This is a genomic window from Sphingomonas rustica (assembly GCF_039652585.1).
Taxonomy (GTDB): Bacteria; Pseudomonadota; Alphaproteobacteria; order Sphingomonadales; family Sphingomonadaceae; genus Sphingomonas; species Sphingomonas rustica.
The window spans coordinates 112,434-166,290 of the sequence record NZ_JBDIZK010000013.1 but is presented as its reverse complement, the minus strand read 5'-3'; the positions used below and the strand labels follow the sequence as shown (position 1 = coordinate 166,290).

The 53,857-nt window shown below is 67.2% G+C and carries 62 protein-coding genes (2 of these 62 only partly in view); 23 read left to right on the top strand and 39 right to left on the bottom strand.

Features of this window, described 5'->3' with window-relative positions:
- The 5 genes in view from gatB to TPR58_RS19750 are tightly spaced (at most 54 nt apart) and all read right to left on the bottom strand, a layout consistent with a single transcriptional unit that may run on beyond the window.
- On the bottom strand, positions 1-70 hold the beginning of the coding sequence (gene gatB, locus TPR58_RS19770; protein WP_346248480.1) for an Asp-tRNA(Asn)/Glu-tRNA(Gln) amidotransferase subunit GatB. 1,433 nt of this gene lie to the left of the window's left edge; only the first 70 of its 1,503 coding nucleotides appear in the window; it begins with the start codon at positions 68-70; its stop codon lies off the left edge, out of view.
- Positions 67-228: a hypothetical protein gene (locus TPR58_RS19765; protein ID WP_346248479.1), complete on the bottom strand. Its 162-nt coding sequence runs from the start codon at positions 226-228 to the stop codon at positions 67-69. The genes gatB and TPR58_RS19765 overlap by 4 nt, the downstream gene beginning before the upstream one ends.
- Before the next feature lies 1 nt (position 229).
- Positions 230-1,729, bottom strand: a complete 1,500-nt coding sequence (gene gatA, locus TPR58_RS19760; RefSeq protein ID WP_346248478.1) for an Asp-tRNA(Asn)/Glu-tRNA(Gln) amidotransferase subunit GatA — start codon at positions 1,727-1,729, stop codon at positions 230-232.
- Positions 1,726-2,013, bottom strand: coding sequence for an Asp-tRNA(Asn)/Glu-tRNA(Gln) amidotransferase subunit GatC (gatC, locus tag TPR58_RS19755; protein WP_110149025.1), 288 nt, complete (start codon positions 2,011-2,013; stop codon positions 1,726-1,728). The genes gatA and gatC overlap by 4 nt, the downstream gene beginning before the upstream one ends.
- 54 nt (positions 2,014-2,067) lie before the next feature.
- A complete protein-coding gene (locus TPR58_RS19750; RefSeq protein ID WP_346248477.1) occupies positions 2,068-3,870 on the bottom strand; it encodes a DUF4153 domain-containing protein in 1,803 nt (600 codons plus the stop codon).
- A gap of 181 nt (positions 3,871-4,051) precedes the next feature.
- Here TPR58_RS19750 and TPR58_RS19745 point away from each other — a divergent pair, with 181 nt between their 5' ends.
- From TPR58_RS19745 to TPR58_RS19725, 5 genes are all read left to right on the top strand, one after another.
- The gene (locus tag TPR58_RS19745; RefSeq protein ID WP_346248476.1) at positions 4,052-5,179 is read left to right on the top strand and encodes a DUF3089 domain-containing protein; all 1,128 of its coding nucleotides are present in this window, start codon (positions 4,052-4,054) and stop codon (positions 5,177-5,179) included.
- Complete coding sequence (gene ruvX / locus TPR58_RS19740; RefSeq protein ID WP_346248475.1) at positions 5,176-5,637, top strand: Holliday junction resolvase RuvX; 462 nt, start codon at positions 5,176-5,178, stop codon at positions 5,635-5,637. The genes TPR58_RS19745 and ruvX overlap by 4 nt, the downstream gene beginning before the upstream one ends.
- Positions 5,638-5,686: 49 nt before the next feature.
- Positions 5,687-6,676, top strand: a complete 990-nt coding sequence (locus TPR58_RS19735; protein ID WP_346248474.1) for an aspartate carbamoyltransferase catalytic subunit — start codon at positions 5,687-5,689, stop codon at positions 6,674-6,676.
- On the top strand, positions 6,673-7,887 hold the full coding sequence (locus TPR58_RS19730; RefSeq protein WP_346248473.1) for a dihydroorotase: 1,215 nt from the start codon (positions 6,673-6,675) through the stop codon (positions 7,885-7,887). The genes TPR58_RS19735 and TPR58_RS19730 overlap by 4 nt, the downstream gene beginning before the upstream one ends.
- Before the next feature lie 190 nt (positions 7,888-8,077).
- A complete protein-coding gene (locus TPR58_RS19725; RefSeq protein WP_346248472.1) occupies positions 8,078-8,638 on the top strand; it encodes a 3'-5' exonuclease in 561 nt (186 codons plus the stop codon).
- 53 nt (positions 8,639-8,691) lie between these two features.
- Here TPR58_RS19725 and grxD read toward each other — a convergent pair whose 3' ends face one another.
- From grxD to TPR58_RS19665, 12 genes are all read right to left on the bottom strand, one after another.
- Complete coding sequence (gene grxD, locus TPR58_RS19720) at positions 8,692-9,021, bottom strand: Grx4 family monothiol glutaredoxin (protein WP_346248471.1); 330 nt, start codon at positions 9,019-9,021, stop codon at positions 8,692-8,694.
- A gap of 5 nt (positions 9,022-9,026) precedes the next feature.
- Positions 9,027-9,269 carry a BolA family protein gene (locus TPR58_RS19715; RefSeq protein ID WP_346248470.1) on the bottom strand — a complete coding sequence of 81 codons (243 nt, stop codon included), beginning with the start codon at positions 9,267-9,269 and terminating at the stop codon, positions 9,027-9,029.
- A 1-nt stretch (position 9,270) separates the two neighbouring features.
- A complete protein-coding gene (locus TPR58_RS19710; protein WP_346248469.1) occupies positions 9,271-9,594 on the bottom strand; it encodes a DUF1476 domain-containing protein in 324 nt (107 codons plus the stop codon).
- Positions 9,595-9,739: 145 nt separating this feature from the next.
- The gene (locus TPR58_RS19705) at positions 9,740-10,741 is read right to left on the bottom strand and encodes an NADPH:quinone oxidoreductase family protein (protein ID WP_346248468.1); all 1,002 of its coding nucleotides are present in this window, start codon (positions 10,739-10,741) and stop codon (positions 9,740-9,742) included.
- Positions 10,704-11,333, bottom strand: a complete 630-nt coding sequence (leuD, locus tag TPR58_RS19700) for a 3-isopropylmalate dehydratase small subunit (protein ID WP_346248466.1) — start codon at positions 11,331-11,333, stop codon at positions 10,704-10,706. Before leuD ends, TPR58_RS19705 begins: the two co-directional genes overlap by 38 nt.
- 2 nt (positions 11,334-11,335) lie before the next feature.
- Entirely contained in the window at positions 11,336-12,184 is an 849-nt protein-coding gene (locus TPR58_RS19695) for an N-acyl homoserine lactonase family protein (RefSeq protein ID WP_346248465.1), read from the bottom strand.
- A gap of 112 nt (positions 12,185-12,296) precedes the next feature.
- On the bottom strand, positions 12,297-12,446 hold the full coding sequence (locus TPR58_RS19690; RefSeq protein ID WP_346248464.1) for a hypothetical protein: 150 nt from the start codon (positions 12,444-12,446) through the stop codon (positions 12,297-12,299).
- A gap of 13 nt (positions 12,447-12,459) precedes the next feature.
- Entirely contained in the window at positions 12,460-13,899 is a 1,440-nt protein-coding gene (gene leuC, locus TPR58_RS19685; protein WP_346248463.1) for a 3-isopropylmalate dehydratase large subunit, read from the bottom strand.
- A 93-nt stretch (positions 13,900-13,992) separates the two neighbouring features.
- On the bottom strand, positions 13,993-14,673 hold the full coding sequence (locus TPR58_RS19680; RefSeq protein ID WP_346248462.1) for a ferritin-like domain-containing protein: 681 nt from the start codon (positions 14,671-14,673) through the stop codon (positions 13,993-13,995).
- A 66-nt stretch (positions 14,674-14,739) separates the two neighbouring features.
- Complete coding sequence (locus TPR58_RS19675) at positions 14,740-15,387, bottom strand: 3-oxoacid CoA-transferase subunit B (RefSeq protein WP_346248461.1); 648 nt, start codon at positions 15,385-15,387, stop codon at positions 14,740-14,742.
- A 31-nt stretch (positions 15,388-15,418) separates the two neighbouring features.
- Positions 15,419-16,579, bottom strand: a complete 1,161-nt coding sequence (locus tag TPR58_RS19670) for a 5'-nucleotidase, lipoprotein e(P4) family (protein WP_346248460.1) — start codon at positions 16,577-16,579, stop codon at positions 15,419-15,421.
- The gene (locus TPR58_RS19665) at positions 16,579-17,286 is read right to left on the bottom strand and encodes a CoA transferase subunit A (RefSeq protein ID WP_346248459.1); all 708 of its coding nucleotides are present in this window, start codon (positions 17,284-17,286) and stop codon (positions 16,579-16,581) included. Before TPR58_RS19665 ends, TPR58_RS19670 begins: the two co-directional genes overlap by 1 nt.
- Positions 17,287-17,559: 273 nt before the next feature.
- Between TPR58_RS19665 and TPR58_RS19660 the strand changes: the two genes are divergently transcribed.
- Positions 17,560-18,096 carry an outer membrane protein gene (locus TPR58_RS19660; RefSeq protein WP_346248458.1) on the top strand — a complete coding sequence of 179 codons (537 nt, stop codon included), beginning with the start codon at positions 17,560-17,562 and terminating at the stop codon, positions 18,094-18,096.
- A 54-nt stretch (positions 18,097-18,150) separates the two neighbouring features.
- Here TPR58_RS19660 and TPR58_RS19655 read toward each other — a convergent pair whose 3' ends face one another.
- Genes TPR58_RS19655 through ypfJ form a run of 3 tightly spaced genes read right to left on the bottom strand, consistent with a single transcriptional unit; the run spans position 18,151 to position 20,561 of the window.
- Complete coding sequence (locus TPR58_RS19655; RefSeq protein WP_346248457.1) at positions 18,151-18,906, bottom strand: tetratricopeptide repeat protein; 756 nt, start codon at positions 18,904-18,906, stop codon at positions 18,151-18,153.
- Positions 18,885-19,634, bottom strand: a complete 750-nt coding sequence (locus TPR58_RS19650) for an alpha/beta fold hydrolase (RefSeq protein ID WP_346248456.1) — start codon at positions 19,632-19,634, stop codon at positions 18,885-18,887. Before TPR58_RS19650 ends, TPR58_RS19655 begins: the two co-directional genes overlap by 22 nt.
- Before the next feature lie 60 nt (positions 19,635-19,694).
- Positions 19,695-20,561, bottom strand: a complete 867-nt coding sequence (ypfJ, locus tag TPR58_RS19645) for a KPN_02809 family neutral zinc metallopeptidase (protein ID WP_346248455.1) — start codon at positions 20,559-20,561, stop codon at positions 19,695-19,697.
- 169 nt (positions 20,562-20,730) lie between these two features.
- Here ypfJ and TPR58_RS19640 point away from each other — a divergent pair, with 169 nt between their 5' ends.
- The 6 genes from TPR58_RS19640 to TPR58_RS19615 all read left to right on the top strand — a co-directional run bounded on the left by TPR58_RS19640 (position 20,731) and on the right by TPR58_RS19615 (position 26,221).
- A complete protein-coding gene (locus tag TPR58_RS19640) occupies positions 20,731-21,861 on the top strand; it encodes a patatin-like phospholipase family protein (RefSeq protein WP_346248454.1) in 1,131 nt (376 codons plus the stop codon).
- Between the two features lie 30 nt (positions 21,862-21,891).
- Positions 21,892-22,677 (top strand): 3-hydroxybutyrate dehydrogenase, encoded by a 786-nt coding sequence (locus TPR58_RS19635; protein WP_346248452.1) that lies wholly within the window; start codon positions 21,892-21,894, stop codon positions 22,675-22,677.
- A 47-nt stretch (positions 22,678-22,724) separates the two neighbouring features.
- Entirely contained in the window at positions 22,725-23,354 is a 630-nt protein-coding gene (locus TPR58_RS19630) for a DUF4893 domain-containing protein (protein ID WP_346248451.1), read from the top strand.
- Positions 23,355-23,442: 88 nt separating this feature from the next.
- Positions 23,443-24,753 carry an amidohydrolase gene (locus tag TPR58_RS19625; protein ID WP_346248450.1) on the top strand — a complete coding sequence of 437 codons (1,311 nt, stop codon included), beginning with the start codon at positions 23,443-23,445 and terminating at the stop codon, positions 24,751-24,753.
- Between the two features lie 5 nt (positions 24,754-24,758).
- The gene (locus TPR58_RS19620; RefSeq protein ID WP_346248449.1) at positions 24,759-25,484 is read left to right on the top strand and encodes a YwqG family protein; all 726 of its coding nucleotides are present in this window, start codon (positions 24,759-24,761) and stop codon (positions 25,482-25,484) included.
- The gene (locus TPR58_RS19615; protein WP_346248448.1) at positions 25,475-26,221 is read left to right on the top strand and encodes a phosphatase PAP2 family protein; all 747 of its coding nucleotides are present in this window, start codon (positions 25,475-25,477) and stop codon (positions 26,219-26,221) included. Before TPR58_RS19620 ends, TPR58_RS19615 begins: the two co-directional genes overlap by 10 nt.
- A 1-nt stretch (position 26,222) precedes the next feature.
- Here TPR58_RS19615 and TPR58_RS19610 read toward each other — a convergent pair whose 3' ends face one another.
- From TPR58_RS19610 to TPR58_RS19595, 4 genes are all read right to left on the bottom strand, one after another.
- Positions 26,223-26,858 (bottom strand): DsbA family oxidoreductase, encoded by a 636-nt coding sequence (locus tag TPR58_RS19610; protein ID WP_346248447.1) that lies wholly within the window; start codon positions 26,856-26,858, stop codon positions 26,223-26,225.
- 70 nt (positions 26,859-26,928) lie between these two features.
- Positions 26,929-27,885: a cation diffusion facilitator family transporter gene (locus TPR58_RS19605; RefSeq protein WP_346248446.1), complete on the bottom strand. Its 957-nt coding sequence runs from the start codon at positions 27,883-27,885 to the stop codon at positions 26,929-26,931.
- A gap of 14 nt (positions 27,886-27,899) precedes the next feature.
- Positions 27,900-28,235: a hypothetical protein gene (locus TPR58_RS19600; protein WP_346248445.1), complete on the bottom strand. Its 336-nt coding sequence runs from the start codon at positions 28,233-28,235 to the stop codon at positions 27,900-27,902.
- A gap of 141 nt (positions 28,236-28,376) precedes the next feature.
- Positions 28,377-29,120 carry a Bax inhibitor-1/YccA family protein gene (locus TPR58_RS19595; RefSeq protein ID WP_346248444.1) on the bottom strand — a complete coding sequence of 248 codons (744 nt, stop codon included), beginning with the start codon at positions 29,118-29,120 and terminating at the stop codon, positions 28,377-28,379.
- 141 nt (positions 29,121-29,261) lie between these two features.
- Here TPR58_RS19595 and thpR point away from each other — a divergent pair, with 141 nt between their 5' ends.
- Positions 29,262-29,795 carry an RNA 2',3'-cyclic phosphodiesterase gene (gene thpR, locus TPR58_RS19590; RefSeq protein ID WP_346248443.1) on the top strand — a complete coding sequence of 178 codons (534 nt, stop codon included), beginning with the start codon at positions 29,262-29,264 and terminating at the stop codon, positions 29,793-29,795.
- Positions 29,796-29,815: 20 nt separating this feature from the next.
- Here the strand turns inward: thpR and TPR58_RS19585 are convergent, their stop codons facing one another.
- Positions 29,816-30,829, bottom strand: a complete 1,014-nt coding sequence (locus tag TPR58_RS19585; protein WP_346248442.1) for an inorganic phosphate transporter — start codon at positions 30,827-30,829, stop codon at positions 29,816-29,818.
- A 10-nt stretch (positions 30,830-30,839) separates the two neighbouring features.
- Positions 30,840-31,988 carry a DUF47 family protein gene (locus TPR58_RS19580; protein ID WP_346248441.1) on the bottom strand — a complete coding sequence of 383 codons (1,149 nt, stop codon included), beginning with the start codon at positions 31,986-31,988 and terminating at the stop codon, positions 30,840-30,842.
- Positions 31,989-32,116: 128 nt separating this feature from the next.
- Here TPR58_RS19580 and TPR58_RS19575 point away from each other — a divergent pair, with 128 nt between their 5' ends.
- Positions 32,117-33,499 (top strand): RNB domain-containing ribonuclease, encoded by a 1,383-nt coding sequence (locus TPR58_RS19575; RefSeq protein WP_346248440.1) that lies wholly within the window; start codon positions 32,117-32,119, stop codon positions 33,497-33,499.
- A gap of 65 nt (positions 33,500-33,564) precedes the next feature.
- On the opposite strand, the gene TPR58_RS19570 is transcribed toward TPR58_RS19575, so the two are convergent.
- Positions 33,565-34,035: a low molecular weight protein-tyrosine-phosphatase gene (locus TPR58_RS19570; RefSeq protein WP_346248439.1), complete on the bottom strand. Its 471-nt coding sequence runs from the start codon at positions 34,033-34,035 to the stop codon at positions 33,565-33,567.
- A gap of 69 nt (positions 34,036-34,104) precedes the next feature.
- Here TPR58_RS19570 and TPR58_RS19565 point away from each other — a divergent pair, with 69 nt between their 5' ends.
- Entirely contained in the window at positions 34,105-35,655 is a 1,551-nt protein-coding gene (locus TPR58_RS19565) for a spinster family MFS transporter (protein WP_346248438.1), read from the top strand.
- A 6-nt stretch (positions 35,656-35,661) separates the two neighbouring features.
- Here the strand turns inward: TPR58_RS19565 and TPR58_RS19560 are convergent, their stop codons facing one another.
- Together TPR58_RS19560 and TPR58_RS19555 are read right to left on the bottom strand one after the other, a co-directional pair.
- The gene (locus TPR58_RS19560; protein WP_346248437.1) at positions 35,662-36,711 is read right to left on the bottom strand and encodes an ankyrin repeat domain-containing protein; all 1,050 of its coding nucleotides are present in this window, start codon (positions 36,709-36,711) and stop codon (positions 35,662-35,664) included.
- 76 nt (positions 36,712-36,787) lie between these two features.
- Positions 36,788-37,339, bottom strand: coding sequence for a superoxide dismutase family protein (locus tag TPR58_RS19555; protein WP_346248435.1), 552 nt, complete (start codon positions 37,337-37,339; stop codon positions 36,788-36,790).
- A gap of 115 nt (positions 37,340-37,454) precedes the next feature.
- Here TPR58_RS19555 and TPR58_RS19550 point away from each other — a divergent pair, with 115 nt between their 5' ends.
- Entirely contained in the window at positions 37,455-37,712 is a 258-nt protein-coding gene (locus TPR58_RS19550; RefSeq protein WP_346248434.1) for a hypothetical protein, read from the top strand.
- On the opposite strand, the gene TPR58_RS19545 is transcribed toward TPR58_RS19550, so the two are convergent.
- Positions 37,700-38,773: a hypothetical protein gene (locus TPR58_RS19545; protein WP_346248433.1), complete on the bottom strand. Its 1,074-nt coding sequence runs from the start codon at positions 38,771-38,773 to the stop codon at positions 37,700-37,702. The genes TPR58_RS19550 and TPR58_RS19545 overlap by 13 nt on opposite strands.
- A 322-nt stretch (positions 38,774-39,095) precedes the next feature.
- On the opposite strand from TPR58_RS19545, the gene acnA reads away from it, so the two are divergent.
- The 5 genes from acnA to TPR58_RS19520 all read left to right on the top strand — a co-directional run bounded on the left by acnA (position 39,096) and on the right by TPR58_RS19520 (position 43,560).
- Positions 39,096-41,768, top strand: coding sequence for an aconitate hydratase AcnA (gene acnA / locus TPR58_RS19540; RefSeq protein ID WP_346248432.1), 2,673 nt, complete (start codon positions 39,096-39,098; stop codon positions 41,766-41,768).
- 105 nt (positions 41,769-41,873) lie between these two features.
- On the top strand, positions 41,874-42,215 hold the full coding sequence (locus TPR58_RS19535; protein WP_346248431.1) for a hypothetical protein: 342 nt from the start codon (positions 41,874-41,876) through the stop codon (positions 42,213-42,215).
- A 68-nt stretch (positions 42,216-42,283) separates the two neighbouring features.
- Positions 42,284-42,631, top strand: coding sequence for a surface-adhesin E family protein (locus tag TPR58_RS19530; protein WP_346248430.1), 348 nt, complete (start codon positions 42,284-42,286; stop codon positions 42,629-42,631).
- Positions 42,632-42,764: 133 nt separating this feature from the next.
- Positions 42,765-43,115 (top strand): hypothetical protein, encoded by a 351-nt coding sequence (locus tag TPR58_RS19525; protein ID WP_346248428.1) that lies wholly within the window; start codon positions 42,765-42,767, stop codon positions 43,113-43,115.
- Between the two features lie 94 nt (positions 43,116-43,209).
- Positions 43,210-43,560, top strand: coding sequence for a hypothetical protein (locus tag TPR58_RS19520; RefSeq protein WP_346248427.1), 351 nt, complete (start codon positions 43,210-43,212; stop codon positions 43,558-43,560).
- A 21-nt stretch (positions 43,561-43,581) separates the two neighbouring features.
- Here the strand turns inward: TPR58_RS19520 and mtnP are convergent, their stop codons facing one another.
- From mtnP to TPR58_RS19505, 3 genes are all read right to left on the bottom strand, one after another.
- Entirely contained in the window at positions 43,582-44,448 is an 867-nt protein-coding gene (mtnP, locus tag TPR58_RS19515) for an S-methyl-5'-thioadenosine phosphorylase (RefSeq protein WP_346248425.1), read from the bottom strand.
- Between the two features lie 90 nt (positions 44,449-44,538).
- A complete protein-coding gene (locus tag TPR58_RS19510; RefSeq protein ID WP_346248423.1) occupies positions 44,539-44,934 on the bottom strand; it encodes a DUF6916 family protein in 396 nt (131 codons plus the stop codon).
- A gap of 164 nt (positions 44,935-45,098) precedes the next feature.
- Complete coding sequence (locus TPR58_RS19505; protein ID WP_346248422.1) at positions 45,099-46,667, bottom strand: alpha-amylase family glycosyl hydrolase; 1,569 nt, start codon at positions 46,665-46,667, stop codon at positions 45,099-45,101.
- A gap of 114 nt (positions 46,668-46,781) precedes the next feature.
- Between TPR58_RS19505 and TPR58_RS19500 the strand changes: the two genes are divergently transcribed.
- Positions 46,782-48,104, top strand: coding sequence for a serine hydrolase (locus TPR58_RS19500; protein ID WP_346248421.1), 1,323 nt, complete (start codon positions 46,782-46,784; stop codon positions 48,102-48,104).
- 7 nt (positions 48,105-48,111) lie between these two features.
- Here TPR58_RS19500 and TPR58_RS19495 read toward each other — a convergent pair whose 3' ends face one another.
- The 5 genes from TPR58_RS19495 to TPR58_RS19475 form a co-directional block, all read right to left on the bottom strand.
- The gene (locus TPR58_RS19495) at positions 48,112-48,378 is read right to left on the bottom strand and encodes a hypothetical protein (RefSeq protein ID WP_346248420.1); all 267 of its coding nucleotides are present in this window, start codon (positions 48,376-48,378) and stop codon (positions 48,112-48,114) included.
- A 211-nt stretch (positions 48,379-48,589) separates the two neighbouring features.
- The gene (locus tag TPR58_RS19490; RefSeq protein ID WP_428835739.1) at positions 48,590-49,120 is read right to left on the bottom strand and encodes a GNAT family N-acetyltransferase; all 531 of its coding nucleotides are present in this window, start codon (positions 49,118-49,120) and stop codon (positions 48,590-48,592) included.
- On the bottom strand, positions 49,117-49,908 hold the full coding sequence (locus tag TPR58_RS19485) for a LysR family transcriptional regulator (RefSeq protein ID WP_346248419.1): 792 nt from the start codon (positions 49,906-49,908) through the stop codon (positions 49,117-49,119). The genes TPR58_RS19490 and TPR58_RS19485 overlap by 4 nt, the downstream gene beginning before the upstream one ends.
- 238 nt (positions 49,909-50,146) lie before the next feature.
- Positions 50,147-50,545, bottom strand: a complete 399-nt coding sequence (gene apaG / locus TPR58_RS19480; protein ID WP_346248485.1) for a Co2+/Mg2+ efflux protein ApaG — start codon at positions 50,543-50,545, stop codon at positions 50,147-50,149.
- Positions 50,545-51,753 (bottom strand): trans-sulfuration enzyme family protein, encoded by a 1,209-nt coding sequence (locus TPR58_RS19475; RefSeq protein WP_346248418.1) that lies wholly within the window; start codon positions 51,751-51,753, stop codon positions 50,545-50,547. Before TPR58_RS19475 ends, apaG begins: the two co-directional genes overlap by 1 nt.
- Positions 51,754-51,844: 91 nt before the next feature.
- On the opposite strand from TPR58_RS19475, the gene TPR58_RS19470 reads away from it, so the two are divergent.
- Entirely contained in the window at positions 51,845-53,149 is a 1,305-nt protein-coding gene (locus TPR58_RS19470; protein WP_346248417.1) for a phospholipid carrier-dependent glycosyltransferase, read from the top strand.
- A 40-nt stretch (positions 53,150-53,189) separates the two neighbouring features.
- Here TPR58_RS19470 and TPR58_RS19465 read toward each other — a convergent pair whose 3' ends face one another.
- On the bottom strand, positions 53,190-53,857 hold the 3' portion of the coding sequence (locus TPR58_RS19465) for a glycosyltransferase family 2 protein (RefSeq protein WP_428835738.1). 436 nt of this gene lie beyond the right edge of the window; 668 of the gene's 1,104 nt are visible here — the last part of the coding sequence; its start codon lies off the right edge, out of view — the gene reads right to left on this strand; it ends in the stop codon at positions 53,190-53,192.

Genomic DNA, 53,857 nt, shown 5'->3' with positions numbered 1-53,857 from the left:
GGACTTCCAGGCCGATCACGACCTCCCATTCGCCGGTTGCGCCATGAACGCGGTAGGTTGATTCGGTCATCTTGCGCTCTTCTTCGTTCGTTTGCGGCGTCCTTGCCGCAATATGGCTTCGCTCGGACCACCCCTGCCCGCCGGGCGCCGCTTGCCGCGCTTGCCCTTGAACAGCTCGACGATCGCTTCGCCGATCAGCTGGCCGACGATGTCGCCGAGCCAGCTCATCCTACCACCAGGCGTCGGGCCGGGCGGTGAAGCCCGCGCGTTGTTCGAGCGCCAGGCCCGCGTTCAGCACGCCCTGCTCGTCGAGCGGACGGCCGATGACCTGAAGACCGAGCGGCAGCCCGTCCTTGTCGAGGCCGCCGGGCACCGACATGGCGGGCAGGCCCGCCAGGCTGGACGGTACGGTGAACACATCGTTGAGGTACATGGCGATCGGATCGGCCGATTTCTCGCCCAGCGCGAAGGCGGCGCTCGGCGCGGTCGGCGTCAGCAGATAGTCGCACACCGTCCAGGCATTCTCGAAATCGCGCGCGATCAGCGCCCGCACCTTCTGCGCCTGGGTGTAATAGGCGTCGTAGAAGCCGGCCGAGAGCACATAGGTGCCGATCAGGATGCGGCGCTTGACCTCGTCGCCGAAGCCGGCGGCACGCGTCGCCGCGTACATCTCGTCGAGCGGCTTATCGGTCTTCAGTTGCTCGGGCAGCTCGCGCAGGCCGTAGCGCACGCCGTCATAGCGCGCGAGGTTGGACGAGGCCTCCGCCGGCGCGATGATGTAATAGGCCGGCAGCGCATATCTGGTGTGCGGCAGCGAGACCTCGACGATCTCGGCGCCGGCATCCTTCATCCACGCGATGCCGCGTTCCCACAGGTCGGCAATGTCCTGCGGCATGCCGTCGACGCGATATTCCCTGGGAATGCCGATCCGCTTGCCGGTCATGTCGGGCGAGAGGCCCGCTTCCCACTGCGGCACCGGCAGGTTCAGCGACGTCGAATCCTTCGCGTCGAACCCGGCCATCGCCTCGAGCATGATCGCGCAGTCGCGCACGTCGCGCGCCATCGGCCCGGCCTGGTCGAGCGACGAGGCGAAGGCGACGACGCCCCAGCGCGAGCAGCGGCCATAGGTCGGCTTGATGCCCGAAATGCCGGTGAAGGCGGCGGGCTGGCGGATCGAGCCGCCGGTGTCGGTGCCGGTCGCCGCCGGGCACAGGCGCGCCGCGATCGCCGACGAACTGCCGCCCGACGATCCGCCCGGCGCCAGCGGCGCGTTGCCGCCGTCGCTGCGCCGCCAGGGCGAGATGACGTTGCCGAAATAGCTGGTCTCGTTCGACGAGCCCATCGCGAACTGGTCGAGGTTGAGCTTGCCGAGCATGCCGGCACCCGCATCCCACAATTTCTGCGAGACGGTCGATTCATAGACCGGCTTGAACCCCTCCAGCATATGGCTGGCGGCAGTGGTCTGGACGCCCTTGGTCGCGAACAGGTCCTTCATGCCGATCGGCACGCCGGCCAGCGGCTTCGGCGCCTCGCCCTTCGCACGCGCCTCGTCCGCGGCCGTCGCGGCGGCGATTGCGTGGTCGGGCGTCTCGACGATGAAGGCGTTCAGCGCCTTTGCGCCGCCGACCTTCGCGATGAAGGCATCGGCAACTTCGCGCGCCGAGAAATCGCCGCCACGGAAGCCGTCGCGGATGCCCGCAACGCCCAGATCGGTCAGATCGCGGCTCATTCGACCACCTTCGGCACGGTGAAGAAACCATGCTCGCCCTGCGGCGCGTTCTGCAGCACGGCGTCGCGCTGATTGCCCTCGGTCACCACATCGGCGCGCAGGCGCAGCGTATTGGGGATGACGGCGGTCATCGGCTCGACCGACGAGGTGTCGACCTCGCCGAGCTGCTCGATCCAGCCGAGGATGTTGTTGAGTTCTGGCACGAGCCGGTCGGCATCGGCATCGCTGATCGCGATCCGGGCCAGGCTCGCGACCTTTTTCACGGTGGCGGTATCTACGGACATGGGGCCGCGCCTAGCAGTCGCGGCCCCATCGCATCAAGCACCGGTTGCGCAAACTCACTCGAAAGCGTCGCCCACCGGCACGCCGCCGACAAAGACCTGGCGCCGCTGAACCGGGCGGACCTCGATCTTGCCGTCGCGATAACCCGTGTCTCGCGCTGCCGAACGAGCAGCGGGAGGTCGAGCGAGGCGTGATTCAGGCGCCTGCCAGCGACCTTCCTTGATCGCATAGCGACGGACGCAATAGTCCTCCGACGGGATCACCCCGGGCCCTGTGGACGGGGGCTGCTTCTCATATGGTGCGAAGCAGCTGTTTTCGAACAGCAAGGCCTCGGTGCCACCGGGCATCAGCGACAGCGTGCAGACCTCATGGTCGTTCGGCCCTCGGCACTCGTCGTCATCCGCAATCAGGTTGCGTAGTTCGACCGGGAGGCTGGTGCCTACAGGCAGTATCCGTACGCGGCCCACAAGCCCGTCGCGCCGGGCAAGCTTTTCGTCCTCCTGTTGCACCTGGCTGCGTGTTTCCGCCGCGCCAACCTCGGTCGCCTTGGCGCGGATCGCGGCGTTGGCCGAACGCTTCAGCCGCTCCAGCGCCTTGCGGCCGGGCTCGCCGAATTCGAAGGCCAGCGCGCGCCAGTCGAACCGCTCGACCGGGGTACGACCGGATTCGAGCCTTGCGACCTGATCGCGCGTCGAGATCGCGTTGAAGCTGACCAGCGGAGTCGCCAGCAGCAGGGCGAGACCGCACAAGCCGAAGGCGAGGTTGAGGTTGGCCGGGCGGACATAGGTCGTCCAGTTCAGCCGTCCACGGACCAGCGAGACGAGATAGACCAGGCCATAGGCACAGGCGATGACCACGAAGGTCAGCCCCCAGAGCCGGTCCGGCGTGAAGCCATATTGGCCGATGCGCAGCCCGGTCGCGACTGCGGCGATCACCGCCAGCGGCAGCATCACCAGGGCGAGCCCCATCGCGCCGTAGCGCAGCGGGGGCGAGCGGCGCTCTTCCGCGTCGTCACTGCCAATGACGGCGTTTGCCAGGATCAGCGCGCCGATGATGCAGCCGAGCAGCAGCGGCGTGGTGGCGCGAGTCGCCTCCCACAGCGAGCCGAGCCCGGTGAAGGGCAGCGCGAGAACGAACAGGACCAGTCCGAGCGCAAGGACCGGCGCCAGCACGGCGAGGACGGTCGCCAGCACCCGCTGGAGCAGGTGGACGACGCGGTCATGTTCGCGGAACAGCCCCACCGCACCGCCGAATGCCAGACCGATCAGGCTGCGCCAGAACCAGTTCCGTTCGAGCAGCTCCTTGAGGAAATCCAGCTTGATGAGGTCGAACAATGCCGCGAGCAGGTACATCAGCGCGAAGACCACGCCGACGAACGCCCAGCAGGCGAACCACAGGACGACATTGGTCCAGGCATGGTCGTGCACCGAGGCATAGGGGAAGCGCCGCCGCCCCTCGTCGCGCGCCGCCTGGTACAGCGGCGCGGCGATGGCGATGCCGAGGAACAGGCTGACCGTGCGCCAGCCGTCGCCGCCACTCCAGTCCTGCGGACCGCCATTCCACCAGACGACCAGGCCGGTCAGGACCCCCATTGCCGCCGAGAAAGCGATCGAGGTCCACCACAGCTTGCGCTCGATGGTGAAGGCGACAAGGCCGGCGGTGACGGTGACCGCCGCGACCAGCGCAAGCGTCAGCGCGCTCGGACTGACCCCGTAGAGGGGTTCGTTGCCCAGCAGCAGATGGACGACCAGCCCGGTCGCAAGACCGAGCAGCGCCAGCAGCAAGGGGCGATGCGGCCAGTCGGCATGGCGCGGCGCCTCCTCGATCGGATGGCCCGGCATTGTCGGCGTGTCGTTCATTATCGCCCCTCCTGAACCCGCAGCCTCCCCGATTGAGGCAGGTAAGTAAAATGGATTTGCCATGCAGATCAGATGCAGGCCGGCGCGCGGACAAAGCCGGTTGCATACGCAGCGCCCATGGCTCAGGAGACGGCGGCACCGCGCCGGCGATCGTCCCGCGTCGCATGATGAAGGGTCCCGCTTGGCTCGCAAGTTCCTCTACGCAATCGCGATATTGATCGTGCTCGCGCTTGCCGCGGCCTTCACCTATCGATTCTGGGGCCCGCAACTGATGCGCGCGGCGCTGGTGCCGAGCGCCGAGGTCGTGACGCTGCCGCCGCCCGGCGACTATTCGAACAAGGCGCTGTGGCTCGCGCGGCCCGACATGCCCGGCAATCCCGCGCTGTGGGTGCCCGAGGGCCAGGGCGTCGCGACCGACCCGCCCGCCGCGGTCTTCTTCATCCACCCCACCAGCATGTTCGACGGCAGCCAGTGGAATGCCGCGCTCGACAATGTCGAGGCCAATGCCCGGGCCGAGCTGTTCCTGCGGGCGCAGGCCAGCGCCTTCAACGGCGTCGGCGCGATCTGGGCACCGCGCTATCGCCAGGCGACATTCGGCGCCTTCCTGACGACCAAGGCCGAGGCGGGCAAGGCGCTGGACTTCGCCTATCGCGACGTTCTGGCCGCGTTCGATCAGTTCGTGAAGGAAGCGGGCGATCGCCCGATCATCCTGGCGGGCCACAGCCAGGGCGCGCTGCACCTGTCGCGCATTCTGGTCGATCGGATCGCGGGCAAGCCGATCGCGAAGCGGATCGTCGCGGCCTATGTGGTCGGCTGGCCCGTCTCGATCACCGCCGACCTGCCGCGCATGGGCCTGCCCGCCTGCGCCAGGCCGGATGAGGCGGGGTGCCTGTTGTCGTGGCAAAGCTTCGGCGAGCCCTCGGCCGAGCTGGGCGAGGCGACCGACACCAGCATCGTGACGGATCTGTTCGACGCGAGCGCCGGCTATACCGGCCAGCCTCGCGCCGGCACGCAGATGGTGTGCACCAATCCGCTGACCGGCGCGGCTGGCGGCTCGGCACCGGCAACCGCCAATCTCGGCACGCTGATCCCGACCAAGGACCTCAGCAACGCGACGTTGCAAACGGGCCTCGTCCCCGCGCGCTGCGATGGCCGCGGATTCCTGTTGCTCGGGTCGAACCTGCCGGACATGGGCCCCTACGTCCTGCCCGGCCAGAACTACCACGCGTTCGACTTCAGCCTGTTCTGGGGCAATGTCCGCGCCGATGCCGCGCGGCGCATGGCCGCCTATGGCGCGCGCGCGTCATGATCACCACCGATCGAACGCCCTATCGCGAGGCACTGCCCGAGGGCGGCCGGCTGATCGGCCTGGACGTCGGGACGAAGACGATCGGCACGGCGCTGTGCGATGCCGGATGGAGCTTCGCCTCCCCTGCCCTCCTGATCCGCCGGTCGAAGTTCAGCAAGGACAAGGCAGCGCTGGCGCAGTTGATCGCCGAGCAGCAGGTGAAGGGCATCGTCATCGGCCTGCCGCTGAACCTGGACGGCAGCGATTCGCCGCGGACTCAGTCGACCCGCGCCTTTGCCCGCAACCTCGACGATATGGGCCTGCCGATCTTCCTGTGGGACGAGCGCTGGTCGACGGTCGCGGTCGAGCGCACGCTGATCGAACAGGATGCCAGCCGCGCCAAGCGCGCCGAACTGATCGACAAGATGGCCGCCGCCTATATCCTGCAAGGGGCGATCGACGCGCTGATGGCCGGCTGAGGCGGATCGGCTTGCCACTGCGCGTCCGCGCGATTAACCCGCGCCTTTAATGTCAGCATCCGATCATCGCCCCGCCGCCCAGATCCCGGGCGGCGCCGTCTTCCCGCACCGGCACCTCACCGGCATTGCGGGACTGGAGCCGCACCAGATCCTGTTCCTGCTCGACGAGGCGGAACAATGGGTCGAGGCCAATCGCGACCGCGCCCGCGTCGACAAGAGGCTGGCCGGCCTTACCCAGATCAATGCCTTTTTCGAGAATTCGACGCGCACGCTGCTGTCGTTCGAGATCGCCGGCAAGCGGCTGGGCGCGGACGTCGTCAACATGCATGCCGCCCAGTCGAGCGTGAAGAAAGGCGAGACGCTGATCGACACCGCGGTCACGCTGAACGCGATGCGCGCCGACGTGATCGTGATCCGCCATTCCAGCTCGGGCGCGGTCCAGCTAATCGCCGACAAGGTCGACTGCCCGGTGCTGAATGCGGGTGACGGCTGGCACGAGCATCCGACGCAGGCGCTGCTCGACGCGCTTACCATCCGTCGCCGCCGCGGCAGCATCGCGGGACAGCGCGTCGTGATCTGCGGCGACATCCTGCACAGCCGCGTCGCACGATCGAACATGCTGTCGCTGACCGCGCTCGCCGCAGAGGTGCGCGTGGTCGCACCGTCGACGCTGATGCCGGCAGCGATCGAGCGGATGGGCGTCACGCCCTTCACCAGCTTCGACAAGGCGCTGGACGGCGCCGACGTGGTGATGATGCTGCGCCTTCAGAACGAGCGGATGAACGGCGCCTACATTCCCTCGACGCGCGAATATCACGAGCTGTACGGCCTGACGCCCGAGCGGCTGGAACGCGCCAGGCCCGATGCGCTGGTGATGCACCCCGGTCCGATGAACCGCGGGATCGAGATCACCTCGTCGGTGGCGGACCATCCCGAGCGATCGGCGATCACCGAGCAGGTGGAAATGGGCGTGGCGGTGCGGATGGCCTGCCTCGACGTGCTGACGCGCCGCGAGCGCGGAATCGAGGGCTGGGCATGACGCGGATCTACGCCAACACGCAGGTGCTGGGCGGAGGCGACCGGCTGGCCGTTCGCGGCGACCTCATCGTCGACGCGGCCGAGATGCAGGATGCCGAGACGGTCGATTGCCGCACCCTGGCGCGCGGCGGCGGGATCATCGCGCCGGGCATCATCGACCTGGGCGTGTTCGCCGTCGATCCGGCGGCGTGCCGCGCCGGCGGGATCACCCGCGTCGGGCTGATGCCCGACCAGTCGCCGATCCTCGACGACCCCGGGATCATCCGCCGCGCCGCGCTGATGGGCAAGCCCGAATTGTGGGTCCATCCCCTCGCCGCAGCGACGCGCGGGCTTCAGGGCAAGGATCTGGCCGAGATGGCGATCAACCAGGCGGCCGGGGCGCGCGCGGTAGCGACCGGGCGGCGCGGGATCGCCGATTCGGGAGTCATGCGCAAGGTGCTCGCCTATGCCCGCGACTGCGACCTGACCGTGATCGCCCATGCCGAGGATGCCGGTCTGGCGGGCGACGCGGTCGCGACCGAGGGCGAGACGGCGATGCGGCTGGGCCTGTCCGCGGCGCCCGCGGTGGCCGAGGCGCTGGCGATCGCGCGCGACGTGATGCTGGCCGAGGATACCGGCGCGCGGCTCCATTTCCGCCAGGTCACCACGGCGGCGGGGTTCGACCTGATCCGCCGGGCGAAGGCGCGCGGCGTTGCGGTCACCTGTGGCATCACCCCGGCGCATCTGCTGCTGTCGGACATCGCGGTCTCGGACTTCCGCACCTATGCCCGGCTTTCGCCGCCGCTGCGCGACGAGGCGGATCGCCAGGCCGCGCTTGCGGCGCTGGCGGACGGGACGATCGACGTGCTCGCATCGGGCCACGACCCGCGCGGGCCCGAGGAAAAGCGCCTGCCCTTCGCCGATGCGGAACCCGGCATGTCCGGCGCGGAGACGCTGTTCGCGCTGGGCATGATGCTGGTCCACAACGGCACGATCACGCTGGAGCGGCTGTTCGAGTTGCTCGCCGCCAACCCCGCGCGCGTGCTGGGCATCGATGCGGGCATACTCGCGCCCGGTCGACCGGCCGACTTCATCCTGATCAACCCGACCCTCGCCTGGCAGGTCGACGCCGAGAAGATGGCGGCGAAGGCCGGCAACACGCCGTTCGACGGGACCCCCGTCGAGGGCAAGGTGCTGAAGATGTGGAAGGGCGGGACCGAGATCGGGGGGTAGGCGCAGCGGTCACCGGGACCGCGGTACCGGGGGGCCTGGCCGCCCCAGTCAGACCGTGCGGCAGTGCAGGCGGCTAGCCCGGGGGCAGGACTCGGCGGTTCGACATACACCCTCGGCCCCGGGATTTGCCTCCCGGTAGATCCCGGCACTACGGCCGGGATGACGAACGATAAGGGCGGGACCCGCACACATGACCCACGACCAGTTGCTGATCATAGACTTCGAGGCGACCTGTTCCGACGATGGCGCGGTGCCGCGTGACGAGATGGAGATCATCGAGATCGGCGCGGTGCTGGCGGATGCCGCGACATTCGCCGTCGTGGACGATTTCCAGAGCTTCGTTCGCCCCGTCCGTCATGCGACGCTGACCCCGTTCTGCACGAAGCTGACCACGATAACCCAGGCTGACGTCGAGTCCGCACCCGGATTTGCGGACATGATGTCGGCACTTGATGCCTGGTTACGACCGCATGGCGCGCCGCTATTCTGTTCGTGGGGCGATTATGACCGCAAGCAGCTGCAGCAGGATTGCGCCTATCACGACCTGCCCTACCCGTTCGGCGGAGATCACCTGAACCTGAAGCGCGCGTTCGGGCGGCGCCAGCGGCTGGCCAAGGGGCCGGGCCTGGGGTCCGGACTGAAGATGGCCGGGTTGAGGTTCGAAGGCACCGCGCATCGCGGCATCGACGATGCCCGCAACATGGCGCGGTTGCTGCCCTGGATCTTTGGCGATGCGCGCGTGGCGCGCTGAAGCCGTTCGACACGGCCCGTGCGGGCGGGGATCACCCCGCCCGCGAGGTCGGCTCAGGCAGCCTTGGCGCCCGAATCCGCGAGAAGCTGCGACAGTTCGCCGCTCTCGTACATTTCCATCATGATGTCCGAACCGCCGACGAATTCGCCCTTCACGTAGAGCTGGGGGATGGTCGGCCAGTCGGAGAACGCCTTGATGCCCTGGCGGATGCCCTGGTCCTGCAGCACGTCGACCGTCTCGAACTCGACCTCGAGATGGTTGAGGATCGCGATCGCGCGGCTGGAGAAGCCGCATTGCGGAAAGAGCGGGCTGCCCTTCATGAAGAGCAGGACATTGTTCTTGTCGACCAGTTCCTGGATGCGGGCCTGCACGTCGTCGGTCACGATACTCACTCCTCGGTCGTCGGCGCTTCGGTGGTCAGCTGAAGCGCGTGAAGCACGCCCCCCATCCGGCCGCCGAGCGCGGCATAGACTGCCTGATGCTGGCGAACGCGCGGCATGCCCTTGAACATCGGGCTGACCACGCGCGCAGCGTAATGATCGCCGTCGCCGGCCAGATCGGTGATTTCGACCCGCGCATCGGGGATCCCGGCACGGATCAGTTCCTCGATCTCGGCAGCGGCCATCGGCATGTTACTGGGCTTCCATCAGCTGGCGGCGGGCCTCGACGGTCTGCGCCTCGACCGCGCGGCGGACGGTCGCATCGTCGGTATCGACGCCGGCCGCGAGCAGATCGCCCAGCAGCTTGCGGATGACGTCCTCGTCGCCGGCTTCCTCGAAATCGGCCTGGACGACCGCCTTGGCATAGGCGTCGGTCTCTTCGGGCGTCAGCTTCATCTGAACCGCCGCCCACTGGCCGAGCAGCCGGTTGCGGCGCGCGGTGATGCGAAAGGCCATATCCTCGTCGCGGGCGAACTTCGCCTCGAATGCCTTTTCGCGATCGTCGAACGTGGTCATGGCTACCCCTTGGCTGTGGTTTCGCACGAGATAGGTGGGGGACCGTCGCGAGGCAACCTCCCATCGGAGCAGGCCCGCTTTGCAGATGCTGAGTCATCCAGACGAGGTCAGCCGCCTCCCTCATCCTGAAGACCCGAGCAGGGCGCTATTCTCCCACCGTCACCACCAGCTTTCCGATCGCCCCGCGCGCGGCCATTTTGGCAATCGCCTTGCCGCCATCGGCGAAGGCGAAGGTCTCCGAGACGCGCGGGCCGATGCGGCCTTGCTCCCACAGGCGGAACAGGGTCTCGATATGTGCGGCGTTGGCCTGCGGATCGCGCGCGGCGAAGGCGCCCCAGAAGACGCCGCACACGTCGCAGCTCTTCAGCAGGGTCAGGTTGAGCGGCAGTTTCGGAATGCCCGCGGGGAAGCCGACGACCAGATAGCGCCCCTCCCAGCCGATCGAGCGCAGCGCGGGCTCGGCATAGTCGCCACCGACCGGATCGTAGATGACATCAGCGCCGTTACGGCCGACCGCCGCCTTGAACTGCTCGGCCAGCGCCTTGGACTGCTCCTTGTCGAACGGCCCGCGCGGATAGACGATCGTCTCGTCGGCACCCGCGGCGCGTGCCGCCTCCGCCTTTTCCTCGGACGAGACCGCGGCGACGACGCGGGCGCCATAGGCCTTGCCCAGTTCGATCGCGGCGAGCCCGACGCCGCCCGCCGCGCCCAGCACCAGCAGCGTCTGCCCCGCCTTCAGATGGCCGCGGTCGAGCAATGCGTGGATCGTCGTGCCATAGGTGAGCACCAGCGACGCGCCCTCGGCGAAGCTGCGCCCCTCGGGCAGGCGGAACAGGCGGGCGGCGTCGAGCACGACCTTTTCCGACAGGCCGCCATGACCGGTCATTGCCAGGACCCGGTCGCCGACCGACCAGCCGGTCACGCCTTCGCCGATGCTGTCGATCGTGCCCGAAATCTCGCTGCCCGGGGCGAACGGGCGCGGCGGCTTGAACTGATATTTGTCCTCGATGATCAGGACGTCGGGAAAGTTGATCGAACAGGCCTTCACCGCCACCACGACCTGGCCCGGCCCGGCGACGGGATCGTCGACATCCTCGAGCGTTAGAGTTTCAGGTCCGCCCGGTGCCTTCGACAGCAAAGCCTTCATGTCCGCTCCCAACCGTTATCCACGGGCGAGATTCGGCCACGCCCGTTTCGAATTTCGAAATTGCGGTATCGCGGGCCAAGGTCAAGCCGATCTCGTCCAGCCCCTGCATCAGGCAGTCGCGGCGGAAGGGATCGAGGTCGAACGAGAAACGATCCTGGAACGGGGTGGTGACGGTCATCGTCTCCAGGTCAACGGTGATCTCGCTGTCGCGGGCGACCTCGACCAGCCGGTCGATCGCCTCCTGCGGCAGGACGACGGGAACGATGCCGTTCTTGAACGCATTGCCCGAGAAGATGTCGGAAAAGCTGGGCGCGATCACCGCCTTGATGCCCAGGTCCGCAAGTGCCCAGGCGGCATGTTCGCGGCTCGACCCGCAGCCGAAATTCTCGCCCGCGACCAGGATCGGCGCGCCCGCATAGCGGGGATCGTCGAACAGGTTGCCGGGCTCGGCCCGCACCGTTTCGAACGCGCCCCTGCCCAGTCCCTTGCGGCTGGTCGTCTTCAGCCAGTGCGCCGGGATGATCACATCGGTATCGATGTTCTTGGCGCCCCAGGGATAGGCGCGGCCTTCGACGATGCGGACGGGTTCCATGGTCACTTCGCTTTCGGAATGGCGGGGATCTTGGCGATATCGGCGGGTTCGTGCTGGATCACGATCACCGCCTTCTCCTTCGCGGCCACCGCGCGGAAGCGGTCGCTGGAGGCCAGCGTCTGGACGCGATCGGTGTTGAACACGGGGACGAGGTTCCTGTCGAAACTCTCCTGCGCGTGGAACTGGTCGCCCGACAGCAGCACCGGCGCGCCGCCCGTCACGCGCACCAGCAGCGCGGCATGGCCCGGGGTGTGGCCCGGCATCGTCAGGATCGTCACGCTGCCGTCGCCGAACACGTCATGGTCGCCGGCGAGCTTGATCACCTTCGCGCCCTCGCTCAGCCAGGGCGCGATCGCCTCGCGCCGGCCATCCGCCTTGCCCGACGCCAGCGTCTCGTAATCGGCCTTGCCGATCAGCAGGGTCGAGCCGGGAAAGTCGGCCGCCTGGCCGATATGATCGAAGTGATTGTGGCTGATCCCGACGAACTTCACCTGGGCGGGCGTGACGCCCAGCCGGGCGATCTGCGTCACGATCGTTTCGTCCAGCCGGGATTCGGTGCCTTCCGATTCGGACGGCTTGCCGACCAGCGAACCGCTGAGCCCGGTGTCCCACAACAGCCATTCGTCGCCATGCTTGATCAGGTAGCAGCTGGCTACCAGATCATGCGGCTGGCCGTCATAGTCGCCGCGATCGCTGAACGGCGCGAAATTGGCGAATTTGAGCGACCCGCAATCGACTCGCCACAATCTGACCTCGGCCGCCGCGGCGACGGCGGCAGGCGCGACGGGCGTCGGCACGGAATTGACCGGCGCGGCAAAAGCGACGGCCGCGGCAAGCGCGATCAGACTCATGACAGTCCCTTCCCAAGCAGTACGAGCGACGGATCCGATCCCCGGACCCGCGCGTGCGAGCGACAGGCCGGACCTCCGAACGCTCGTCCGCCGCGAAGCGACGGCAGACCGATCAGTAGAAGGCGCCGGCCTTCGACGAACCGGTCGGTTCGGGCTTGCCGGTGCCATTGGCGTTGGCGGGCCGTGCGGACGCGGCATAGGCCGCCGCCGCACCGGTGAGAATCGTACCTGCGACCAGAAGCACCAATACTCGCTTCATCATGCATCCCCCTTACTCAGGCCGGCCGGGACACCAGGTCCCTGACATCGGTAAGCCGGCCGGTTACTGCCGCTGCCGCGGCCATTGCCGGCGACAGCAGATGCGTCCGGGCACCCGGACCCTGCCTCCCTACAAAATTGCGGTTGGAGGTGGAAGCACAACGTTCGCCGCTGGGCACCTTGTCCGGGTTCATCGCCAGGCACATCGAGCAGCCGGGCTCGCGCCATTCGAATCCCGCCTCGCGGAAGATGCGGTCGAGACCCTCGGCCTCGGCCTGACGCTTCACCAGACCGGACCCCGGGACGATCAGTGCCTGGCGGATACCGTCTGCGACGTGGCGGCCACGCGCGACCTCGGCCGCGGCGCGCAGGTCCTCGATCCGGCTGTTGGTGCAGCTGCCGATGAAGACATGCTCGATCGCAACGTCCTGCATCGCCGTGCCCGGCGCCAGCCCCATATAGTCGAGCGACTTGCGCGCAGCGACACGCTTGGCGGGATCCGCGAAGCTGTCCGGGTCGGGAACGACGCCGGTGATCGGCACCACATCCTCGGGGCTCGTGCCCCAGGTGAGCGACGGCGCGATCTCGCTGGCCGACAGCCGCTCGACCCGGTCATAGACCGCGCCGGTATCGCTGGGCAGCGTGCGCCAATAGGCAAGCGCCTTGTCCCACGCCTCGCCCGTCGGCGCCATCGGCCGGCCCTTGAGATAGTCGAACGTCTTCTCGTCCGGCGCGACGAGCCCGGCGCGCGCACCACCCTCGATCGACATGTTCGAGACGGTCAGCCGCCCCTCGATCGACATGTCGCGGAACACGTCGCCGGTATATTCGATGACATAACCCGTGCCACCGGCCGCGCCGATCCGGCCGATGATCGCCAGGATCACGTCCTTGGGACTGACCGCGAAGCCCAGTGTGCCGTCGACGCGGATTTCCATCGCCTTGGACTGGCGCAGCTGGAGCGTCTGGGTCGCGAAGACATGCTCGACCTCGCTGGTGCCGATGCCGAACGCCAGCGCGCCGAGCGCACCGTGCGCGGCGGTGTGGCTGTCGCCGCACACCAGGGTGGTGCCCGGCAGGGTGAAGCCCTGTTCCGGACCGACGACATGGACGATGCCCTGCTCGGCGGCGATCGCGTCGATATAGCGGATGCCGAATTCGGCCGTGTTGCGCTCCAGCGCGGCGAGCTGCTCGGCGCTTTCGGGATCGACGATCGGCAGGCGGCGTCCCGCCGCGTCGACGCGCGGCGTGGTCGGGACATTATGGTCGGGCACCGCGAGCGTAAGATCGGGCCGGCGCACCCGGCGACCGGCCGCGCGAAGGCCGTCAAACGCCTGGGGGCTGGTGACCTCATGGATCAGGTGGCGGTCGATATAGATCAGGCACGTGCCATCGTCGCGACGTTCGACGACGTGATCGTCCCAAATCTTCTGATACAAGGTGCGCGGGTTCGACATGCCAGCGCTCCTAGTCGAATCGTGCGCGATCGCAAGTCGCACCGCAACTTTCCTTCGCCAGGCGGAGCCATGCGGGCGCCGGTTCAGCCCGGGTCAGGCGGCGTGAGGCACCGCGCTCGCCTGCCGCAGCGGCTCCGCTGCGTCCGCCCAGTCGCTCCGGCGCGCCACCCAGGGATTGAGGAACAGCATAGGCAGCTTCACCAGCAACAGTTCGGAATGGACGAAAGCGTCCACCGCGCGCTCCCACCAGCGCGGATCGCGCCTGCCATTCGCCTTGAGCCAGCCTTCATAGGGCGCCCAGTGACTCGGTTCGTCACGCCGGATGATGCCGAAGATCCGCATCAGCCGCTGGTCGCGGCGGACGATCGGATGGTTCAGCAGGACGTCGACCTGGCGATGTCCGCGCCGCTCGGTCAGCGCTATGACGCGGCACAGCTTCTCGAACTGGGCATCATCGGCGATGATCGCCCGGGTATCGAGCGCGTCGATCGTCCGACGGAACATGATCTCGACGAAGCGGTCGATATGACCGCAGGTCCGGTCGACCTTCAGCGGCATCCGCCCCTGGCGCTCGAACCAGCGGCGAAACATGAGATAATGTTTGCGCTCGTCCGCACGATGCTTCTCGATCGCCGCGATCAGGGCATGATCGTCGGGCGAGCGCGCCCGCACCGCCTCCAGCACCCGGTCGATGCTCGTATAGCCGCGATGCTCGTTATAGAGGTAGATCGACCCGAGCAGGTCCAGATAGCGGCGGCGGAACCAGTCGATCATGACACGACGCTATGCCTCGCGCGGGCATGCGTCAATCGCGCGCCTGCGGCGTCGCCGGGCCGGCCGTCAGGCCGGCGTCAGCGCCTCGTAGCGGGCGGTCGTCCTGGCCGCGACCTCTTCCTCGGTCACGCCCGGCGCGAGCTCGATCAGGCGGAAGGGCGAGTCGTGATCGGGGCGCTGGAACACCGCCAGATCGGTGATGATCATGTCGACCACATTCCGTCCGGTCAGCGGCAGGCTGCACTCCGGGATGAACTTCGGGTCGCCATTCTTGCTGCTGTGCTCCATCACCACGATGATCTTCTTGACCCCGGCGACGAGGTCCATCGCGCCGCCCATGCCCTTGATCATCTTGCCCGGGATCATCCAGTTGGCGATGTCGCCGGTCTCGCTGATCTCCATCGCGCCGAGCACGGTCAGGTCGATATGGCCGCCGCGGATCATCGCGAAGCTCTGCTCCGAGCCGAAATAGACCGAGCTGGGCAGCTCGCTGATCGTCTGCTTGCCGGCATTGATCAGGTCGGGATCCTCCTCGCCCTCATAGGGGAAGGGCCCGATGCCGAGCATGCCGTTTTCCGACTGCAGCGTCACCTCGACCCCGGCCGGGATATGGTTCGCGACCAGGGTGGGAATGCCGATGCCGAGATTGACGTAGAAACCGTCCTCGAGCTCGCGGGCGGCGCGGGCGGCCATGTCGTCGCGGGTCCAGGGCATCAGCGTTTCCTTGCGTTGAGAGTCGATCGAATCATTGCGGCACCGCCGGCGCGGCAGCCGGATCGGGAGCCGGCGCAGGCGCAGACATCGGCGGCTGCTCGCCCGGGTCGGTCCAGCGCTTGTCGCGCGGAAAGACGTCGTCCATCTTCCCGTGGAGGCCGGTGCCGTAGACCGGGTTGGGCAGCAGGAACCAGCCCGATCCCCACATCGCGGCGATCATCGTCTGGCTGGCCATGTTGCGGCGGATCGGCACCGGCACGCCGCCCGGATTGAACAGGTCGGTAAAGTCGCCCAGCTGATCGCCCATCTGGGCGATAACGCAATATCTGGCGGCGATCGCCCAGCGGCGGCTGTCCTTGCCGCTGCGGCCCGGGCCGTCCTCGCGCAGGTACAGCGTGTCGCCGAGCTTCGCCGTCCCCAGCCCGGCCGCCTCGATCGCGGCGACCGTCCGGTCGGCATTGCCGATCGAGCGGTTCGAATTGAACACGACCGTCACGCCCGCGCGCCGCATGCCCTCGATCGCCTCGACCGCTCCGGGCACCGCTGCGACCTGTTCCGCGCCGGTCCGCTCCCAGCGGCGCCAGCGCGCATCGTCATAGCCGGTGCCGCGCACCGCGTCGTCGGCCTCATAGCCGAGGTTCAGCAGGACCGTCTCGTCGACGTCGAACACGACCGCGAGCGGCTTCTTCCCGCACGGCACGAACTTCGGGACTTCCAGCGTGCCCGTCTCGGACAGGATTGTGCTGCGCACGTCCAACCCTGCCTTGCGGTCGGCGACGCGGGCCTGAACATAGCCCCACATCGCCTGATAGGCCTGGATGCTGAGCGCCGCCGCCTCGCCCGAGCCGTAAAGATATTGCATGCCCGGCGGCGGTGTGTCGGCAGGCCGCGCCTGGGGTTGGCCCGCTACGGTCGGCAAGGGCGATCCGGGGCCCGGCAGCGGGCCGTTGACCACGCCGACGATCCGGAACGGCTCGACCTTCGCGCCTTCACCCGGAGCGCTGGCGCCAGGTGTCGGGCTCGGCGAGGGAACGGGGTCCCGCTCGCGCGCGCGCTCGTCGCTGCCGCCGCTGAGGCCCTTCTTCGCCAGCATCCCGCCCGCAGCGACCGGGATCGCAGCCACTGCCGCCACGCAGCCCGACAGGGCGACGCCGGTCAGCAAGGTCATGCCGAGCAGGGCGGCCCGACGCATCAGGCGGTCTCGCGCGGCCGGGTCAGGCGGAACTCGATCTTCTTGTCATAGGGCGACCCGACGATCAGCCGCTTCACATAGATGCCGGGCAGATGGATCTGGTCGGGATCGAGGCTGCCGACGGGGACGACTTCCTCGACCTCGGCGACGCAGACCCTGCCCGCGGTGGCCATGGGCTGGTTGAAGTTGCGCGCGGTCTTGCGGAAGATCAGGTTGCCGCTTTCGTCGGCCTTCCATCCCTTGATGATCGACACGTCGGCGCGGATGCCGCGCTCGAGGATGTAGTCCTCGCCGTCGAAGGTCTTCACTTCCTTCCCCTCGGCGACCTGGGTGCCGACGCCGGTCTTGGTGTAGAAACCGGGAATGCCGGCGCCGCCAGCGCGGCAGCGTTCGGCCAGCGTGCCCTGGGGGCAGAACTCGACCTCGAGCTCGCCCGAGAGATACTGCCGCTCGAATTCCTTGTTCTCGCCCACATAGGAGGAGATCATCTTCCTGACTTGGCGGCTGCGCAGCAGCTTGCCCAGCCCCTCATTGTCGATGCCGGCATTGTTGCTGGCGATGGTCAGGTCCTTGACGCCCGATGCCTGGATCGCGTCGATCAGCCGCTCCGGAATGCCGCACAGGCCGAACCCGCCGGCGCACAGCATCATGCCATCGAACAGCAGCCCTTCCAGCGCTGCTTCGGCGTTCGGATAGAGCTTCTTCATCGTGGCGACTCTCCGGGCTTTCGTTGGCGCCGCGATAGTCGGCCTTCGCCGCCGGGGTCAAGCGAACCCGAATCGGAGTTCAGGTATGTGGCCGCCGCTCATCAATGGCGTTGCGCGCCGATCAAGAGGTGATGCAGTCGAGCAACACTCTCCTATAAACGTCACGCCTGAGTAACTATTGCTCTTTGCGAGCGCGAATAAATCCGTACATCGCGCCCCGGGCCGTCCGGTCCGACACAGAACAAAACCAACAAAAGTCCAAAAGGAACAACTATGCGCATTCTCGCAGCGACGGCGCTTGCCCTCGCAACTGTCGCCACGCCCGCCTTCGCTCAGGACGAAGCTGCCGAGACCTTCACCGGCGTGACCGCAACGGCCATTGTCGGCTACGACAATGTCGAGGACGTCGCTGACGGTGTCGTGTTCGGCGCAGCGCTGGGCTACAACAAGCAGATCAACACCTTCGTCATTGGCGGCGAGGTCGAAGCCACCTTCGCATCCACGAAGGACTGCTATTCCACCTTCTGCAGCGAAGCAGGCCGTGATCTCTATGTGGGCGCGCGCGCCGGCGCTGTGGTCAGCCCGAACGCGATGATCTACGCCAAGGGCGGCTATACCAATGCCCGCATTCGCGAGACGTCGGGTGGCGAGACCGAATATGGCGAGAACTTCGGCGGCTTCCGCCTCGGTGCTGGCGTCGAATATGCGACGGGCAACGGCATGCTGGTTCGCGGCGAATATCGCTATTCCGACTATGACTATGGCGTCACCCGCCAGCAGGTCGTGCTCGGCCTCGGCTACCGCTTCTAAGCCGCAATCGATCCGGTAGAAGGGCCGCGCGGCACCCGCCGCGCGGCCCTTTCCTTACTGCTCGGCGCCGAACTGTTCGAGCGCGACGCGGGCGGCGTTGGCCTGCGGGCTGCCGGGCGCCAGTTCGATCGCGCGCGCCCAGGCGGCGCGAGCGCCCGGCTCGTCCCGCATCAGCGCGGCGACATTGCCGGCCTCGAGCTGGACCGAGGCATCCTCCGGCGAACGGCGTAGCGCTTCTTCGATATGCTTCTTTGCCAGCTGCTGGTCGTTCATCCGTCGTGCGAGCGTCGCCGACAGCAGCCAGGCGAGCGGATCCTCCGCGGCGTCGGTCAGCGCACGGTCGAGGTCGCTGCGGGCGCCGTCATTGTCGCCCAGCGCGACACGTGCCCTGGCGCGGTCGAGATAGGCCTCGCCCAGTGCGAGCCCCGTCAGCGATCCGGACGCAAGCGCGGCATCGAGCGCAGACCGGGCCTTATCGGCCTTGCCCGCACCCAGCCAGGCATTGCCCGCCTGGGCCCAATAGCTCGCAACTCGCGGCTCCTTCACGGTCTCCGCCTCGCGCGCCGCTTCCTCCAGCGCACCGGCAGACGATTCCCACCGCTCCTGATTGGCATAGGCGACGCCGAGACAGACCCGGGCTCGATAGCCGCCGCCTTCGGTGCGCCACTTCGCGGCTTCCTTCTCCCCGGCCACCGGGTCCGCAGCGGTCGCGTCGATGCACTTGTCGAGCCGTGCGTCGAGATCGGTCGCGGCAGGCGCGGGCGCCGACTGCGCCGGGACGGCGGCCATCAGGAAGAGCGTTGCAAGCATGTAATCACGTCCTCGACCCCGCGGATGATGAGCGCGATGTCGGTATCGCGCGAGAGGCGGTGGTCGCCGTCCTTGATGAGCCAGGTCTGCACCTGCGCTGAACGGATCAGCTCGGCCAGGCGCACCGCGCGTTCCCACGGCACTTCCTTGTCCTGCTGCCCCTGGATCAGCCGCACCGGCCCGTCGAAAGCGATCGGGGCGATCATCATCCGGTTCGCCTCGCCCGAGGCCCAGAAGGCGCGCGTCGTGACCGTCGGCTGGTCCGAATAGTCGGACGGCTTTTCGAGGCGACCATGCTGGAGCAAATGGAGTTTCTCGGTCTGGGAGAAGCCCCAGTCGGTGAAATCGGGTGCCGCGGCGATGCCGACCAGGCCGGCGATCCGCTCGGCGCGGGCCTTGGCCGCCATCAGCATTACCCATCCGCCCATCGACGAACCGACCAGTACCACCGGCCCCTCGGTCAGGGTGTCGATCAGGTACAGCGCGTCGTCGCGCCAGCCGGCGAGCGTCTGCTTCTCGAACTCACCCTCGCTGGCGCCGCAGCCGGCATAGTCGAAGCGAAGATAGGCCCGCCCCTGCGACTTGGCCCAATCCTCGAGCGCGACGGCCTTGGTGCCGGTCATGTCCGAGGCATAGCCCGACAGGAAGACGATCGTCGGACCGGTCCCCGGCGTGTGGTGATAGGCGAGGCGAGGTGCCTCGGGCGGTGTGGTATCGGAATCGCTCATACCCCACGGCCTAGCCGAGCCGAGCGGCCCGATCCACCGTCTCTGCCGCGGACACCCCGCTCACACGCCGGTGTTGCACTGTCCCGGATCACCGGTCTCCAGCCCCTTGCGCAACCACTGCATGCGCTGGGCGGACGTGCCGTGGGTGAAACTCTCGGGGCGAACCGTGCCCTGTGCCTGCTTCTGCAGCGTGTCGTCGCCGATCGCGTTCGCCGCGGTCATGCCTTCCTCGATGTCGCCGGGCTCGAGCCGGTTGCGGTTCCGCGCCGCCCAGACGCCGGCATAGCAGTCGGCCTGGAGTTCGAGCTTCACCGACAGGGCGTTGCCTTCGGCTTCGCCGGCGCTGCGCTGCTGGCGGCTGACACGCTCGGTGGTGCCGTACAGTCGCTGGATATGATGGCCGACTTCGTGCGCGATCACATAAGCCTGGGCGAAGTCGCCCTTCGCGCCGAAGCGATTGCCGAGTTCGTCGAAGAAGCCGGTATCGAGATAGACGCCCATGTCCGCCGGGCAATAGAAGGGGCCGACCGTAGAGGACGCAGCGCCGCAACCCGACTGGACATTTCCCTTGTAGAAATTGATCGTAGCAGGCTGATAGCGCTGCCCTTCTTCCTGGAAGATCTTGCCCCAGGTCTGCTCGGTGCTGGCCATCACCTGACACGAGAAGCGCCGCTCGGTCGTGCAGACGGCCGCGCTGCTGCCGCCGCCGGTGCGCGAGCCCTGCTGGCTGCTGCCGCCGCCGAGAATGCTGCCAAGCCCGCCGCCGAACATCATGAAGGCGACGATGCCGAGAATGACGATCGTGCCGATCCCACCGCCGCGCCCGAGCAGCAGCGGCAGGAAGCCCAGCAGGTTCAGGCCACCACCCCCGCCGCCGCTGCCGAGATCGCGGGCGTTGTTGGTCGGATCGAGGTCGTCGAGGCGCATGGCAATCCCCTGCAATGGCGCGTGTCGTTCGTTGATCGCAACAATGCGCGAGCGCGCCAGACGTTGCACGAGGATCGACGACCGAGATGAAGCCGGTGCCGCGACCAGCAAGCGGACATGACGGCAAATTCACTTGCCCCCGCCCGGCCGGGACGCCACATCGCCCGGCATGGCCGATGCAGACACACGTCGACGCTCGACATTGCCCCTTCCCGACTCGGTCGCGCTGGTGCTGCAGGGGGGCGGCGCGCTGGGAAGCTACCAGGCGGGCGTGATCGAGGCACTGGGCGAGGCGCGGATCGAGATCGACTGGGTCGCCGGCATCTCGATCGGCGCGGTCAATGCCGCGCTGGTCGCGGGCAACCCGCCCGAGCGGCGGATGAGCCGGATCAAGGCCTTCTGGGACACGGTGACCAGCGCGCTGCCCAGCTTCCCGCTCCTGTTCGGCGACCATGCCCGCGAATGGGTGCATGAATGGTCGGCCGGGATGGTCGCCGCAACCGGCGTTCCCGGCTTCTTCGCGCCGCGGATGATCCCGCCGGTGCTGGCCGCACCGGGCACGCCCGGCGCACTGAGCTTCTATGATTCCGCACCGCTGGCGGCGACTCTCGATTCTCTGGTCGACTGGGATCTGGTCAATTCGGGCCCGGTGCGCCTGTCGGTCGGCGCGGTCGATATCGGGAACGGCAATTTCCGCTATTTCGATACCGAGCGCGACCGGATCGACGCCCGCCACATTATGGCGTCGGGCGCATTGCCGCCCGGCCTGCCGCCGGTCGAGATCGACGGACGCTATTATTGGGACGGCGGGCTGGTGTCGAACACCCCGCTGATGCACGTGCTCGACAACCAGACGGCGCCGATGCTCGCCTTCCAGGTCGACCTGTTCCCCGCCGCGTCCGAACTGCCCCGCACGATCATGGACGTGATGGCGCGCGAGAAGGAAATCCGCTTCTCCAGCCGCACCCGCGCCCTGTCCAACGAGCGGCTGAAGCTGCGCCGCGAGCGCGAGACGATCCGGCGCATGCTGGCCAAGCTGCCGCCGGAGATGCGCGAAGACCCCGATGTGAAGGCATTGAGCGAGGCGGCGCACGAGCTGCCGCTGAGCCTGGTCCATCTGATCTATCGCGCCAATGCCTGGGAAGGCGGCAGCCGCGACTTCGAATTCTCCGCGCGGTCGATGCGCGAGCATTGGCTGGCGGGACGTGCGGCGGTGAACGAGACCATGGCCAATGCCCAGCTGGTCGCCAGCAACATCCTGGACGGCAAGACCGCCGCCTTCGACCTGACCCATCGTTAAGCCCCCAATCGTCAAGCCACGGAGTAGATCATGTTCCTCAAGGGCAAGTCCGCCATTATCACCGGATCCACCTCGGGCATCGGCCTGGCCTATGCCAAGGCGCTGGCGGCCGAGGGTGCCAGCGTGATGATCAACGGCTTCGGCGATGCCGACGCGATCGAGAAGGAACGCGCCGCGCTGGAAGCAACGCACGGCGTGAAGGCACTGTACGACGCGGCCGACATGACGAAACCCGATCAGATCGCGGCGATGGTCGCCCGTGCCAATGCCGAACTGGGCAGCGTCGACATCGTCATCTCGAACGCCGGCATCCAGCATGTCGCGCCGGTCGAGGAGTTCCCGGTCGAGAAATGGGACGCGGTGATCGCGATCAACCTCAGCTCGACCTTTCACCTGATGCGCGCCGCCGTACCGTTGATGAAGGCGAAGAAATGGGGCCGGATCATCACCACCGCATCCGCGCACAGCCTGGTGGCGAGCCCGAACAAGGCCGCCTATGTCGCCGCCAAGCATGGCATCGCCGGGCTGACCAAGACGGTCGCGCTGGAAACCGCGACGTTCGGCATCACGGTGAACTGCATCTCGCCGGGCTATGTCTGGACCCCGCTGGTCGAGAACCAGATCCCCGACACGATGAAGGCGCGCGGGATGACGCGCGAGCAGGTGATGAACGACGTGCTGCTGGCGGCCCAGCCGACCAAGGCGTTCGTCCATCCCGAACAGGTCGCCGCGCTTGCCCTGTTCCTGTGCCGCGACGAGGCCTCGGCGATCACCGGCGCCAATTACTCGATCGACGGAGGCTGGACCGCGGCCTGATCCGCGGCCACAACGGGGCCATGACAACGCAGGATCGACCGAACCGCATGGCCCACGCTCTTGCCGCAGCAGGCGCGCTGGGGCTGATGCTCACCTCCGGCTGCTCCATCTATCGCGAGGCAACGACCACGACGATTCCCGCGACGTCGAACTGGCGGACGGTTGCAACAGATGCCGACCGCCAGCGGCTGCGCAACTGGCGCAAGGCGTGGGATGAGGCGCTGCCCAAGGCGCAGGCGGCCGATGCCGGGGCGATCGCAGCCGAACCGCTGTTGTTCGATCCCGACCGCGCTCAGGAAAAGGCCGACCTTCCGGTCGGCGACTATCGCTGCCGCACGTTCAAGCTGGGATCGAAGAGCGACATCGTCCGCGACTACACGGCCTATCCCTGGCTTCAGTGCCGAGTGACGCAGCAAGGCGAGGTTCGCGAGCTGGCCCGGCTGGACGGCGAACAGCGGCCGATCGGGCTTGTCTTCCCCGATGGCGACGATCGTAGCGTTTTTCTGGGCACGCTGATGCTGGGCGACGAGACGACCCCGCTGCGCTACGGACTCGACGCCAGTCGCAACATGATCGGCTATATCGACCGCATCGATGCCCGCCGCTGGCGCCTCGTGCTTCCCTATCCCGAGTTCGAATCGACGCTGGACGTGATCGAGCTGGTCCCGGCGACCTGATCCCGCCCGCCCCCCGGCGGGCCTTGCGTTGACAGCACCCGGCCCTCCGCGCGACAGTCCGCGGCTCAACGAACCCGGGGGATGATCCATGCTTCGCCATCTGCTGCTCGCAAGCGCGCTCGTTCTCGGCTCCGCGGCGGCCGACGATCCGGTGCGCAGCGCCACGGCGAAGCAGATGCCCGAGTTGATGGACTTCTACCGGGATTTCCACGCCAATCCCGAGCTGAGCCTGCAGGAAACACGCAGCGCCGCCAAGCTGGCGGCCGAAGCGCGCGCCGCCGGGTTCGAGGTGACCGAGAAGGTCGGCGGCACCGGCGTGGTCGCGGTCCTGCGCAACGGGCCGGGGCCGGTGGTGATGCTGCGCGCCGACATGGACGGCCTGCCGGTGACCGAGGATACCGGGCTCCCCTTTGCGTCGAAGGTACGGGTGACGACCGCGGAAGGCGTCGAGACGGGCGTGATGCACGCCTGCGGCCATGACACGCACATGGCCAGCTGGATCGGCGCGCTGCGCAACCTGGCGGCGATGAAGGGCAAATGGTCGGGCACGCTGATCATGGTCGCTCAGCCGGCCGAGGAAGTCGGCAAGGGCGCCAAGGCGATGCTGGACGACGGGCTGTTCACCCGCTTTCCCAAGCCGCAATATGTCGTCGCCTTCCACGACAGCGCCAGCCTTCCCGCCGGCACGATCGGCATGAAGGACGGCTATGTGATGGCGGCGGTCGACTGGGTCGACATCCAGCTGAAGGGTGTCGGCGGACACGGCGCCTATCCGCACACCACCCGCGATCCGGTGGTGCTGGGATCGCGGATCGTCGTCGGGCTGCAGACGCTGGTCAGTCGCGAGACCGATCCGCAGGAAGCGGCGGTCGTCACCGTCGGCAGCTTCCATGCCGGCGCCAAGCCCAACATCATTCCCGAGAACGGGCTGATGCAGCTGACGGTGCGCAGCTATTCGCCCGAGGTGCGCAAGAACCTGCTGGACGGCATCGCCCGGACGGCGCGCGGCGAGGCGATCGCGATGAACCTGCCCGAGGACAAGATGCCGGTCGTGACGGTGAAGGAAGGCTTTACCCCCGCCACCTTCAACACCACGCCGCTGACCGGGCGGCTGACCGACCTGTTCAAGGCGCGCTTCGGCGATCCGCGCGTCGCGATGGTCCCAGCGTCGATGGCGGGTGAGGATTTCAGCTATTTCAACCTGCCCGATAAATCGGTGCAGACGACGCTGTTCTGGGTCGGCGGCGTACCCCAGGCGGCGTGGGACAAGGCCAAGCAGGACGGCTCGGCCCTGCCCTCGCTCCACAGCGCCTTCTGGGCCCCCGATGCGGAGAAGGTCGTGGCGACCGCGACCGAGGCGATGACTGCCGCCGCGCTCGACCTGCTGCGCAGGAAGTAGCGCCGATGCTTTTCTATACCCCTGTCCTGCGTCCCGGAGTGAGGGCGAGTTCGCCCGAGCTTCTGGCACGATTGTTCGGGGGGACGACCGGCGAAGCGGAGCCGGTGGAGCGCTTTGGCGGCGTGCCGCACGGCCTCGCCACGCAACACTGGCCCTATTGCGGCGAATGCGGGCGATCGCTGTCGCTGATCGCCCAGCTGACACATCATGCGGATCGGCTGCCGCTCGGGCGCGAAGGGCGGATGCTGTTCGCGTTCCAGTGCAACCATGAGCCGGGCACCTGCGAGACCTGGGACCAGGATTCGGGGGCAAATGCCGCGTTCGTGGTCGAGCCCGAGGCGATCGGAAGCGGCGACACGCCGGCGCCGGCCGACGCGCCGCCGTCCGACCCGGCGGCGCTCGTCACCGGATGGACCCGGGAAGACGATGGCCTGACCGCCGAACAGGCAGCCGCCTTTTTCAGCGACGAGACGATCGCGGCGCTGGGCGAGGATCTGATCGACGAAGAACGTCATGGCGGCACGCATCTGGGCGGCATTCCCTGCTGGATCCAGAGCGCCGACGAAGCCCCGCGCGGCTGGCGATTTCTCGGCCAGATCGCCGATGCGCACGAGTTCGAGGAAGAGGTCGTGCCGGCACATAATTTCGGCGACATGGGCATCGCCTATCTGTTCGCCCAGGATCAGGAAGCGGGCGTGCCCAAGGTGAAGATGTTCTGGCAATGCGGTTGATGTTGAAGGATCTGTGGCGCCGGTTGCGCGCCGATTTCGCCATCCTGGCGGCGTTCGCAGGGATCGCCCTGCTGTCGTTCCTGTTCCTCAAGCTCGGGTCGGAAGTGCTCGACGGCGAGACGATGGCGATCGATCGTTGGGTGTTGCTGGCACTGCGTGACCCATCGGACCTGTCGGTGACGGTCGGGCCGGCCTGGTTTCGTTCGCTGATGCTCGACATCACCGCTGTCGGCGGCGTGTGGGGCCTGACGCTGACCACGGTGGTGGTCACCGGATTCCTGATCGCGTCGCGCAAATATGCGACCGCCCTGTTCGTCGCGCTGTCGGTCACAGGCGGGGCCGTGCTCGGCAGCCTGTTGAAGATGCTGTTCGACCGCCCTCGGCCCGATGTCGTGCCGCATCTGGTCGAGGTGACCAATGCCAGCTTTCCCAGCGGGCATGCGATGAACAGCGCGGTGGTGTTCCTGACACTCGGCGTCCTTCTGGCCAGCACCCAGGAAAGCCGCAGGGTCCGCGTTTACCTGATCACGGTTGCCGTCAGCCTGACGCTGGCGATCGGCTTTTCGCGCCTGTATCTGGGCGTTCACTGGCCGAGCGACGTGGCCGCGGGCTGGTGCGTCGGCGCCGCCTGGGCGACGACCTGCTGGATCGCGGCGCGGCTGTTGCAGCGAACGCACCAGATCGAGCAGCCCGACGGCGTCCGCCCCCCGGAAGCTCCGGCTCCGGAAGAGCCGTGACTCAGGCGGCGAGCGTCAGGGCGCGCTCGATCGCCGCGGCAAGATCGTCTTCCGCACGGCCGCCATTGAGGGCGACCCGCCCGCCGAAGACGAAATGCGGAACGCCGCGGACGCCGGCCTGGACCGCCTGCTGCGCCTCGGCCTCGGTCCGGCGCAGCTCGGCCGGATCGCAGGCGATGGCGATCGCGTCCTCCCGGGTGAAGCCATGGGGCTCGGCCAGATCGGCCAGCACCTCGGCATCGCCGATGTTGCGTGCCTCGAGAAAATAGGCGTTGGTGATGGCGACTGCGAGGGCGTGTTGCGTTCCATGCGCGCGGGCGTGGCGGATCAGGCTGTGCGCGGCCTGTGACGGATAGGCGTTGGGCTGGACCGACAGGTCGAGCGCCAGACCCGACAGCCGCGCCTCGCCCTCCGGCCGTGCCCAGGCCTGGGCCGGATCGGTCACGCCGTAACGCTCGCGCAGCATCCGGGCGATCGAATAGCCTTCGGGCGGGCAGTCGGGCATCAGCAGGAAGGGATGGTGCCGGATGTCGACGGCGAGATCCGGGAATCGCTCCGCCAGCACCTTGTCGAGGCGGTGCTGCCCGAGGATGCACCAGGGACAGAGAATGTCGGTGACGAGATCGATCTGAAACATGGCGCGGTCCTGGCTCGGGTGGGTACCGACCAGATGTGCGTGACGCCGCGCCGCCGCAAGAGTCGCATGCTCAGCCGACCGCAACGACCTCCTGCGCATTCTCGACCTTCTCGGGCCGGATATAGATGGACGAGAGCTGCGGCATCGCCTGCTTGAGCTCCTGTTCCAGCCGCTCGATCAGCGCCTCCCCCTCGCCCATCGTCAGGCTATCCTCGAAATCGGCACTGACGGCGACGAAGACGCGGTCGGGAGCCGTGTGGATGGTGCGGACATGGTTGACGTGCAGGATTGCTGGTTCGCGGTCGAGGATGCGGCGGACACAGGCGATAACGCCTTCATTGGCGCGCTCCCCGATCAGCAGCCCCTTCGCCTCCCGCGCCAGCAGGGTCGCGACCGCCGCGAGTAGCAGTCCGATCACGATCGAAGCGATGCCGTCGATCCGCGGGTCCGCCAGTTCGTGGCTCAGCCAGATGCCGATACCCGCGACGATCAGGCCGGCCAGCGCCGCCGAATCCTCGAACAGGACGATGAACCCGGCCGGATCCTTCGATTCGCGGATCGCCTGCCACCAAGGGGTATCGCCCTTGGCCTGACCGAATTCGCGCAGCGCGATCCACCAGCTGGTGCCTTCCATCGCGAAGGCGATCGCGAGGACCAGATAGGCGATCCAGGGATCGGCGAGCGGCTCGGGCTCGACGATATGCTGCCAGCCCTCATAGACCGAGACGCCGGCGCCCAGGCCGAAGATCAGGATCGCGACGACGAACGCCCAGAAATAGAGCTCGCGGCCATAGCCGAAGGGATGTTCGTGATCGGGCAGCCGCTTGGCGCGGTGCTGGCCATAGAGCAGCAGGAGCTGGTTGCCGCTGTCGACAAGGCTGTGCACGCCCTCCGTCAGCATCGATGACGAACCGGTAATCGCCGCCGCGATGAACTTCGCGACGGCGATCCCGATATTGGCGGCCAGCGCCGCATATAGAACGATGTTTGCGCGCCATCCGGTGGCGCCGCGATTGGCCGCCGCCACCGATACGGACCGGCTCAGTCGAGGCCCAGCTTTCGGGCGATCTTGCCGATCAGGCCCGGCTCCTCGCTCTGCCCCGCCTTGGCGGCAGCCAGCTTGGCTTCGTCCTGCGCGTTATAGCCGGAGCTTGCCGGTGCCGAATGGCTGTGGATCGGCTGCGTCGAAGCGGGCGGATCCGACGCATCCATCGATTCGTCGAGCGCGCGGTCGAGGCGGGCTTCCTTGCTTTCGGGGTTGCGCTGCAGGCGGTCGGCGATGCTCTCGTCGGTGCCTGCATCTGCGGAAAACGCTGCCTGACGCGCGCCGGTCTCCTCCGGCGCATCGGTCGGCGTGTCGATCGGGTTCACGTCCATCATCACTCTCCCATGAGCGTTGCCCATCTGAAACGGATGGAACCGGCGGCGCGTTCCTCGCATCACCCCAACAAAAAGCGGCCCGACGAAAAAACCGCCGGACCGCTGATTTTTGTTAAGTTTCCTGAACTTGCGCGGCGATCAGTCGCGCGAGCCGAACAGGCGCAGCAGGAACAGGAACATGTTGATGAAGTCGAGATAGAGGTTCAGCGCCCCCATGATCACGACCTTGCCCATCATGTCGGTGCCGCGAACATAGTCGTACATGCTCTTGATCTTCTGCGTGTCATAGGCGGTGAGGCCGGCGAACAGCAGGACGCCGATAGCGCTGATCGCGAAGCCGAGGCCATCGGACTTCAGGAAGATGTTGAGGATGCTGGCGACGAACAGGCCGACCACGCCCATGATCAGGAAGGTGCCGAAGCCCGACAGGTCCTTCTTGGTAGTGTAGCCCCACAGGCTGAGACCAGCGAAGCCGGCTGCGGTGGCGAAGAAGCACTGCGCGATCGAGGTGCTGGTATAGACCAGGAAGATCGTCGACAGCGACAGGCCCATCAGCACCGCGAAGACCCAGTAGAGGATCTGCATCGTGCCGGTCGACATGCGACCCTGGCCGAAGCTCATGCCGAACACGATCGCCAGCGGCGACAGCATGATCAGCCATGCCAGCGGACCGCCGTTCACGAAGACCTGAGCGGCCGGCGAGGTCGCGCCGCCCCACGAGAAGGCCAGGGCAACGATACCGGTCAGCAGCACGCCCGAAGCCATGTAATTGTAGACCGACAGCATATACGCCCGCAGACCCGCGTCATAGGCGGCGTCGCGCGGCGCGTGGTCGCGTCCATAGGGTGCGGCGCCGGGCCGCGGGTCAGACCAGTTGGCCATTTCTAACTCCATGTTTCGGCACACCCCGTGCCAGTGTGGCCTGAATATCACAGCTGGAGCGCGGTATTTCAAGCGAAACCGGCCCCCTTACGGCGTGTTAACCCCGTCGCCATCCAGCGCTTCCGGGGCTAAGGAGTTCCCATGCACCGCCTGTTCGTCGGCCTGAGGCCCCCTGCGGCGATCCGCCAGCGCCTGTTATCGATCATGGGCGGCGTGCCCGGCGCGCGCTGGCAGGACGACGATCAGCTGCACGTGACGTTGCGCTATATCGGCGAGGTCCAGCGGCCGGTGGCCGAGGATATCGCACTCGCGCTCGGCCAGGTTCACTGGCCGCGGATCGATGCGACCGTGAGCGGGGTCGGCGAGTTCGACGCCCGCGGACGCCCCAATGCGCTATGGGCCGGCATCGCTCCGCACGAGCCGCTGAAGGGGCTGCACCGCAAGATCGACCAGGCGCTCGTCCGGCTGGGCCTCGAGTCCGAGCGTCGCGCCTATCTGCCGCACATCACGCTGGCGCGGATGAATGCGGCCGCCGGATCGAACGACCGGTTCCTCGCCGATCACGCCGGGCTGTCCAGCGAGCGCTTCACCTTCACCCATTTCACCCTGTTCGAGAGCCATCTGGGCAGCGCAGGGGCAAGCTATGAATCGGTCGCACGCTATCCGCTGGACTGACGCGCCACGTCGGCGCGGGATCAGAACAGCCGGGTCAGCATGTAGAACAGCGCGCCGACAGCGGCTGAGGCCGGGATGGTGATGACCCATGCCACCATGACATTGCCGGCGACGCCCCAGCGGACGGCCGAGGCGCGCCGCGCGGTGCCCGCCCCGATGACGCAGCCGGTGATGGTGTGGGTCGTGGAGACCGGAATGCCCATCAGCGACGCGCTGAACACCATGATCGATCCGCCCATCGAGGCGCTGAACCCCTGGTGCTGCGACAGCTTGGTGATGCGCGATCCCATCGTCTCGATGATCTTCCACCCGCCCGACAGCGTGCCCAGCGCGATCGCGATATAGCAGGAGATCGCAACCCAGTGCGGCACCTCGAAATCGCCGTGCAGATAGCCGGTCGAATAGAGCAGCACGGTGATGATCCCCATGGTCTTCTGCGCATCGTTCAGCCCGTGGCTGAGCGAATAGGCGGCCGACGAGACCAGGTGCAGCGCGCGGAAGGTCTTCTCCGCCCCGCGCGCGCTCGCGCCCTTCAGCATCCAGCTGGACGCGAGCATGATCGCCATCGTCAGGATCATGCCCAGCGTCGGCGACAAGACGATCGCGATCAGCGTCTTGTTCAGCCCGCTCCACTGGATGCCCGAAATGCCCGCATGCGCCACGCCCGCGCCGATCAGCCCGCCGACCAGCGCATGGCTGCTCGAAGAGGGGATTCCCTTCAGCCAGGTGACGACGTTCCAGAACATCGCCCCGATCAGCGCGCCGAAAACGACCGACGGCGTCACCAGGTCCTTGTCGATCAGCCCCTTGCCGATCGTCTCGGCGACCTTGTGCAATTCGGGGAAAATGATGGTGAGGAAATAGGCGGCGAAGTTGAAGAAGGCGGCAAAGGCGACGGCGTGGACCGGCTTCAGCAGTCGGGTTGCGACGACCGTGGCGATCGAATTGGCGGCGTCGTGAAGGCCATTGAGGAAATCGAAGGCAAGCGCGACCAGGATCAGGCCGACGAGCAACGGGAATGCGAGTTCGTGCATCTGCCGAGGCTCAGGAGTGGTCGATCACGATGCCGTCGATCTCGTTCGCGACATCCTCGAACGCGTCGACGATGCGCTCCAGATGCTTGTAGATCTCGCGCGCGACGATGAAGCGCAGCGTGTCGCTCTCGCCATGTTCCTTGAAGGCGCGTTTGACGCCGGCCGTGTGGATCTCGTCGGCCTGCGCCTCCATCCGCACCAGCCGCTCGGTCAGCTCGTGCAGGCGTCCGCCGTTGCGAGCCACGTCGCGCAACAGCGGCATCGCCTCGGCGGTCAGGCGGGCGGCATCGACGATGATCGCGCCCATGTCCTTCATCTCCTGCTCGAAGCTGCGCACCTCGTACAGGTCGATCGCCTGGACCGTCGCCTGCATCTCGTCGATGGCATCGTCCATCGATCCGATCAGGCTGGTGATCGCGCCGCGATCGAACGGCGTCAGGAAGGTCTGGCGGACCGTCTGGAGCACCTCGCGGATGATGTTGTCGGCGTCATGCTCGCGCTCGATCACCTCGCGGATATGGTCCTGGGCCGAGGATCCGTCCTGCAGCAGCCGCGCCATCGCGTCCGCCGCCGCGTTGATGGTCACGGCATGCGCCTCGAACATCTCGAAGAAATTGCCGGTCTTGGGCAGCAGGCGCTGGAACCAGGCGAACATGGGGGAAATCCTCGATTTGGTGGCGACGGCGGAGAACATGCCGGCGCGTGCGGTTGCTGCCTTGAACCCGGACGGGCCGAAAGAACGGATGAGGTCGCGCAGGTCCGGCTCGTCGACCGCATCGGCGGCCTCGTGCAGCGGAAACCAGCGGCGCTCGCGCTCCGACTGTTCCTTCCAGGCGGGGAATTCGCGATTCACCGCCAGCGGGAACACGTCGACATCGACCATCAGCGACGCGCCGTTGTTGCGCCGCTTGCGATAGCGATAGGAACCGATCGGCGTCGGGCACACCAGCCCTTCGACGCCAGCCTCTTCCTCCGCCTCGACCGCGGCTGCGGCGTGCGGGCTCAGGCCGGACATCGGATTGCCCTTGGGAATCACCCAGCGCTTGCTCTCGCGCGAGGTGACCAGCAGGACGCGTACCGGCGCGTCGATTGCGGTCCCGTCGGTGCGATAGGGCAAGGCGGCAATCTGACGAATGGCTGCGACTCCGGTTGGTCCCATGGCCCGGGAAGGCACGGGAAGGCGCGCGCTGTAACAATAACCCAAACCTTCCGCCATGTCCGAAATGATGCGGAGGCAGGCGGACAGAGAACGGGTGCGTCGGCGCGCCGCACTGCTATAGACGGGCGATGAAGACGCTCGTCGATCCCGCCAACGCCCTGGTCCGGGGCCTGTCGGCGATCCGGACCGAATTCCACGTGCCGCAGGGCTTCGCGCCAGAGATCCTTGCTGCGGCCGACGCCGCGGCGGCACGCGTGCCCGACGCCCATGCCGACCGGACCGCCCTGCCCTTCGTCACGCTCGATCCGGCAAGTTCCACCGATCTCGACCAGGCCTTCACGATCGAGGCGGCGGGCAGCGACCTGCTGCTCCATTATGCCATCGCCGATATCGGCTGGTTCGTCCGCGACGGCGATCCGGTCGATATCGAGGCATGGGAGCGCGGCACGACGCTGTACCTGCCCGACGGCAAGGCGCCGCTCTATCCGCCGGTGCTGAGCCAGGGCGCCGCCAGCCTCCTGCCGGACGGACCGCGCCCCGCGATCATCTTCACCGTGCGCGTGGCGCCGGACGGCGGCGTCCGGCTCGACGGCGCCGAGCGCGCGCTGATCCGCAGCCGGGCGAAGCTGGCCTATGACAGCGTGACCGAAGCCGAGCTGCCGCCCGGCTTTGCCGAACTGTCCCGCCGGATCGCGGAGGCCGAAGCGGCGCGCGGTGCGGCGCGGGTCGATCCGCCCGAACAGGAAGTCGAGCGGCTGGCGGAGGGCGGCTATACGCTGCGCTTCAGACCCCGGCTCCAGTCCGAGGAACAGAATTCGGCGCTGTCGCTCGCGACCAACATGGCGGTCGCCGACGCGATGATCGCACATCATACCGGCCTGTTCCGGGTCATGGGCCGGCCGAGCCCCAAGTCGGTCGATCGGCTCCGCCATGAAGCGGGCGCACTGGGCATCGACTGGCCGGCCGACCAGCCGCTGGAGAGCCTCGAGCGATCGCTCGACCCCGCCGATGCGCGCCACGCCGCCTTCATGCTCGCGATCCGGCGTGCGGGCGACGGTGCGTCCTATATGCCGTGGCGCGAGGATCAGGCGCCATGGCACTCGGCGGTCGCCGCCGCCTATGCCCATGCCACCGCGCCTCTGCGCCGGCTGGCCGATCGCTATGTGGTCGAGACGGTGCTGGCGATCGCCAATGGCCGGCCCGTGCCCGACGCCGCTCAGGCCGCCTTTGCCAAGCTGCCACGGGTGATGGCACGCGCCGACGCTCGCAGCGGGCAGATCGAGCGGGCCGTCATCGACCTGGCCGAGGCGGTGATGCTGCAGGGACGCGAGGGCGAGCGGTTCGAGGCGGTCGTCACCGATGTCGACCCGCGGGGTGCGAGGATCCGGTTGTGCGGCCAGCCGATCGTGGCACGGATCGCGGCGACCGATGTCGGACCCGGCGATCGGCTGACGCTGCGGCTGTCCGAGGCAGATCCCGGTCGGCGGACCCTGACCTTCGACACCGCGTGAGAAGACCCCGCGCGGCGCGGGTGCGACGACGCATCATGATCGACGACAAACCGGCCGAGCCGCGGCTATCTGCCGCGAACGATCTGCGCCACCAGCGCATCCGCGGCGGCGGTGACATCCTCCCACACCGCATCGAAGTCGGCGGCGTCGCCATAATAGGGGTCGCGCACGCCCTCCCCTTCGCGACCCGGCACATGATCCATCAGCAGCGACAGATGCGCCGTCGCGTCGTTTGGCGCGATGGCGCGCAGGTCGCGCAGATTCTGCGGATCGAGCGCGAGGATGTGGTCGAAGGCGCGAAAGTCCGCTGCGCTCACCCGTCGCGCCTTGTACCCCGAAATGTCGATGCCGTGACGCGCCGCGACCGCCTGCGATCGGAGGTCCGGCGCCTTGCCGACATGCCATTCGCCCGTTCCGGCGCTGTCCACCTTCACGTCGATGCCGGCGCGATCGGCCGCAGCGCGCATCGCCGCCTCGGCCAGGGGCGAGCGGCAGATATTGCCGAGACAGACAAACAGATAGGAGCGCGCGTTCACGGCGAATCTCTCTTTGGTACTTGCAGTATGGTCTGGTAGCGTCGCGCCAACGATAAGGGGAGCGGAGGGATGCCGGGGTCGGACACGCAGCGCGCGGGTGCCTATAGCTGGTACGTACTTGTCGTCCTGTTTCTCGTCTACGCGCTCAATTTCATCGACCGTCAGATCCTGACCATCCTGGCGGGCGAGATCCAGCGCGATCTCAAACTGACCCATGCCGATATCGGCTTTCTCTACGGCACCGCGTTCGGCGTCTTCTACGCGCTGTTCGGCATTCCGCTGGGGCGGCTGGCGGACAATTGGCACCGGGTGCGCCTGTTGACCCTGGGGCTCGCGCTTTGGTCGGCGATGACTGCGCTGTCCGGCCTGGCGCGCACCGGGGCGCAGCTCACCGCCGCGCGGATCGGCGTGGGCATCGGCGAAGCGACGGCCAGCCCCTCGGCCTATTCGCTGCTGTCCGACTGGTTCCCGAAGCGCCAGCGGGCGACCGCGCTCGCCATCTATTCGGCCGGCATCTATTTCGGCGGCGGCTTCTCGCTGTTCCTCGGCGGCAAGATCGTCAGCTGGTGGAACGAGGCCTATCCCGGCGGCGGGCCGTTCGGGCTGGTCGGATGGCAGGCGGCGTTCATGGCGGTCGGCCTGCCCGGGCTGGTGCTGGCGGTGATCGTCTTCACCCTGCGCGAACCGCAGCGCGGCCAATCGGAGGGGCTGATCGCCCCGCCCCATCCCGCGCCGTTCAAGGCGTTCGTCGAGGATCTGATCTCGATCGTCCCGCCCCTCACGCTGATCGGCGCGGCGCGGAACGGGGCGCGGGCGCTGATGGGCAACCTCCTTGCGCTGGCGCTGATCGGCGGGCTGGCCGCCGCCTTGATCTGGGGACTGAACGAGCCGGTCGCGCAATGGACCGCGGTCGCAATCGGCGTCTATGCCGTGACCAGCTGGGCCGCGGCGCTGCGGCATCGCGACCTGCCGACCTTCCGGCTGATCGTCGGCACCCCGGCGTTCCTCTGCATCGTGATCGCCTACGGCCTCAACGCCTTTACCGCCTATGCGGTCGCCGCGCTGGCGCCGGTCTATGGCATCCAGACGTTCGGCGCGACGATCGACGAGATCGGCCTGTGGGTCGGCGGCCCGGCGATCCTGGGTGGGTTCCTGGGCGTGACGCTTGGCGGCATGGCCGCGGACCGGCTACGCCAGACGCGGCCGACCGGGCGGATCGAGGTCATCCTGTTCGGCGCGATCTCGCCGATCCTGCCGCTGGTGATCGCGTTCACCACCAATCAGAAATGGATCTATTATGCGATGCTGCCGATCGCGCAGTTCCTGTGCAGTACCGCGCTGGGGTCCGCCGCCGCGGCAACGCAGGACCTGACGCTGCCGCGGATGCGCGGTACCGCGACCGCCGCCTTCTTCATCGGAACGACGCTGCTGGGGCTTGCAATGGGGCCCTATCTGGCCGGGCGTGTCGCCGACCTGACTGGCAGCATGGCGACCGGCGTGCTGTCGCTGCTCGTCACGGTGCCGATCGCGCTCGCCGCCGGCATTGCCGCCTACCGCCTGGTCCCGCTTGCGGAGGCGACCCGCGAAGCCCGCGCGCAGAAGGCAGGCGAAGCGATCTGACCGGCGTCAGCGGTTATAGGCAGGCTTGGGCAACGCCATCGGCGTCGGATTGCCGTCGACCCATTCGACTGACAGTTCGGCCATTCGCCGGGTGTCGCCGCTGCGCCGCTTGACCTGGCCGACGATCTCGCGCGCTTCCGCCAGCGCCGGTCCGGGCAGCGGCGTGCCCGACCCGACATGCACCAACCAGGCGTCGGCCATGGCGCGGAACTGACCGTCCCAGTTGATCCCGCCATTGCCGTCCAGCTCTCGGCCGATCCGTCCGGAGATGCGGATGACCTCACCCTGCACCGTGCCAGCCGCACCGCTGGAAGGCACCAGCAGCTCCCAGAGCTGCTCATGACGATCCTGCCAGCGCGCGGCGGTGGCAACGATCGGCGATTTACCGTCATGCATCGCCCGGCGCGGCACGGGTGGAACGTCGAACAGCGTGTAGAGCCGGTCGAGCGCTTCGCTGGCCGCATCGACGGTGTCGGGATCGTAGTTCGCGCGGTGGAACTCGAAATTCGTGCCGATGCATGCGACGGACTCGACCGCTTCCGCCGGCCGTGCTGCTCCTGCCGCCAGCAGCAATTCGGCGATCACGGCCATGTCCTCGATCTGGGCGTTGCTGCACCGGCGCAGCGCATAGTCGAGCGGCGTCTGTCGCCCGGCGTTCAGCGCATCGACCCGCGCTCCGCGCTCGATCAGCGTCCGGACGTTGCGTGCATTATAGGCCCCGGCCGCCATGTGCAGCGGCGTACCGCGAGCGCCCTCGCCCGCCTGGATGTCCGCACCCAGGTCGAGCAGCGTCTCCACCCGCCCCTTCCAGTGGCGCGCACGGGCATGGAGCGGGGTGTCGCCATCGCTGTCGCCGGCCTGGATGTCGGCGCCTTGCTCGACCAGCCAGTGCGCCAGCGCTTCGGGGCATTCGGCAAAGGCAAGCGCGCTTTGCTTGAACACGCCGCCCCGCGCATCGAGTTCGCATGTGTCGAATACCGATTTCAGCGCGTCGAGATCGCCCGCCTCGAGCAGTGCCTCGAAATCCTTGGGCAGCAGCTTTCGTTTCTTCGCCATCGATCAACCGTAAATGCCGGATTCGCGAGAACCCGGCGCCGCCTCCATCAGGAGAGGCGGCGCCGGGGTGGGATGATTACAGCGCGGAGAACACGCCGCAGGCGATGCGGCCGCCGCTATTGCCCGAGGGATCGGTCTTGAGGTCGTCGGCACCGGCATGGACGACGAATGCCGAACCATCCTCGTCGAGCAGCCCCTCGAACGTGCCGCCGGGCAGCATGAACGTCAGGCTGCCCTTGCCGTCGGCGCCCGCCATCAGGTTCGGCAGGTCGCCGGCGTGGGGACCCGCCGGGTTCTGCATGCCGTGCTGGTGGCTGGTCGGGTTCCAGTGACCGCCGGCGCTGGCGAAGTCCGGCGCTTCGCATTTGCCGGTGGTGTGGACATGGACGCCGTGCGGCCCGGGGCTGATGCCCATGGCCGACACGGTGACTTCGAGCCCGCCGTCCTTCTGGCGAATGCGCGCGGTGCCCGCGTCGGCACCCGTCGGGGTCTTCAGCTTGGCCTCGGCGACGAAGCTGCCGGCGGCATAGCGCCCGCCCGACGCGGCGTCCTGCGGGCCTTCGGCCGCAGCGCAGGCGCTGACTCCGACCAGGATCGCAGCCGCCATCACCACTCGAAACGCCGTCATCGCCGATCTCCCTGATTGTTCCGCGGCATCAATGGACGGAAAGCGGGCGGGTTCCAAGGGGGCGGGGGATCTGGCGGGCATTGCCTCGGCGGACACTCGCACATAGGCTCGACGCATGACCGAACCGATGTTCCACTTCGCCGGACGCTGGAAAGAGGAGCTAGTCGTAACCGGCGCCGGCGGGTCGTTCGTGCTCGAGATGCCGATCGGGATCCTGTCGGTCTACCTCCCGACCGAAGCCGAATGGCAGGAGAAGGGCCCCGATTGGGCGCGACCCTATTGGCATGAGCTGAAGCGCGACCTGGAGGCTTGGTGCACGGCCGCCAACGCGAAGCTTCACATCGACCCGACCGCGACGGTCTATTCGCTCTGAAGTGACGCCGGACCCGCAGCAGGTGCGATCGCCCCGCAATCGCCGTCGCGGCGACCGGACACGCTGCCCACGCCCAGCACGATCTTGGCCCGGCGCGAGAAGGTGAGCGCCTGCCACCGGCCCGAATTGCCGATCGCCGTGCGGCTTCTAAGGAAGGTCAGGTGGAGCATCTCATATTGCTCCGGATCAACCCTGCCGGTGTCGATCATGCAGTTCCACCGGGCGTAGTTCCACTCGAAATCGCGTTGCACGCCGTCCTGGTCGATCGTCCGGCCCAGGCTACGATACCAGTCGAGGATCGCGCGCAGCCGGTCCCAGCGTTCGGCCTCGGGCATCGCCGCCAGCTTGGCGCGCAGTCGCGCCAGATCCTCGTCCAGGGGAAAGCTGCCCTGCTGCACCTTGGTGTCGACCGCCCAGCGCACCTTGCGCCGGGTGATGGGCTGGCCGGCGAAAACGCGCAGCAGGTCGGTCCTGACCGCGAGCAGCAGATCGACATAATGATCGGTCTGGACCTGCAGCATCTCGTCGCTCTCGAAGATGCGGGTCAGTTCGGCGAAGATCACCGGGTTCAGTCTGCCGTCCGGATCATGCGCCGCGAGAATGCCGGCCCGGCAACGCTCGCCCACCGGCACCTTCAGGCAATCGCGCGAGAAGATCAGGCTGCGGCCATAGACCGGGGCGAGGTCCTTCATCGCGCGGCGATAGGCGCGGCCCGAGCGGAACTGGCGGCGCCATGCCTTCAGGATCGGCTGGAGGCTGCCGGTGCCGTAATTCCACTGCGACATTCCGACCGAGACCAGCTGGCTGTCGAAATTGCCGACCGGCATCGCCCAGCAGCCGACGGTCTCGGGAATCGAGGTCTCCTCCATCTGTTCGAAGATCGCGGCGCGGTCGAGCCCGATGTCCGCCAGCTGTCCGGCTGCCGCCGGGTCGATCCGCAGGAAATTCGCCCGGCCGTCGCGGCCGACGGCGTCACCGACCCGGCGGCAGGACCTGGCGACCTCCTGCGGCGTTTGCGGATGAAGCGGGGCGCTCGTCGGCGTCTGGGCGTGCGACGTCACGGCAAGTCCTAGCGCCAACGCGATGGATATCGGGCGGAGAAGTCCTGCCATCGATTTCATTTCCCGGTTGCTCCCCAGTTGCGAGGGGTTTTCAACAAGCGACCATGCGATGCGCCCGCACTGCGAACAAGCGTGCGAATCGCGGTTCTGCACCCTTCCCACCCCCCTTCACCCCTGCTATCGGCCTCGCGACTCTTCGCATTCGCAGCACTCCGGCGCGCCCGCGCGGGACTGCGGGTGGTCCTCCAGCCGGAGCGACCGAGCCCGCTTCCCCGCCTCCCCGAGCCGCAGGAGCCAGACAGGGAAAGGACCCTCTCGCACCATGACCGCCATCGGCAACAACGCGCTCGGCACCCGCGACACGCTCGACGTGAACGGCAAGTCCTACGGCTATTACTCGCTGTCCAAGGCAGCCAGGAAGCTGGGCGACATCTCGCGCCTGCCCTTCTCGATGAAGGTGCTGCTGGAGAATATGCTGCGCTTCGAGGACGGCGTGACGGTGACCAAGGACGACGCCAAGGCGATCGTCGACTGGCAGCAGAACCCGGTCGCCCCCAGCCGCGAGATCCAGTATCGCCCGGCGCGCGTGCTGATGCAGGACTTCACCGGCGTGCCCTGCGTGGTCGATCTGGCCGCGATGCGCGACGCGATCACGAAGTTGGGCGGCGATGCCGCGAAGATCAATCCGCAGGTTCCCGTCCACCTCGTCATCGATCACTCGGTGATGGTCGACGCCTTCGGTTCGCCGACCGCGTTCGAAGAGAATGTGGAACTGGAATATCAGCGCAACCTGGAGCGTTACGAGTTCCTGAAGTGGGGCTCCAAGGCGCTCGACAATTTCCAGGTCGTTCCCCCGGGCACCGGCATCTGCCACCAGGTGAACCTGGAATATATCGGCCGCGGCGTGTGGTCGACCAAGGCCAGTGACGGCGTCGAGATCGCCTATCCCGACACGCTGGTCGGCACCGACAGCCACACCACGATGATCAACGGCCTGGGGGTGCTCGGCTGGGGCGTGGGCGGCATCGAGGCCGAGGCGGCGATGCTGGGCCAGCCCGTGTCGATGCTGATCCCCGAGGTCGTCGGCTTCAAGCTGACCGGTGCGCTGAAGGAAGGCATCACCGCGACCGACCTGGTGCTGACCGTCACCCAGCTGCTGCGCGCCAAGGGCGTGGTCGGCCGTTTCGTCGAATTCTATGGCCCCGGCCTTGCCAGCATGAGCCTGGCCGATCGTGCGACGATCGCGAACATGGCGCCGGAATATGGCGCGACCTGCGGTTTCTTCCCGATCGACGACCGCACGCTGGAATATATGCGCCTGACCGGCCGTCCGGACGAGGAAGTCGCGCTGACCGAGGCCTATGCCAAGGCACAGGGCATGTGGCGCATCGAGGGCGCCGAGGATCCGATCTTCACCGACACGCTCGAGCTCGACATGGGCACGGTGTGCGCCAGCCTGGCGGGCCCGAAGCGTCCGCAGGACCGCGTCAGCCTGAATGCGGTGGACGAGGTCTTCAACGGCGACCTGACCAAGATCTACAAGAAGGAAGGCCCGGAGCGCGTCGCGGTCGAGGGCGCCGACCATGACATCGGCGACGGCGACGTCGTGATCGCGGCGATCACCTCGTGCACCAACACCTCAAACCCGTCGGTGCTGATCGCGGCCGGCCTGGTCGCCCGCAAGGCGCGCGCCAAGGGCCTGAACCGCAAGCCCTGGGTGAAGACGTCGCTGGCACCGGGATCGCAGGTCGTGACCGACTATCTCGACAAGGCGGGCCTGACCGAGGACCTGAACGCGGTCGGCTTCAACCTGGTCGGCTATGGCTGCACCACCTGCATCGGCAATTCCGGCCCGCTGGCCGAGCCGATCTCGGCCGCGATCAATGGCAACGACATCGTCGCCGCGTCGGTCCTGTCGGGCAACCGCAACTTCGAGGGCCGGGTCTCGCCCGACGTGCGCGCCAACTTCCTCGCATCGCCGCCGCTGGTCGTCGCCTATGCGCTGAAGGGCACCGTCACGCAGGACATGTACGACACGCCGATCGGCGAAGGCACCGACGGCCCGGTCTATCTGAAGGACATCTGGCCGACCAACGAAGAGATCGCGACCGTGATGGCCGCGAACATCGACGACGGCATGTTCCGCGCGCGCTACGGCAACGTCTATCAGGGCGACAAGCACTGGAGCGGCATCACCGTAGAGGGTTCGGACACCTATAGCTGGCCGGCCGGCAGCACCTATATCGCGAACCCGCCCTATTTCGACGGCATGTCGATGACCCCGGCGCCGGTGACCGACATCATCGAGGCGAAGCCGCTGGCGATCCTGGGCGATTCGATCACGACCGACCACATCAGCCCGGCGGGCAGCATCAAGGCCGACAGCCCGGCCGGCACCTTCCTGCAGGAGCATCAGGTCAGCCGGAAGGACTTCAACAGCTATGGCGCGCGCCGCGGCAACCACGACATCATGATGCGCGGCACCTTCGCCAATATCCGCATCAAGAACGAGATGGTCCCGGGCATCGAAGGCGGCATGACCAAGTATCACGACCAGGTGATGCCGATCTATGACGCCGCGATGCGCCACAAGAAGGACGGCACCCCGCTCGTCATCGTCGCCGGCAAGGAATATGGCACCGGTTCGTCGCGCGACTGGGCGGCGAAGGGCACCAACCTGCTCGGCGTGCGCGCGGTCATCACCGAGAGCTTCGAGCGGATTCACCGGTCGAACCTGGTCGGCATGGGCGTGCTGCCGCTGCAGTTCGCCGAGGGCGTGACCCGCGAGACGCTGAAGCTGAACGGCAGCGAGACCTTCACCATCACCGACGTCGCCGGCATCCGCCCGCGCCAGGAAGTGGAGGTCACGCTGACCCGTGCCAACGGCAAGAGCGAGACGTTCAAGACCCGTTGCCGGATCGATACGGTCAACGAACTGGAATATTTCCTCAACGGCGGCATCCTTCAGTACGTCCTGCGCAAGCTGGCGGCCTGATCGGCGCAACGCACCGCCGACAAAGGCGTTGAATACGGGCCGTCGCGACTTCATGTGGTCGCGGCGGCCCTTTGCGTTTTCCATCACGGCCGACCGGAGACTATGATGCCGCTGTTCATCGCCGCGCTTTTGTTGACCGCTACACCGATCGCTACGGAAGATTGGGTCGTCCTGGACGATGAGAACGGCTCGACGATCTCGCTGGATCGCGCCAGCATCCAGGCCAACGGCACCGAGCGAAGCTTCCGCATCCGACTGGTGTCCCCCGAGGAAAATGGCGTGATCGATGCAGTCGCCGATTGCACCCAAGGATGGATCGAGCCCCGCCATACCGAACTCACCAAGAACGGCACGACGAGCAGCCAGGATTACGAGCCCGGTGCGGAACGGGTCGCCCCGACCGACCCATTGGCCAAGAAGATGCTCGCGACGGCATGCGGCAAGTGACCCCGGTCAGATCGGCGCGGCGCACCGCCGTTGCCCGGACCTGTTATCCTCCCAGGCAGGATTGACGCATGCTCCTCCCCCTTGCCCTTCTGATCGCGATGGCCCCCTTCCAGCAGCAATGGCAGCAGGTCGATAGCGACCAGGACGGATCGCTGTTCGTCGACACCCGCTCGATCCGCAGCGAGGGATCGCTCCGCATCTATCGCAGCAAGCTGGTGAAGCCGGGGGATCCACGCGTGTTCGAGATGGAAGTGGAGATCGACTGCGCCGCCAGATCGACCAGCGTCCGGTCGGGTCGACTGTTTCAGGACGGCAAGCAGGTTGCCGAACGGACCATCCCCCAGACACAGCGACGGATCGAACTGATCCCGGACCCGGCGAACGATCCGGTGCTCAAGCTCGTCTGTGTCCGGTAAGCAGTCAGCGCGGTGGACGGCTCATGCCAGTCATCCGTTCTCCGCGCCGCGTCGCGGCCGCAGTGATGGTTGCGGGAACGATCCGTGCCACAGATTCGTCTGTCACCGATAAGCGTCTCGAATGGAGGCCTGTTTGTTTCTGATCCTCGCTCTTCTCTTCCCCGGCCAGGCAGTCCCGTCGGACTGGCAGCAGGTCGCCACCCGGGACAAGGACCGGATGTTCGTCGACACGCGATCCATCCGCGGCGAGCGCAACCGGCGGAGCCTGACGGTCAAGATCACTACCGACAACACCGTCGAAAGGCATCTCGACCTGGTCATCGATTGCACCGCCAAGACATTCGAGCCGGTTGCCGGACGCGAAGTCGAGAATGGCGTGGTCCTGCGCACGATGCCGACGCCCACCGAAACCGGAAAGGCCGAGCCGATCCGCACCTCGGATCCCGGCGAAGCAGCGGTCCTGCGTCTCGCATGCGGCGGCTGACCGGCACCAGGCCGATGGGACCGCGCCCGCTTCCGTTCTGTTCCAGTTCCATCGAAGGACCGCTCGCATCCGACCGGTCCATAGGAGAGTTCCCATGTTGCTGACGTCCCTTGCCCTGTTGCTGACTGCCCAGGCTGCCCCCACGGCGAACTGGGTCGTGCTCGAACAATCCGCCGAAGGCACCGTGTCGGTCGACAAGGCGTCGATCCGCCCCGAGGGCGCCGGCCGCTTCTTCACCATGAGGGTTGCGATGGAAGGAAAGGGCGAAGCGATGCTGGACATGGTGCTCGACTGCAAGGCGAACACGGTCGTCCCCCGCGCTGCCCGCGTGGTGAAGGACGGCGCCGTCCAGAATATCCCGATTCCCGACAGCGAGGCCAAGGTCGAGAAAGTCGATCCGAAGCTGGAGAATGACGCGAAGCTGATCGCCCTGGTCTGCAAGTAAACCGGGCGTGAGCGCCGGGCGCTAGAGCAGCGCCCGGCCCGCAACCGCGTCGAGCTTCGCCAGCAGCGCCGGATCGCGCGCCGACGGGGCGGTGATCAGCGCGGTATCGAGACAGGTGTCGATCGGCGACGGATCGCGCCGTTCGGGCAGGTTGCGCAACAGGTGCATGACCATCGCCCGCGCCTTGGCCGCATTGGACGAGAGCTGGGCGATCACCTGGGCGACGTCGACCGCCGCCTCCTCCTCGCGCCAGCAATCATAGTCGGTGACCATGCCCACCAGCGCATAGGGAAGCTCGGCCTCGCGCGCGAGCTTGGCCTCGGGCATGGCGGTCATGCCGATGATCTGGCAGCCCCAGCTGCGATAGAGATGGCTCTCCGCGCAGGTCGAGAATTGCGGCCCTTCCATCGCCAGATAGGTGCCGCCCTCATCCACCTGCGCCCCGGCGACGCGCGCCGATTCGGCTGCCAGTGCGGAGAGACGCGGACAGACCGGATCGGCCATCGAGACATGCGCGACCAGGCCGGTGCCGAAGAAGGATGACGGTCGCCCCTTGGTCCGGTCGATGAACTGATCGGCGATGGTGAAGCTGCCCGGCGGCCGGTCCTCCACCAGCGATCCGACCGACGAGACCGCCAGTACGTCGGTGACGCCCAGCCGCTTGAGGATATCGATATTCGCCCGCGGGTTCAGATCCGTCGGGCTGATCCGGTGCCCGCGGCCGTGCCGCGGCAGGAACACGACGCGCGCATGGCCCACGCGCCCGGTGAAACACGCGTCCGACGGCGCCCCCCAGGGACTTTCGACCGACACCCAGGCACCGTCCTCGATCCCGTCGACGTCATAGAGTCCCGAACCGCCAATGATCCCGATCGTCCAGCCGCTCATCTGATCGCTCCCGGAAAGCGCAAAGGGCCCGCGCCTCTCGGCACGAGCCCTATTGATTGGCGGTGATCCGCGCCAGCGTCTTGCGATGGTTCAGCTGAACGTCGCGCGCATCGTCGGCGCACCCCGCGTGCTTACGCCCGGCTGCAGATAGAGCTGGGCATGACCCAGTTCGGCGTGCGCGACACGATACAATCCGTCGGACTCGACCTGGCGATCCGTCTCGAACACTGCGGTGAAATTATGCCGCCGCTTCTGGCCGACCGCAGGCTGCTTCTGGCCTCCCTTGACCGCGACGAGGGTCATCTGCGTCTGGTCGTTCAGGAAGAACTGCTTGCCCACATGCGACTTCCACTCGGCGAGGTCCTGCATGTCGAACGGCTTGTCCGCGAAGAGGGAGGTCACCGAAGAGGCCCCCGGCAGCGCGGCGGCAGCGACTGCGCCGGCGACAAAGAACTGACGGCGCGACGGAGCGAATTCTTCGGACATGGTGCCTCCCTGCAAATCCCGGCCACTGGTCCCCCCGGCCGATCCTTCCCTTTCATCGTGGACCGGACGCCGTCGCCCGTCAATCACCTGCACGTCCGTTCAGCTCTCGTTCGGTGTGAAATTGCCCCCCGGGGGGGGTCGCCGGCTCGCGATGGTGAGAGGGATCAGACCGCGCGGTCGAGGATGATCGCTCCGTAGCCCGGCAGCTGCGTCGCGCTGGCGCCGTTCACTTCGACGACCAGCTTGCCCGATCCATGCCATTCGATCGGATCGGCGCCCAGATTGAAGGCGCAGGTCAGGTGATCGCGCTCGAACACCAGCCGCGCCTCGCCGGCATCGCGGATCGTCATCGATCCCTCGATCAGCGCCGGCAGGTCGCGGCGCAGCGCGATCAGGCGGCGGGTGAGGTTCAGCAGCGAGTGCGAATCGCGGTCCTGGCGGTCGACCGCCAGCGCGAGGTGATCGGGCCCCAGCGGCAACCACGGCCGGCCGGTGGTAAACCCGCCACCCGGCGCGTCGGCTCGCCAGGGAATCGGGGTGCGGGCACCGTCCCGGCCCAGCGTCGACGGCCAGTTCGCGATCGCTTCGGGATCCTGCAGATCCTCAAATCCGATCTCGACCTGGGTCAGGCCCAGCTCCTCGCCCTGGTAGAGGAATGCGTTGCCGCGCAAGCTCAGCAGCAGCAACAGCTTCATCCGCGCGAATGCCGCGCGGTGCAGCGGATCGGCCCATCGCGACACCGCCCGCGGCGCATCGTGATTCTCGAATGCCCAGCTCGGCCAGCCCTCGTCTTCGCCGCCCGGCCATTTGCCGATCGCATCCCGCACCAGCGCAGGCGTCAGGCGGTCGGCGTAGAGGAAGTTGAAGCCATAGGCGCTGCTGAGCCGCCCCGGCGCGGTATAGTCGTGCATCTCGCGCTCGGGACCATGCCCCACCACCTCGGCGACGGTGAAGCGCCCGCCATGATGGTCGGTCAGCGACCGCAGCCGTTCGAGAAAGCCGGCGACTTCGGGGCGGTTGCGGTTGAAGACGGGCTGCTGGAAATCCGCCGTGCGGGTTCGCAGGCGACCGTCCCCCGGCGCTGGCGGATTGTCGCGAAGCTGGAGATCATGGACCGCGAAGTTGATCGCATCGAGGCGAAACCCGTCCACGCCGCGGTCCAGCCAGAAGCGCGCGGTATCCAGCGCCGCCTCCACCACTTCGGGATGATGGAAATTCAGGTCGGGCTGGCTGGCCAGGAAATTGTGCAGATAATATTGGCCGCGCCGCGCGTCCCACGTCCATGCGGGGCCGCCGAACACCGATTGCCAGTTGTTGGGCGGGCTGCCGTCCGGTCTCGGGTCCGCCCAGACATACCAGTCGGCACGCACATTGTCCCGGCTCGCGCGGCTCTCCACGAACCAGGGATGCTCGCTGCTGCTGTGCGAATAGACCTGGTCGATGATGACCTTCAGCCCGAGTTCGTGCGCGCGCAGCACCAGAGCGTCGAACTCGGCAAGCGTGCCGAACAGCGGGTCGACGTCGCGATAGTCGCAGATATCATATCCGAAGTCCGCCATCGGCGACCGGAAGAAGGGGGACAGCCAGATCGCATCGACGCCCAGCGACGCGACATGGCCGAGATGCCCGGTAATCCCGGCCAGATCCCCTACCCCGTCGCCATTGGAATCCGCGAAGCTGCGCGGATAGATCTGGTAAATGACGGCGCCGCGCCACCACTCGCGCTGGTTCATGGTCGTGCAGCCTAGCGACTGCCTGTGCATCGGCAAGCAGGATCGCCGCGGCGAATAATGTTGATATCATATTTTCTTGAGCTAGGATCGAAGCGCCATTCCGGGGGACTCTCGATGCTGACCCGCCTGCTCGCCTGCACCATCGCCTTTGCCGCGCCGCTGGCGGCGCTCGCCCAGACGCCGCCTCAGGTCAGCCCGGCGGTCGAGGCGTCGGCCCCGCTCGAGGCGAGGATCGGTGAGCTGGCACAAATCCTGGCGGGCAAGGGCGATTATGACGCCTATTTCGCGCCTGCCTTCCGCTCCCAGATTCCCAAGGAGAAGTTTGCCCAGATCAACGCCCAGATCGCGGCCACTGCGGGTCCGATGATCCGCATCGAATCGATCACGCCGCGCACCCCTTGGGTTGCGGATGTCACGATCGGGTTTCGCGACGCGATTGGCACGGTGCGGATCAGCGTCGCCGCGACCGAGCCGCATCAGGTCGACGGATTGCTGTTCAGCGGCCTGACCCCACGCGTCGCGGACATGGGATCGGTGCGCGCCGCGATCGCCGCATTGCCCGGCCGAACCGGATTTGCGCTTGCCCGGCTGGCCGACGGCGCCCCTCAAATGCTGCTAGCCGACCATGGCGACACGCCCTTAGCGATCGGATCGGCGTTCAAGCTGGTGATCCTGGCGGAACTGGTGCGGGCGGTGAATGCTGGCGAGCGGCGCTGGGGCGATATGGTCACGCTAGACGGCGGCCCGCTCCCGGGGGGTCAATATATGAATGTTCCGGCCGGCACGAAGGTGACGCTTCGCGAACTGGCGCAGAAGATGATCTCGATCAGCGACAACAGCGCGACCGATATCCTGCTTAAACATCTTGGCCGCGACCGGGTCGAAGCGATGCTGGCCGTGGTCGGTATCGCCGATCCCAAGGGCATGACTCCGTTTCCGGGGACGCTGGAAATCTTCAAGCTGAAGGGGGTGCCGGGCCTAGCCGATCGCTATTTGGCGCTGGACCCGGCCGGCCGTCGGCAGTTTCTGGACGGCGAGGTGGCGCGCACGCCGATCGCGGCGATCTCCCCAACCTTGTTTCGCGACGGCAAGCCGGTGCGGATCGAGCAGCTGGAATGGTTCGCGACGCCAACGGACCTGATCCGGGTAATGGACTGGCTGCGCCGCAACAGCGCGGCCGGTCCGGGCGCGGAAGTCCGGGCGATCCTTGGGCTGAACCCCGGCATTCCCCAGCCCGCGGCCGCGAAGTGGAAATGGGCAGGATATAAGGGCGGGTCCGAACCCGGGGTGATGCACATGACGCTGCTGCTCGAAGGCAAGGACGGCAGCTGGTACGCGTTGAGCTCGAGCTGGAACAACCCGGCCGCACCGGTCGAGGATGTCCGCTTCGCCGGGTTGGTCGGCCGGGCCGCCGAGCTGGCGGCGCCCCAGCCCTGAACCGCGTTCAGCCCTGCCCGCGCGTCCGCAGCAGGTGATAGCGGCGGCGCGCGGCGAGCGCGGCGATCATCGTCATGATGCCGACTCCCGTGATCGAGGCCGGCAACCAGGCGGGCAGGTCTGGCATCGCCGCCAGGCGTACCAGCGCGACCGCCGTACCTGCCAGGGCAAGCATCAGACCGATGCGACGCATCCCGGCGGCAACGCCGGTCAGTTCACGATGATAGGCGGCCCGCGCGACGGGATCCTTGAGATCGGGCGGAGACATGCTCACCGCGCGCATCCGACGGCGGGCGCGGGTTCCTGGGGAGCGAGGACGCAACTGGGGCGGCGACGCCGCCACGGACGCAGGGGCATGATCTCTCCGAATGTCTTATCTTTGATTCGTCCCTTGCTAGCCGCTCTTTGCCCCGAACGAAAAGAGGTCGGCGTCAAAAGCTGACGATATCGACAAGATGCGCGCGAGATCCGGAAGGCCAGAGGCCCTATCGGTTCAGCCACTCGTCCCGCAGCAGCCCGTACAGGGTCGTGTCGCGCACGCCGATATGCGTTTCCCATTCGGCACGCAGCACACCTTCCAGCTTGAAGCCAAGCCGCTCGAGCAATGTGCGGGAACCAAGATTGTCCGGATCGGTATCGGCAAAGACCCGGCGCTGCCCTTCTTCACGGAACAGCAGGTCGAGCACGCGGCTGACGGCCTCGGCCATCATGCCTGCGCCCCAATGCTCGCGCGCGAGCAGATAGCCGACCTCGCTGACGCCGGCGCGCTTGTGGATCACCGTCACCCAGCCGATCGCCCGGTCATCCTCCGCCCGGGTGATCGCCCAGCTCCGCATGCCGTCGGTCGCGGGCGCATAGGTCAGATAGTCGCGGGTCTGCGCCAGGTCCGTATGCGGCGCGCTGGACCACCAGGTCATCAGCGCGTCGTCGGTCATCGCCGGGTGCAGCGCCTCGGCATCCTCGGGGCCGATACCGCGCAGCCGCAGCCGCGCGGTCTCCAGCACCGGCAGGATCACGACGCCAGCGCGTCCACCAGCGTCTTCACTTTCTTCTGGCGCCACTGCGGCAGCGGCGCGACGAGCCAATAGCCCAGCCGCGAGCTACGCGCCTCGCCGACCGCCACGACCTTACCCTCGGCGAGATCGCCGCGTGCGAGCAGTTCCGGCACGGTTGCGCGCCCCAGGCCCGCTGCGGCGGCATCGAGCGCCAGCCCGGCATCACCGACCCGGACGAGAGAGCCGGCATCCTCGGCCAGGCATCCCGGCCAGGCGATCTTGGTATCGACCCCGCCGCCCGGTCGCTCGACCGTGACCATGCCCTCGCTTTCCAGCGCCTCGCCCTCATGCTCGCCGGGCCCCTCGCCCCAGCGGATCGCTAGGTCGAGATTGGCTTCGGTAAAGTCGATCGTGTCGTCGGCCGAGACCAAGACGAAGCGGACCTCGCCATCGGTGCGGGCGATCTCAGCCAGGCGCGGCATCAGCCATTTGGCGGTCAGGTCGCGCGGGGCGGCGATGGTCAGTGACTTGGACGACTGGCCCGCCTGCATCGCCCGCACCGATTCCTCGAACTGAAGGAACGCGGCGCGCAGGGCGGCGAGGCCGGACTCGCCTTCCGGCGTCAGTTCCAGCCCCTTGGTGGTGCGGCGGAACAGGACGACGCCCAGCGTATCCTCCAGTGCCCGGATCTGCTGCCCGACCGCGGCCGGAGTCACGGCCAGTTCGTCGGCCGCGCGGGTGAAGGACAGATGCCGCGCAGCCGCGTCGAGCACGCGCAGACCGTTGAGGGGAAGATGGGTGCGCTTCATGCAACGGCTCCGGCGCGAACTGCGCGCGCCTTGGCTGGCGCGACGAGGCTTCCTCGTTGGGAAGGAGAGGACGGGATCGGGTTGGTCCGGCTCGGGTTCGAGGTCAGCGCGAAACCGCAAGCCGACCCACCCCTAACCCCTCCCTTCCAAGGAGGGGGACCCGCAGGACGCGATGTTTCGTCCTCCCCTCCCTGGAAGGGAGGGGCCGGGGGCGGGTTGCTATCGGCCTGACGCACCCTCACCCGATCACCGCGGGGGCGAGCAACGCGAATTTGGGGATCGCCACGTCGAAGCCCTCGCCGTCCTCGCCGATCATGCGGTAGCTGCCCTGCATGCTGCCGGAGGGCGTGGCCAGCGGGCAGCCCGAGACATAGTCGAAGCTCGCGCCCGGCGCGATCAGAGGCTGTTCGCCAACCACGCCCTCACCCTCGACCGAGTGACGGGCGCCGCGGCCATCGGTGATGATCCAGTGACGGGTCAGCAGCCGGACCGCCTGCGGCCCCTCATTCTCGATCCGGATATGATAGGACCAGAACCAGCGACCGCGCTGCGGCTCGGACTGTTCGGGCAGATAGGACACCGCGACGCGGACGATGATGTCGCGCGTCGTCGCCTCGCTCGCGAACAGTGCCTTCATCATAGGCCGACCGCCCGCAATGCCTGATCGAGATCGGCGATCAGGTCCTCGGGATCCTCCAGGCCGACATTCAGCCGGAGCATACCTTCGGTCACGCCCATCTCGATCCGCTTGTCCTCCGCGACCCCGCTGTGCGTCGTCGAGGACGGGTGGGTCATCAGCGATCGAGAATCGCCGATATTGTTCGAGATGTCGATCAGGGTGAGCGCATCGAGCAGCCCGTGCGCCTGGCTGCGCCCGCCGTCGAGCTGCAGCGAGAAGATCGGCCCGGCCATCGCCATCTGCGACATGGCCAGCTCATGCTGCACATGGCTGGGCAGGCCCGGGAAATTCACCCGCGGGACGCGGCCTTCGAGGAAGCGCCCGACCTTCAGCGCGTTCTCACTCTGCCGCTTGATCCGCAGGTCCAGCGTCTCCAGCCCCTTCAGCACCACCCAGGCGTTGAACGCACTGAGGGTCGGACCGGTATTGCGGGTGAAGGGAAGCAGCGTGTTGGTGACGAAATCCTCGGTTCCGCAGACGGCACCGGCAAGCACCCGGCCCTGGCCGTCCATCATCTTGGTCGCGGAATAGGCGACGACGTCCGCGCCATAGTCCATCGGCCGCTGGAGTGCGGGCGTGGCGAAGGCATTGTCGACCACCGTGGTGATGCCGCGCTCCCTCGCGATGCCGCACACCGCGCGCAGATCGACCACGTCCATCGTCGGGTTGGCCGGCGTCTCGAAGAAGAACACCTTGGTGTTGGGGCGGACGGCATCGACGAACTGCTGCGGATCGCGGGCGTCGACGACGGTCGTCTCGATTCCGAACTTGGGCAGCAGTGTGTCCGTCAGCCAGCGGCACGAGCCGAAGGCGGCGCGGCCGCCGACCAGATGGTCGCCGGTCTGGAGCTGGCACAGCAGCGCGGCGGTCATCGCCGCCATGCCGCTCGCCATCGTCCGGCACGCCTCGGCCCCCTCGAGCAGGGCGATACGATGCTCCAGCATCTCGGTCGTGGGATTCTGGAGCCGCGAGTAGGTCATGCCTGTCTGCTCGCCGGCAAATCGCGCGGCGGCGTCGCCTGCGCAGTCATAGGCATAGCCCGAGGTCAGGAAGATCGCCTCGCTGGTCTCCCCCCATTCGGAACGCATGGTGCCGCCGCGGACCGCCTGGGTTGCGGGTTTCCAGTTCTGGGTGACGCTACGGTCCTGTCCGGTATGACGCTTCATGGCGCACGCTTTGCGTCCGGCGGACGCCTTGCGTCAAGAAAGTCATGCCCCGGCATGACGCAAGCGAAATCATCCGCTATCGAAACGAGCCATGCCCGCCGCGCTCTCAAAGGCACTTGCCGACCGCCCCTTCACCGTCGGCCTGCTGATCGCGGTCGTCGCCCAGATCCTGTTCATGGTGAATCTCGGCCGTCCGATCACCCCCTATTTCGACGAGATGCATTACGTCCCTGCGGCGAAGACGCTGATGTCGCTGACGATCCCGCGCAATATCGAGCATCCGTTGCTCGGCAAGCAGCTGATCGCGCTGGGCATCTGGCTGTTCGGCGACAACACCCTGGGCTGGCGGATCATCGCGACGCTGGCCGGCACCGCCAGTGTCGTTGCCGGCTATGCGTTCGTCCTCCTGCTGCTCCGCGCGATGCGCCCGGCCGTCGTCGCCGCCGTCCTGCTGATGCTGAACCAGATCCTCTTCATCCAGGCGCGAATCGCGATGCTGGACGTGTTCCTGGGGGCGTTCCTGCTGTGGGCGCTGGTGGTCCTGCTCTGGTCCGCGCGCGCGCCCGACTCGCGCTCGGCCTGGTTTCGCTGGATCGGGGGCAGCGTGCTGCTCGGGCTGGCGGTAGGCGTCAAATGGGCCGCGATCCCCTATGTTGCGCTGGCCGGGATGGCGTTCGTCGTGCTCCGGATCCGCGACACGCTGAAGGCACGCAGGCCGCTAGGCTCTACCCTGGCCGGACAGGGCCAGGCGCACTGGCCGGGGATCGGGACCCTGCCCGGCCTGCTGACGATGGGCGCGGTGAGCGTGACGGTCTATCTCGCCACTTTCTGGCCGGCCTTCTTCTACGAGGTCGAGCCGATGACCTTCGCCCGGCTGATCCCGTTCCAGCGGGAGATGTACGAGCTGCAGACGCAGATCCTGCCGCCGCACACCTATCAGTCGCAATGGTGGAGCTGGCCGCTGATGATCCGCCCGATCTGGTATTTCTACGAGTTCAGCGACGGCGCGCAGCGCGGCGTACTGCTGGTCGGCAATCCGGTCATCCTGTGGGGCGGCCTGGTCGCCATCCTCGCCTGCATCTGGTCCTGGTTCCGCACCCGGCAGATCGCGCCGCTGGCAGTGGCGCTGCTGTGGATCGCGTCGCTGGCGATCTATATCGTGATCCCCAAGTCGCTGGGTTTCTTCTATTATTATCACCTCTCGGCGATGTTCATCTGCCTGGCGCTTGCCGTCGCCTTCCACAGCTTCGAGTTCGCGCGGCGCCGCGGGCTGGAGGAATGGTTCGCTGCCGCGTCCTTCGTGATGTTCCTGTACTTCTATCCGATCATCTCGGGCGCTGCATTGTCGGAGGGCAGCGCGTTTCACCGCTGGATGTGGTTCCGGAGCTGGCTGTGACGCAACTGTCGCCGCCCGCTTTCGGCGGGCGTGACGGACCTCAATAGCGTCCCCAGACGAAGCGCGACGACAGGACGAAGTTCCACACCGCCGACACCAGGATCCCCGCAAGCGCGGCGAAGCGCCAGTCGCCATGCTCGACGTCGAACAGGAACGAGGCGACGCCGATATTGGCGACCGCGCCCACTGCGCACACGACACAGAAGGACACCCAGCCTCCGAACAATGCCGCCGCGCCCTTCAACCGCTGCTCGCGATAGGTCAGCGCATTGTTCAGGAAGAAATTGAACGTCATCGCGACCACGGTGGCAATGATCGTCGCCTGGAAGAAGGTGATGAAGTCGAGTCCGAAGGACAGCGCCAGCACGACGAAGTGCACCGCCGCGCCCAGCGCCCCGATCGCCGAGAACATCGCGAAGCGCACCGGGATGATCCTGCCGAACATGCGGTCGTACAGCGCGATCAGATATTCCATCGCGACCACGTGATCGAGCTTGCTCTCGCCCAGTTCCCGCGTGCGAAACACATAGGGGAGCTCGATGAACTTCAGCGGCCGCGGGCTGGCGGTCATGATGTCGAGCAGGATCTTGAACCCGATCGCCGACAGGGTCGGCACCAGGTCGCGCACGATTCCCGTGCGGATCATGAAGAAGCCGCTCATCGGATCGCTGAGATCGGCCTTGAGCACGCGGCGCGACAGGCGGGTCG

Bases quoted from the DNA above. Each gene is read 5' to 3' on its own strand.
- TPR58_RS19765 (WP_346248479.1), bottom strand. From the start codon at position 228: ATGAGCTGGCTCGGCGACATCGTCGGCCAGCTGATCGGCGAAGCGATC.
- gatA (WP_346248478.1), bottom strand. From the start codon at position 1,729: ATGAGCCGCGATCTGACCGATCTGGGCGTTGCGGGCATCCGCGACGGC.
- gatC (WP_110149025.1), bottom strand. From the start codon at position 2,013: ATGTCCGTAGATACCGCCACCGTGAAAAAGGTCGCGAGCCTGGCCCGG.
- TPR58_RS19750 (WP_346248477.1), bottom strand. From the start codon at position 3,870: ATGAACGACACGCCGACAATGCCGGGCCATCCGATCGAGGAGGCGCCG.
- ruvX (WP_346248475.1), top strand. From the start codon at position 5,176: ATGATCACCACCGATCGAACGCCCTATCGCGAGGCACTGCCCGAGGGC.
- TPR58_RS19735 (WP_346248474.1), top strand. From the start codon at position 5,687: ATGTCAGCATCCGATCATCGCCCCGCCGCCCAGATCCCGGGCGGCGCC.
- TPR58_RS19730 (WP_346248473.1), top strand. From the start codon at position 6,673: ATGACGCGGATCTACGCCAACACGCAGGTGCTGGGCGGAGGCGACCGG.
- TPR58_RS19725 (WP_346248472.1), top strand. From the start codon at position 8,078: ATGACCCACGACCAGTTGCTGATCATAGACTTCGAGGCGACCTGTTCC.
- TPR58_RS19715 (WP_346248470.1), bottom strand. From the start codon at position 9,269: ATGCCGATGGCCGCTGCCGAGATCGAGGAACTGATCCGTGCCGGGATC.
- TPR58_RS19710 (WP_346248469.1), bottom strand. From the start codon at position 9,594: ATGACCACGTTCGACGATCGCGAAAAGGCATTCGAGGCGAAGTTCGCC.
- TPR58_RS19705 (WP_346248468.1), bottom strand. From the start codon at position 10,741: ATGAAGGCTTTGCTGTCGAAGGCACCGGGCGGACCTGAAACTCTAACG.
- leuD (WP_346248466.1), bottom strand. From the start codon at position 11,333: ATGGAACCCGTCCGCATCGTCGAAGGCCGCGCCTATCCCTGGGGCGCC.
- TPR58_RS19695 (WP_346248465.1), bottom strand. From the start codon at position 12,184: ATGAGTCTGATCGCGCTTGCCGCGGCCGTCGCTTTTGCCGCGCCGGTC.
- TPR58_RS19690 (WP_346248464.1), bottom strand. From the start codon at position 12,446: ATGATGAAGCGAGTATTGGTGCTTCTGGTCGCAGGTACGATTCTCACC.
- leuC (WP_346248463.1), bottom strand. From the start codon at position 13,899: ATGTCGAACCCGCGCACCTTGTATCAGAAGATTTGGGACGATCACGTC.
- TPR58_RS19680 (WP_346248462.1), bottom strand. From the start codon at position 14,673: ATGATCGACTGGTTCCGCCGCCGCTATCTGGACCTGCTCGGGTCGATC.
- TPR58_RS19675 (WP_346248461.1), bottom strand. From the start codon at position 15,387: ATGCCCTGGACCCGCGACGACATGGCCGCCCGCGCCGCCCGCGAGCTC.
- TPR58_RS19670 (WP_346248460.1), bottom strand. From the start codon at position 16,579: ATGCGTCGGGCCGCCCTGCTCGGCATGACCTTGCTGACCGGCGTCGCC.
- TPR58_RS19665 (WP_346248459.1), bottom strand. From the start codon at position 17,286: ATGAAGAAGCTCTATCCGAACGCCGAAGCAGCGCTGGAAGGGCTGCTG.
- TPR58_RS19660 (WP_346248458.1), top strand. From the start codon at position 17,560: ATGCGCATTCTCGCAGCGACGGCGCTTGCCCTCGCAACTGTCGCCACG.
- TPR58_RS19655 (WP_346248457.1), bottom strand. From the start codon at position 18,906: ATGCTTGCAACGCTCTTCCTGATGGCCGCCGTCCCGGCGCAGTCGGCG.
- TPR58_RS19650 (WP_346248456.1), bottom strand. From the start codon at position 19,634: ATGAGCGATTCCGATACCACACCGCCCGAGGCACCTCGCCTCGCCTAT.
- ypfJ (WP_346248455.1), bottom strand. From the start codon at position 20,561: ATGCGCCTCGACGACCTCGATCCGACCAACAACGCCCGCGATCTCGGC.
- TPR58_RS19640 (WP_346248454.1), top strand. From the start codon at position 20,731: ATGGCCGATGCAGACACACGTCGACGCTCGACATTGCCCCTTCCCGAC.
- TPR58_RS19635 (WP_346248452.1), top strand. From the start codon at position 21,892: ATGTTCCTCAAGGGCAAGTCCGCCATTATCACCGGATCCACCTCGGGC.
- TPR58_RS19630 (WP_346248451.1), top strand. From the start codon at position 22,725: ATGGCCCACGCTCTTGCCGCAGCAGGCGCGCTGGGGCTGATGCTCACC.
- TPR58_RS19625 (WP_346248450.1), top strand. From the start codon at position 23,443: ATGCTTCGCCATCTGCTGCTCGCAAGCGCGCTCGTTCTCGGCTCCGCG.
- TPR58_RS19620 (WP_346248449.1), top strand. From the start codon at position 24,759: ATGCTTTTCTATACCCCTGTCCTGCGTCCCGGAGTGAGGGCGAGTTCG.
- TPR58_RS19615 (WP_346248448.1), top strand. From the start codon at position 25,475: ATGCGGTTGATGTTGAAGGATCTGTGGCGCCGGTTGCGCGCCGATTTC.
- TPR58_RS19610 (WP_346248447.1), bottom strand. From the start codon at position 26,858: ATGTTTCAGATCGATCTCGTCACCGACATTCTCTGTCCCTGGTGCATC.
- TPR58_RS19600 (WP_346248445.1), bottom strand. From the start codon at position 28,235: ATGGACGTGAACCCGATCGACACGCCGACCGATGCGCCGGAGGAGACC.
- TPR58_RS19595 (WP_346248444.1), bottom strand. From the start codon at position 29,120: ATGGCCAACTGGTCTGACCCGCGGCCCGGCGCCGCACCCTATGGACGC.
- thpR (WP_346248443.1), top strand. From the start codon at position 29,262: ATGCACCGCCTGTTCGTCGGCCTGAGGCCCCCTGCGGCGATCCGCCAG.
- TPR58_RS19585 (WP_346248442.1), bottom strand. From the start codon at position 30,829: ATGCACGAACTCGCATTCCCGTTGCTCGTCGGCCTGATCCTGGTCGCG.
- TPR58_RS19580 (WP_346248441.1), bottom strand. From the start codon at position 31,988: ATGGGACCAACCGGAGTCGCAGCCATTCGTCAGATTGCCGCCTTGCCC.
- TPR58_RS19575 (WP_346248440.1), top strand. From the start codon at position 32,117: ATGAAGACGCTCGTCGATCCCGCCAACGCCCTGGTCCGGGGCCTGTCG.
- TPR58_RS19565 (WP_346248438.1), top strand. From the start codon at position 34,105: ATGCCGGGGTCGGACACGCAGCGCGCGGGTGCCTATAGCTGGTACGTA.
- TPR58_RS19560 (WP_346248437.1), bottom strand. From the start codon at position 36,711: ATGGCGAAGAAACGAAAGCTGCTGCCCAAGGATTTCGAGGCACTGCTC.
- TPR58_RS19555 (WP_346248435.1), bottom strand. From the start codon at position 37,339: ATGACGGCGTTTCGAGTGGTGATGGCGGCTGCGATCCTGGTCGGAGTC.
- TPR58_RS19550 (WP_346248434.1), top strand. From the start codon at position 37,455: ATGACCGAACCGATGTTCCACTTCGCCGGACGCTGGAAAGAGGAGCTA.
- acnA (WP_346248432.1), top strand. From the start codon at position 39,096: ATGACCGCCATCGGCAACAACGCGCTCGGCACCCGCGACACGCTCGAC.
- TPR58_RS19535 (WP_346248431.1), top strand. From the start codon at position 41,874: ATGCCGCTGTTCATCGCCGCGCTTTTGTTGACCGCTACACCGATCGCT.
- TPR58_RS19530 (WP_346248430.1), top strand. From the start codon at position 42,284: ATGCTCCTCCCCCTTGCCCTTCTGATCGCGATGGCCCCCTTCCAGCAG.
- TPR58_RS19520 (WP_346248427.1), top strand. From the start codon at position 43,210: ATGTTGCTGACGTCCCTTGCCCTGTTGCTGACTGCCCAGGCTGCCCCC.
- mtnP (WP_346248425.1), bottom strand. From the start codon at position 44,448: ATGAGCGGCTGGACGATCGGGATCATTGGCGGTTCGGGACTCTATGAC.
- TPR58_RS19510 (WP_346248423.1), bottom strand. From the start codon at position 44,934: ATGTCCGAAGAATTCGCTCCGTCGCGCCGTCAGTTCTTTGTCGCCGGC.
- TPR58_RS19505 (WP_346248422.1), bottom strand. From the start codon at position 46,667: ATGAACCAGCGCGAGTGGTGGCGCGGCGCCGTCATTTACCAGATCTAT.
- TPR58_RS19500 (WP_346248421.1), top strand. From the start codon at position 46,782: ATGCTGACCCGCCTGCTCGCCTGCACCATCGCCTTTGCCGCGCCGCTG.
- TPR58_RS19485 (WP_346248419.1), bottom strand. From the start codon at position 49,908: ATGAAGCGCACCCATCTTCCCCTCAACGGTCTGCGCGTGCTCGACGCG.
- apaG (WP_346248485.1), bottom strand. From the start codon at position 50,545: ATGAAGGCACTGTTCGCGAGCGAGGCGACGACGCGCGACATCATCGTC.
- TPR58_RS19475 (WP_346248418.1), bottom strand. From the start codon at position 51,753: ATGAAGCGTCATACCGGACAGGACCGTAGCGTCACCCAGAACTGGAAA.
- TPR58_RS19470 (WP_346248417.1), top strand. From the start codon at position 51,845: ATGCCCGCCGCGCTCTCAAAGGCACTTGCCGACCGCCCCTTCACCGTC.